The organism is Psychrobacter sp. PAMC 21119 (assembly GCF_000247495.1).
In the GTDB taxonomy this organism is placed as follows: Bacteria; Pseudomonadota; Gammaproteobacteria; order Pseudomonadales; family Moraxellaceae; genus Psychrobacter; species Psychrobacter glaciei.
Genome location: NZ_AHVZ01000025.1, coordinates 1 through 57,671, shown reverse-complemented (window position 1 = coordinate 57,671; position 57,671 = coordinate 1). Strand labels below are relative to the sequence as shown.

Below are 57,671 nucleotides of genomic sequence, written 5' to 3'. Positions count from 1 at the left end.
ATATTGATCACCAGCCTGACATTGATAGCGTTAGCATCGGTGAAGAGGTTAAATTTGGCGGTGGTAAGGTTATCCGCGATGGCATGGGTCAGTCACAGCTAATAGGTGACCAAGTTGCCGATACTATTATTACCAATGCTCTGATTGTGGACTATAGCGGTATCTATAAGGCAGATATCGCTATCAAAGAGGGGCGCATTAGTGGCATCGGTAAAGCCGGTAATCCTGATATTCAGCCTAATGTGACGTTACCTATTGGCGCAGCTACAGAGATTATCGCAGGAGAAGGTAAAATCTTGACTGCTGGCGGTATCGATAGTCATATTCATTTCATTGCACCGCAGCAGTGTGAGACGGCGCTAATGTCTGGTGTAACCACAATGTTAGGCGGTGGCACGGGGCCTGCTGAAGGCACTCTTGCCACTACTTGTACGCCTGGTGCCTATCATATCCACAGCATGCTAAAAGCCACTGATGCTATTCCGATGAATATCGGATTCTTGGGTAAAGGCAATGTTAGTCTACCAGCACCAATTGTTGAGCAAATCGAAGCGGGTGCTATCGGGCTTAAGCTTCATGAAGACTGGGGCTCCACGCCCAAAGCCATTGATAACTGTCTTAGCGTGGCTGAAGAATACGATGTGCAGGTTGCTATTCATACTGATACGTTAAATGAAAGCGGCTATTTAGATAGCACTCTAGGCGCATTTAAAGACCGCTGTATCCACACCTTCCATACCGAAGGCGCTGGCGGTGGTCATGCACCAGATATCTTAAAAGCTATTGGCGAAACCAATGTTTTACCCTCATCAACCAACCCGACGCGCCCTTTCACCATTAATACTATTGACGAGCATCTCGATATGCTTATGGTTTGTCACCACTTAAGCCCAGCCATTGCTGAAGATGTCGCTTTTGCAGAAAGCCGTATTCGTAAAGAAACCATTGCCGCTGAAGATATTTTACAAGATATGGGCGCTATCTCCATGATGAGTAGTGATTCGCAAGCGATGGGACGTGTGGGAGAAGTCATTATTCGCACGTGGCAAACGGCTGATAAAATGAAAGCCCAACGTGGTCACCTTGCTCCTGATCAATCAGCTAAAACGGAGCAGTCCTTAGACAATATCATGCTCAGTCCTACGGATTCTGATAGCGGCAACGACAACTTTCGTATCAAACGCTATCTCGCAAAATACACCATCAATCCCGCTATTACCCATGGCATCAGTGATGAAGTAGGATCACTTGAGTTGGGAAAATGGGCAGATTTAGTGTTGTGGTCGCCTGCATTTTTTGGCGTAAAGCCTGATTTAATTATAAAAGGCGGTTTGATTGCAGCGGCACCTATGGGCGACCCCAATGCTTCTATCTCTACCCCGCAGCCTGTGCACTATCGCAGCATGTTTGGCAGCTTCCCCAAGACAGTGGCGCAGACTTGCATCACCTTTATGTCAAGTGTGGCTATTGATAAGGGTGTTGATAGGCAATTAGGATTAGAAAAGGTCATCAAAGCAGTACATAACATTCGCAAGGTACGCAAACAAGACATGAAATTCAACAGCTACTGTCCTCAGATGGAGGTCAATCCTGAGACCTATGAAGTGTATGCCGATGGCGAGCTGCTGACCTGTGAGCCTGCCGACTATCTACCGATGGCACAGCGCTATTTTTTATTCTAGCTGCTTTTTATTGTCGTGCTGATAATCTCCAGTCAGCTGTGAATCATCTATTTTAACGGACTATAAACATACTTATGAACATTTATACGCAACGCCTCGATCCATCAACCCTTAGCGCTGAACAACAAGCCGTGATTGAAGGCCAAAAACAGGCAGAAAACTTTTTATATTTAGATTTCGATACCCGTCAGCGTAGCCGTTTTAAAGCAGAAACCCAGCACCAAGAATCCATTGGTGTTGATTTGCCACGTACGGAAACCATTAAGAATGGCAGTGTGCTAGCAGACCACCAAGGCAATTTAATACAGATTATGGCCGCCAAGCAAGGCTTAATCAAAGTGACTGCCGATAATAACTTTGACCTTATGAAGGGCGCTTACCATTTAGGCAACCGCCATGTGCCTTTAATGCTGACCCCTACTGCCCTCTACTTTGAGCCTGACCATGTTTTAGAAGCGATGTTACATCAACTTGGCCTACATACCCAAGCCGTACAAGCGCCGTTTGAGCCAGAAACGGGTGCTTATAAAGGCAATCAAGGCGGACATTCTCACTCTCATAGTCATAATCATAATCATAATCACAATCACAATCACAATCATAGTCATCACGATCACGGCCATTCACACACCCATGGCAACTCTCATGACTAATCATGCCACGCACTCCCAGCATCCTGACAGTACCGCACAAGGTATAACTGATTTGAATCATGCAGATGTGACCGGACGTTTGCTCATGCTGGCGTCAAGCAACTTACCTATTGGCAGTTATACCTACTCGCAAGGCATAGAACCTGCTATTGAGTCAGGGCTTATTCATGATGAAAGCAGTAGTATGGATTTTATGAGTGATTATCTGGAGCTGGCATTGTGTCGTTATGAGCTACCGCTACTAGCGCTAATGATAGAGGCACTTATGATTGAGGATGTCGCACTTGCTGATGCTCTAGGTGCAGATTACCACGCTAGCCGCGAAACCAAAGAGTTCGTCTATGAGTCAAGTCAATTGGCACTGTCTTTATCCGCATGGCTTGATAATGTCCTTGAGCTTAATGTGCCTGATAGCTTACTCGCCCATGGGTTTTTGCCGCTGTTTGCCCATATTAGCTCGCACTGGCAATTTAACCCTGTACAAGCCATGACCACTTACGCCTTTGGCCAAATCGAAAACATGGTGCTGGCTGCGGTCAAGACCGTACCGCTTGGGCAAATGGCAGGACAGCGAATCATTTGGCAGCTGCAACAGCTACTAAGCCAACAAGTACAGCCACTGGCTGCTCGCGTCAAGCAAAGCTTTTTGTACGCTCAAAGGCTGCCGTTAATGGCAGATAGCTCTGACATAACGATATCAAAGCTAAATCTACTTTATCAACAGCTACAAATATCAGCCAACTTACCAAATTTAGCGCTCCTGTCTTGCCAGCATGAAAGGCAATATAGCCGCCTATTTCGCTCTTAATCGCTGATAGCCCTACCAACTTATTAAGGATATTTATTTATGGCACTGACACCCAAAGTCGAAAACAAACATTCAGACACGACATTATCACCACTACGCTTAGGTATTGGTGGCCCTGTAGGCTCAGGAAAAACGGCATTAACGCTGAGATTGTGTCAACGCCTGCGCGATGACGTCAATATGGCAGTGGTAACCAATGATATTTATACCAAAGAAGACTCTGAATTTTTAACGCGTCATGAGGCCATGCCAGCCGAGCGTATTCGCGGTGTTGAAACCGGTGGCTGCCCGCATACTGCCATCCGTGAAGATGCCTCGATTAACCTATCTGCCATCGCCGAATTACAGCAGCAATTTGCAGGTCTTGAGCTTATTATCATCGAGTCTGGTGGTGATAATTTGGCAGCCACCTTTAGTCCTGAATTATCCGACTTGACGCTATATGTCATTGATGTCTCGGCAGGCGACAAAATCCCTCGTAAAGGCGGGCCTGGTATCATGAAATCGGACTTACTCATCATCAATAAAACCGACCTTGCCCCTTTCGTAGGCGCGTCACTTGAGGTGATGGCACGTGATGCCAAAAAAATGCGCGGCGATAAGCCTGTGGTCTTTAGCAACATGAAAACGGGTGAAGGCGTTGATGACATCGTTGCTTTTATCCTTGATAAAGGCATGATAAACATAGCGTAAGACCATGCCTGTAATGCCACATGCTATGGCATAAATAGATGTTCTGCAAACTACTGAATGATAAGCAGATTATCAGACAGTGATCATATCGATTAGCTTACACATTAAGGATTTATCATGACCATAAAAACCTCACAATCTATGACACGTAAAAACCTGACTAACAAAACGGCAATGGTCAGTGGCTTAGCACTGCTAACATGGTTGGCAACGCTACCGACACTGGCATTTGCTCACCCAGAACATGGCTTGATAGTAGCAGAGAGCATATTTAGCAACTCAATGTTGTCTGGTATGTTGCACCCTTTGACTGGGTTCGACCATCTGATGCTAGCACTGGGCATGGGCATACTATTTACCCAAATGCACAGCTTTAAAAAAGGCTTTGCCTCATTAGGCATTGGTTTGGTAGCAGGGTTTGCATTGAGTTTAAGTGTGAGCCTTAACAGCACGTTTATTGAATTCGGTATCCTACTGTCTATCGTCTTATTAACCCTAGCACTTATGAGCCGCTACTTTAACCATGCACCGAATCAAAGCAACGAAGCATCAATAAAAACATGGCATAACTTAGCCATCGTTGGCTTTGGTGCACTCGCTATGTTCCATGGTGCGGCACATGCCATTGAAGTTCCTGCCAACAGTAATATTGCTGGCTTCTTTATCGGTATGATTGTTGCCATGCTAAGTCTATATACTGTCGGCAAAGGGTTTGCTACCTATCTAAACACTCACCTGCAAGACAGCTTGATTGTTCAACGTGTTATAGCTGTTGTCGGTTTATGCGGTGTACTGTTGAGTTAGTTCTGGCAGAATATCTTACTGATATAATTAGGGTCTGTTGAACATTCAAATATTAGGACTGCTGATCGCTAAAATTGCCCCAAACTAGGCGTAAACCGATGATAATGTCGAGACCTTAGCTAGGTTTGCAACAACATTTGGGGTGGTTTTAGCATCAGCCTTTCAGGGCAGGTCTATTTTTTGCCAATACATGGCGAAATTGTCTAACCTAGAACGACTAGGCATCAAAAATTTCACTGCGTATTGTCTAAAAAATAGACACTGCCAGTTCCACATTTGAATGTTCAACAGACCCGGCATGTTAAAACTTATAAATATTATTAAAAAAATTATTGGTGCTAAAAATTATTGATGCTAAACATTTAGACAGCACTTTTTTATACGCGCCCAGCGTGCGCTAGGGCATGTTGTAAAATAACGCTGTCTTCAAAATCATAACGGACATTATTGATTTCTTGATAAGTCTCATGACCTTTGCCAGCGATGACCACAATATCATCCGCAGCCGCTTGATTGACGGCATATTCAATCGCTGTTTGCCGTGCTGGTTCGATATGGGTACGCTGATATTGCTCCGCACTCATGCCTGCTTGCATATCTTGCAAGATCACTTGTGGGTCTTCGGTGCGTGGGTTATCTGCCGTTAAAATCACTTGATCCGCACCTGCCAGCCCTGCTTGCGCCATCAATGGGCGCTTGCCTGCATCACGGTCGCCACCGCAGCCAAACACTGCCCATAGCTGACCTTTGCAATGGGTTTTTAGACTGGCTAATACCTGACTTAAGGCGTCAGGCGTATGCGCATAATCAACGATAAAGCAGCCATCATTAGAGGCCACACGTTGCATACGGCCAACCGCACCTTGTAACTGTGCAACAGCAGTCGCAATGCGCTCAATACTTACATTTGACTTAGCACCAATCGCCACCGCTGCTGCCATAGCAGCAAGCAAATTCGCCACGTTAAAACGTCCAAGTAATGGACTAACGATATCTAAATTATTAATTTTCCCATCGCCGAAATCTGTATGCAGGCTAATCTCGACACCTTGTAAGCTGGGCTTGATTTTAGCGGCGACAAAAGTAGCCGTTTTTGAAGCATCCAAACTATAGGTCCAAACCGTCAAGTCGCTGGCATGAGCAGTATCCAACATAACCTGCGCATGCTCATCATCGATATTGATAATAGCGTGGGTCAAATCCGGAAAATGGGCTTTATCAAACAATCTGGCTTTGGCCGATGCGTACTCTGCCATATCAGCATGATAATCCAAATGATCGCGGCTTAGGTTGGTATAAATCGCCACCGACACAGGCATACCTTGCAAACGCTGCTGATCTAAACCATGTGAGCTGGCTTCCAATGCCAATAGCTCGGCGTTCTCTAACCCCATTTGATATAAGAACTGCTGGACGGCTAGCGCATCGCCAGTGGTATGACTGGCTTGCACCAATGCACCCAGTCTACCGTTACCCGCCGTACCCATGACCGCACTGCTCATACCAGTTAACTGGGTTAATTGCGCCACCAATTGACTGATGGTGGTTTTGCCATTGGTACCTGTCACTGCCACTACTGCTGGTAGTGACACTGGCTGCTGATACTGCAAATGAGATTGGATTAAATCGCCTAAAAAATCACGGATGTTGGGCACATATAAAACAGGGCAAGGCAAGGAGTCTAATTGCTGCTTCGCTATAGATGGTGAGTCATCCATGCTTAGAGCAATATTGGCATGTGGTGGCACATTGGCTGTGGCAAGCAAAGCAATCGGATCGATTTCTGATAGGATAAAAGCCGCATTTTTAGCGGCTTGATAAAGGTAATCACGACTTTTTTGGCAGTTTGGTGTATGGCTCTTTAGTAGTACAAACACGTCGTTTGGCGCTACCTGACGGCTGTCCAAACGAAACCGCTGAAACGGTACGTTGGCCACTGTATTTAGTTGAGCAGAAGCTGCCTGATTTGTTGATGTTTGAGTGGCCAGCGCTTGAGCTGATGCTGCTATCATCGCCGATAATGCCTGCGCTAGGCGATGGTCATTACGATTGCTAGCATCCATAAGCTGTTGCAAGTTAACCGTAGCACTGGTTGGCGATGAAGTGAGCATAGTCATTGGCAAATCCTAAACAGTTAAAACAAATCAGATCATTAGTAGCTGGATACTCAAAAATCCATATCCATGCCTATTGGGCTTCAGTTTTTAAGGGCTTATCTAATGGCACATTATAGAGGCGTAGCGCTTCTTTCATGACGTTATGGAATACGGGGGCTGCGGTCAGACCAGCATAATGAAGCCCTCTAGGGTCTTCTACTAAGATGACACCGACCAGTCTTGGGTTTGATGCTGGCGCCATGCCAGCAAAGACGTTGCGATATTGGTCAGTATAGTAACCACCTGCTGGGTTGATACGGCGCGACGTACCCGTCTTACCTGCCACGCGATAACCATCAATGGCCGCCGCTTTTGCAGTACCACCAGGCTCTGTGACGCTCTCTAACATCTGTACAATCGACATGGCTTGTTCGTGCGCCATGATGCGTTTGCTTGGCTGCACTTTGTCACTCTTAACCAAGGTCAAAGGATGCATGACCCCGCCTGCTGCCAATGCCGAATAAGCCTGCGCCACCTGCGCTACAGTCGCCTCCATACCATAACCATAACTGATCGTTGCACGACGTGAGGTCTCTTTTTCTTCCGGTGTAACCACAAGCCCACTGCCTTCCGCTGGGAACTTTAACGGTGTCTTTGAACCAAAGCCAAATTGCTTTTGCATATTGGTAATGGCATCAGCGGGTAAAGATAAGGCAATCTTGGTCGAGGCCACGTTACTTGATTTTTGTAGGAGTGTGGCAAGATTGATGGTGCCCAAATTATTATGGTCACGAATGGTATAACCACGTACACGAATTGAACCCGGATTGGTATCAATTAGAGTAGTCGATGTGTATTTGCCCGAATCTAGCGCGGCAGCAACGGTAAATGGCTTCATGACTGAACCCGGTTCAAATACATCAAGGAGCGCACGGTTACGCTGGTTTTCACCAGTCATCTCATTTAGATTATTTGAGTTAAATGATGGCCATGTCGACAATGCCAACACTTCACCAGTCTGCACATCAACGACCATGCCAGTTGACCAGCGGGCTTGTTGCAAGCGCCCTACTTTCTCTAGCTCTTTGTAAAGCAAATACTGTAAACGTGAATCAATCGTCAACGCCACGTCTTTGCCAGGTATTTCTGGCTCAACCTGTTTGATTTCTTTTAGGCTGTTTTGTTTGGCGTCTTTAAGTACCAACACCTTACCATCATCACCTGCCAGATCTTCTTCAAATTGGCGCTCGATACCGGCGCGTCCCTCATAGCCACCTTCAGGATCGTTGGCATTTTGCCCCATAAAACCCAACAGCTGCGAGTTCGGTTGGGGCTGCGGATAATAACGCTGAAAGAAGTTTTTTTCGTACACACCAGGGAAGTCAAGCGAGCTGACGCCTTGAGCTATCTCAGGCGTCACTTTATTCAGTAGTGGCAAATAATGCGAGCCTGCGCCCGATGGTAGTGCTGCTTTTACCGCCGCTTCATCGGTGACATCAATACTATCGTCGACAGCAGTAACCTTTTTTAATTCACTGACCGGAATATTCGCTGCCGCTGCCAGTCGAGTCAGATCCATATTATCCAGTCGCTTTTGCATGCGTGCTTGTAGCTGTGGACTATTAGGATTGGTGATTTTAATGCGTTTAAGCTCGTAGTATTCGCGTGAATAATCATGCGGACTAAAGGAGACAGTCGCAAGCGGTGCACTAACGGCTAATGGTAGATTATTGCGATCGGTAATCATACCGCGGTAGGACTTTTGCGTCCGTACGCTGGTGATGAGCTCGTTACCTTTATCTTGATAAAATTGCGCGTTGGCCACTTGGATATAATAGGCACGTCCTATTAGTAGCGCCAGTACAACAAGCGCCATGCCCCAAACAGTACGGAATCGGTTTTTATCGTACTCAAAGCCGCCACGAGATGATGCACCAGTAGCCCTATTAAACACCATTTTTTTACGGTTTTTGACACTGGTATACGCGCCTTGATCTTCATTTTTTTTGAGGCGACCAAAGAGTTTGGCTTTGCGAGTGTCTGAGGACTTGCTGTCAGTTTGTCCTGATTTGGCCGCACTAGCAGGACGCAAAGGCTTGGTCACTTTACCGCTGGCAGGTTTTTTACTGGTATTTTTTGCGGTTGTTTTACCGCGATTGGTATTTGGCTTTTTATCACTCATTGTCCTGCCTCCGCAAGGTTGGCGTCGGTCACAGGAGCGTCCGTTTCGATTACGTCTGAATCATTGACTCTAATCATCTCTGCGCTAGACGGCTGGGCTGGTGCCAATGCAACGGCAGCACCCGGCTGAATGATGAGCTTATCTGTGAGGGCTGGTGAAAACATGCCAAGCTCAGCAACAGCACGACTGGCTATTTGCGGGGTCGCACTAAAGGTTTGCTGTTCAATTAAGAGGCGCTGGTGTTCAATTTTCAGCTTACGTTCTTGTTTTTTCATGTCTTGCAAGGTTCTATAATCCTGATGATATTGCTGCACTTCCTCAGCGGTTTTGATACCGCTCCAGACGATAGCCGCTGCCAATAGCAATAACACGGCGACATAAATACTGACCACATTAAAGCGGCGCACGAATAGCTCGCCAACGTCAGTGGTATTGGCTGTAGCGGCGCGACGGTTTGCTGGTTTGTCAGATATTGCCATGACGATCTCAAAAAAGTAAACTTCAAATATAAAAGAGCAGCAACTGTCTGCAGGTAATAACAATCTCATCCCTGCTCAGTACCATCAAGAAAAATACAACCAAACATGCTGTGCAATGATAGCCATAAAAACCTGCCATGATTGACGTTTATTCTAAAACCAACTGTCATCTATGCTAAGAACTAATCGTCATCGCCAAATTAGCTCATATATAAACAAAAAAGTAACTGCTGAGCCTAGCAGATAATATTTACAGCTTTTTAACAGTTGCGTAAATATTAAGACATTTAGTCACATTCACTCACCAGAATACTAGAGCATGCCATCGACAGGTTTTATTGCTTTAGCGTTTGCTGATAATCGGTATCCGTACGTGTCGCTAATCGCAACCATGCACTACGCGAGCGCGGATTATGACTGACCTCAGCTTTACTAGGGCCAACACGTTTGGGCTTGCTAAAATACCGTGGACGATTTGGCGGCATTGGCAGATTTTCGTCTTCTGGATATTGCCCTTTGCTATGACGCTGCAAAAACTGCTTAATGCGGCGATCTTCTAACGAATGAAAGCTGATGACTGCCAACTGACCGCCTGACTTTAATATAGGAATACTTTGTTCTAAAAAGTCATCGACATCGCCCAGCTCATTGTTAATAAAAATACGCATGGCTTGAAAGCTTTGTGTGGCTGGATGCTTGCCGCGCTGCCAGTTAGGATGCGCCACTTTTATCACTTCTGCCAGCTCAAGCGTGGACTTGTAACTTTCCATCTGCTTAATCGCACGCGCAATACGGCGACTGTGACGCTCTTCACCAAACTCATAAAGCACATTGGCCAAGGTTTCATCGTCAACTTTTTCTAACCACTCAGCGACCGACTGGCCACGACTGGTATCCATACGCATGTCCACCGCACCGTCGCGCATAAAGCTAAAGCCACGGCTACCATCATCAATTTGCGGTGAGGAAATACCCAAATCCGCCATCAAGCCATCAACTTGCACGATACCCATAGCAGCCAGACTGTCCGTCAATGTCGCAAAGCTGTCATGAACCACTTTTACGCGACTGTCGGTAGTTGCCAATTCACGAGCAACGGCAATAGCGGTCGGGTCTTTATCAAAGACGATCAACGTGGCATCATCAGCAAGTTGACTCAATAGTAGCCTGCTATGACCACCGCGACCAAAGGTTGCGTCGACGTAGATGCCACTTATTTGCAAGCTATTTTGACGGTCACTGCTTTGTTCGTCACTGCCTGTGTGCTTGGGCAGCCCATTAACACCAAGCACAGCGGCGACGGCTTCTTGCAGTAGCACAGCATCGTGAACGAAACTTAATTCATCTGACACCTTATCGCCTTGATTAGGGTCTTGAACAGAAGTGTCTTCCATAGCAGATGGGCTAAGCACTGACTCAGGGCTATCAGTAGCAGCAGAAGGACTGGCGTTAACATTTGGCGTTAGATTAGATTTAGATTTTGATAATGACACAAACAACTCAGTAGATGACGACCATAATGGCCAGTAATAGTAAAAAATCGGATGAAAATAAACAAGTTATGCCTTGTCTAACATTATTATCGCAAGGATACGCTGGTAGTCAAGCGCTAGAAGGGCTTTTCATTAAAAATATCACATCTCTCTGTTATACTAGCGCTATATTTTACGCTATTTTTCAACATTGACGGCTATTGTTTCATCCGTATTTTTTCAAAATTTTGATTCATATTTGTCCTTACCCTCTTTCACTGCCTTATTTCATTAACAACAACATTCTGAGATTCCTATGACGCAAACATCGACCCAAAAACCAACCCAAGCACCAACGCGCCCTGTGCGCACTCGTATCGCACCCTCACCAACTGGCTTTCCACACGTAGGTACTGCTTATATTGCGCTATTCAATTTGGCTTTTGCTAAAGCCCATGGCGGCGAATTTATTTTACGTATTGAAGACACCGATCAGACACGTTCAACTGAGCAATCAGAGCAAATGATTTTGGACGCCTTACGTTGGGTAGGACTTGATTGGGCAGAAGGCCCAGATATTGGCGGCCCACATGCGCCTTATCGTCAAAGCGAGCGTAGCGACATCTATACCAAACACGCCGAGATGCTAATAGATAAAGATCATGCATTTCGTTGTTTTTGTACCAGCGAAGAGCTAGATACCATGCGTGCCGAGCAAATGGCCAATGGCGAAACCCCACGTTATGATGGTCGCTGTGCCCATTTAGCCGCAGAAAAAACCGCGCAATTGGTAAGCGAGGGCAAACCGCATGTGATTCGTATGCGTGTGCCTACCGAAGGTATCTGTCAAGTACATGACATGCTACGCGGTACGGTTGAGATTCCTTGGACACAAGTCGATATGCAAGTATTGCTAAAAACCGACGGCATGCCAACGTATCATCTAGCCAACGTCGTTGATGACCATTTGATGGACATCAGCCATGTGTTGCGTGGTGAAGAGTGGCTCAACTCTGCGCCTAAACATCAGCTGCTTTATGAGTATTTTGGTTGGGAGATGCCAGTCCTTTGCCACATGCCATTACTGCGTAACCCAGACAAATCAAAACTGTCTAAGCGTAAAAATCCAACCTCTATCACCTACTATCGTGATGCGGGTGTGCTCCCTGAAGCGTTGCTAAACTATCTCGGTCGTATGGGCTACTCGATGCCTGACGAAGCAGAACAATTTACCTTAGAAGAAATGATTGCCAGCTTTGACATTCAACGTGTGTCGCTTGGCGGCCCTATTTTCGATATCGAAAAGCTCAACTGGCTCAATTCTGAATGGCTACGCGCACTCACGCCAGAAGAGCTAAAAAATAAAATCCTTGAATGGGCAAGCAACAGTGACAAGCTAACCGCTATCGCAGCGGCGATTCAGCCACGTATTGAACTACTGTCTGATGCCGTTAATTGGAGTGGTTTCTACTTCCAAAACCTACCTGCTATCAATGCTGAAAGCTTTACGCATAAGTCGCTCACACCTGAGCAAATCATGGAGATGCTACAGCTGTCATTATGGCAGCTAGAAGTCTTGCCTACTTGGTCAGAAGAAAACATCTACGCCACGCTAAAAGGTCTTGCCGCTCACCTCGATATTAAGATGCGTGACTTTATGGCACCGTTCTTTATCGCTATCGCTGGTAGCACGTCATCAACGCCGGTCATGAACTCTATGGCGATTATCGGTGCTGATATGACGCTGACACGCTTGCGTCATGCCGTTGACGTGCTGGGCGGCTTAGGTAAAAAGAAACTCAAAAAACTAGAGAAACAAGCAGCAGAATTGCCAGACTTTTTGGCTGCTGAATAGCTTAGCTACTGAGTAATAAATTAGCTGAAATTTTTGGATTTGAAAGGGTCAGGCCAGTTCTGACCCTTTTTCATTCTTAGTCAGCATTACTATAGTCGCTACTAAATAAATAGATACATGACATTATAATGCGTGACTGGTATAAATTTTTCTTGCTTGCTGTGCCTACGCAGACAGAGGCGACAAAAAATTTATATCAGTCACGCTGTCTCTTTTTTATATTGACCTGACTATACCCTTCTACTGTCAAAACTCTTAATTGGAACTAAACATGGCCGCCAAAACTGTCACGATAGAAAGTAAAGATTATGTCTTTAACACGCTCAAAGAAGCGCAGAAATACTATGATGCCATCGTAAAAGAGCTTTATGATGCAAAACTTACCCTGACAAAGGGTCAGGACTTTGATGACTTAAAGTGGATATACACCACTTACTGTGGTTATACCAATCATAATGTCGATCGATTAAAAAAATCTGACATCGTTGGCTTTAAAGGAATTAGTACAGTACAACAAAAAGGTGGACAATATATCCCCACAGAATGCAGTGCCATTATTTTTTCAGATGGCACCGAAGAAGAATTCTTCACCGATAAAGCCATCAAAGAGATCGCTCTCAAGCAAAATCCACGCTAATTTGGGCTTGTTAAGCAGCTAAAATCGCTTTAACCACGTTTTTTCGCATATTTATGCATTATTTTTGAAATAGTGGTTGACAAGAAGGCTGCTGTTACCTAAAATACGCACACTCTTAGCGAGGGGCTATAGCTCAGTTGGTAGAGCACTTGCATGGCATGCAAGGGGTCAACGGTTCGACTCCGTTTAGCTCCACCATACTATTTAAGACAAAGCTCAGTTTACTGACACTTTAGAATAAATACTCGCTAGTAGGACGATATCAGCACCTAGGCAAGGCTTGCTCTATTATTAATAGATAAGCACTCTGATATTGTGAAGTACCGTTGTAACCACTGGTTATAACACTCTATGCGTCCCCATCGTCTAGAGGCCTAGGACACCGCCCTTTCACGGCGGTAACGGGGGTTCGAATCCCCCTGGGGACGCCACTATACGGCGTCACTTGTTAGCACTTTTGCTTAGCACCTTTAAGCATCAGGTTAGACTAATAAGCGAACAATAAAAAATCCCAGTCATCATACGGTGACTGGGATTTTTTATGTCTATAATTTTTATAATGGCTTATTGCAACTCACTTCAACGCTCAATCACCGCTTGAGACTTTATCAGACAAACTACTGGTCTGTCCGATGAAATCGTTTACGACTTGACCAAGCCTTTTAACGACAAGTTTAATGATAGATAAGTGCCAAACAAAATCACGACTGAGCCAATGATAGCGCCGATATCCAATGCTTCACCAAGCAACACATAACCAAAAAATATCGCAAAAATGGGAATAACCAGCGTAATACTGGTCGCACGCATCGGGCCAATATTTTTGATCAACTGGTTCATAAAGATAAGCGCAATGGCGGTCGAAAACACCCCGATACAAATCACCGATACCCAAGCTTGCAGGCTAATACTTGCGCCATAAGGGAATTTATATACAGCAATTGGCATCATCACCACGCTTGCGATGATTAGTGAGCCTGCCGTAATAGCAATCGGTGAGATGTCATACAGATAGTTTCTAGTGATGTTTGCCCCTATCGCATAGCCAACACAGGCAAATAGCGCATAACCCATCGGTAACAACGCTGAGCCTAAATCCGTCCCCAAGCCCTGCCCTTGCGCACCAAACAAGTTCTCACTCATCAAAATAATCACCCCAACAAGGCCAATCACCAACCCTAGCGTTTGCCGCTTAGTCAGTCTTTCCTTAAAGAACGTACTGGCAATAAAACCGCTCATCATTGGCACAGAAGCATTAAGTACCGCCAATACCCCAGCGTTTACGGTCTGCGCTGAAAAGGAAAATAGCACAAAGGGAATCGCAGCGGAGAACAAACCAACGACGGTCAGCATTTTGTAGCTTTCTTTAATACCTTTGCGATTTTTTGCGCTGATTAACACAAAAACAAGCATGGTTAAGCCAGCAAATACCACACGCAGGCTGGCAAATGCCAACGAGCCAAACTCAGGGACACCCACCCGATAAAATATAAATGAGAGCGACCACATAAAGGAAAGTGCAAAAAAGGTAATAAGGTCGCGTCTGGTCATGGTGTACTCAATTTGGCTGGCTATTTATTTAGCGGTGTTAAATGGGTTGGTTAAGTCATAAAAAATATTGTGATCATAACGTTTTAATGGCTTCAGAAATGCTGTTTTATGTGTTTTTGCGAGATTCATACAAGCAAATAGGTACAATTTATTGGGTTTGAATAAGACGAAAATTTGAATGTAGCGAGGGTTTGTAATGATTGAGATAACTTGGTTTGAGCGAGGTTGATTTTGCGGATATCGGACGTGATAGGATTTGATGAAAGATGGGTGTTCTTGCTAATTCAACTTAAGCTCACTACTATCTATCCTATAAAATATATAAACACTCTATATAGTCGGTTCAGTATAATTTGGATACAAGGAAGGCGAGTGAAAGTACTACAAGTAGTAGACTAAGCAAGCTTGACACCGTATCCAATTTATAGAGGATTGACTATAACATAGGGATGTCTAGAACTATCAAAGGGAGGTGATTACGATGTTCGGTATTGAAAATTATTTGGGATTTATTTTGGCGGCTATTCTGTTAAACCTAACCCCAGGCACGGACAGTATGTACATCATCACCCGTAGTATGGCGCAAGGGCAAACAGCAGGGCTTTATTCTGTGTTGGGCATCACCTCAGGCATTTTGGTACATACGTTATTGGCGGCGCTCGGGTTATCAGTGTTGCTTGCCAACTCTCCTACGGCATTTATGCTCGTCAAATATATTGGGGCCAGTTACTTGTGCTATTTAGGCTTTAAGATGCTAACGAGCAAAAGCTCGAACTCAATAGCGAACAGTTTGTCCAAAGATCAGCACGTTACTATTCAAAAGGATGTCGATGGCTGGAAAATCTATAAGCAAGGCGTATTAACCAATGTGTTTAATCCAAAGGTCGCCTTGTTCTTCTTGGCATTTTTCCCGCAGTTTATTGACTCCAGTTATGCTTATGGCATGCTGTCATTTTTAATGTTAGGACTGACTTTTGCTGTGACTGGTTTTGTTTGGTGCTTGTGTTTGGCGTTATTGGCTGCACGATTTAGCTCACGCCTGCGGGAAAACCCCTCTATTGAAACGATGTTAAATAGAATCAGTGGTGTGGTGTTTATCGGGCTGGGAATTAGGCTGTTGACTGAGAAAGGTTGAAGCAATGGGAATAAACGGTAGAGGATGGGTTAGTTTCGTAAGTAAAGCTTAGAAAAATAGTACAAAGAAAAGTAACCCAACATTTTTAATGTTAAAACTCAACTTTTTTTTAAAAATTTCACGATTTGTATTTAGACAACCTATAGAGTAAAAATATGATTACAGAAAGCTCACCACTGCTAAATCTTCCAGTAAATATGCATCCCAAACAAGCTGTTTTTATTGATGGGATGCGACATGCTATAGAAATCATTGAAATGGCATATAGTAGGATGTGTGACTCATTAACCAAACTATCTTTTGAAAGCTCTAATGGGAAAAATACGACAGGATTTACACACATTTTTCTTGATGTTTGGGCATTCATTGATACAGCAGATCGTTTCAGGTCTTTGTGGGTGTTGCAACCAAATTCTCATACTCTGCCTAAAGAATTTTCTAAAAATGAAATAAACTCCAAACTACAAAACATTAGAGATATTAGAAATGTTTCGGCTCATATCGCACAGAAAGCTGACCAAATTGTAGCTTTGAATTCATCTGTTCTTGGTTCAGTTAGTTGGTTTACTGTAGCAAGCGGATCTCCACTTAAAATAAAAACTCATTTTATACGTCCTGGGATAATGAGAGGAACGATTACAGAAAACCTAGCACAATCTAATGGCATGGTTAACTTTGTTAATGGAAGTGGCGGTATTTCAATAACTGCAGGCAAGCACGCCGCTAACTTATCTGATGCGTATAATTTAATTTACTCAATCGTGCAGTTTTCAGAGAAAGTACTAGCAAGAGAAATCCCGAAGCCTTCTATAGAAAATACGATACCAAGAGATATGTTTGGTTCCGCTGATATCGATGTAGAGAGTCTTTGAATTTTTGCTACCAATGATTGGTAGCAAAAGTCTTGAATGAACTATTAACAGTTATCTTAAAGTGCAGATTAATCCTAATAATAACAGTACCTTGGTAAGGTAAAAAGCATACAGCGACTTGATCAAGAATAGTCGCTTAGACAATAAAACAATATTAGCCAAGACTACCAGAAAATTACAGATTTTCCTTGCGTTAGAAAAACTGTCTCACATACTTACTTATTCCTTCTCACCCAATAAAAAAGCCCAATCCCTATTTTACTGGGATTGGGCTTTTTGTCATGCTAAGTCTAACCAGTCATTAAGCAGCGTCTTTATTCTCAGCCGCCAATTGACGTAGCACATAGTGCAACACGCCGCCATGACGCACGTATTCGCGCTCTTTTGGCGTTTGTAGACCGACGTTTACCTCAAAGGTTTCGGCCGACCCATCAGCACGAGTGGCGGTGACTTTGGCGGTTTTGCTTTCACCATTATCGAGACCACTAATGCTGATCACTTCTGAACCATCGAGCTTGTAAGTCTCAGCGTTTTCACCTTCTTTAAAGGTCAATGGCAACACGCCCATGCCGACTAGGTTTGAGCGGTGAATACGTTCAAACGAGCTGGTTAGTACCGCTTTTACGCCGAGCAAAATAGTACCTTTAGCTGCCCAGTCACGGCTAGAGCCAGAACCATACTCCGCGCCGCCAAGGACGACTAAGGGACGCTTGTCTTCTTTATACTTCATCGCCGCATCATAGACGGCCATTTCTTCACCGTCTTGTAGCGTGGCGCTGTCGCCCTTGAAATAATACGTATAGCCGCCTTCTTTACCACCCATCATCGTGTTCTTGATACGGATATTAGCGAAAGTACCTCGAGTCATGACCGCATCATTACCACGGCGTGAGCCATAGCTATTGAAGTCGGCTTGCATCACACCGCGCTCTTGCAAGTATTTGCCTGCTGGCGAGTCAGGATCGATATTACCCGCTGGTGAGATGTGATCGGTCGTGATTGAATCACCGAACAGACCTAAGATGCGTGCGCCTTCGATATCACGGATACCGTCTGGTTCCATGGTCATACCATCAAAGAACGGTGGGTTTTTAATATATGTCGAGCCTTCATCCCATGGATACAGCTGGCTATCGGCTGAGCTAATGGCGTTCCAAGCAGCACTACCGTCAAACACTTCGCCATAGTTTTTGCGGAACATTTCAGCGTCGATATTGTTGGCAATCAGCTCATTGATCTCTTCTGATGTTGGCCAGATGTCTTTTAGGAACACATCATTGCCATCTTGGTCTTGACCTAGCGGATGGGTAGTCATATCGATATCGACCGTACCAGCGAGTGCATAAGCGACGACCAATGGCGGTGACGCCAAGTAGCTTGCTTTCACATGCGAGTGGATACGACCTTCAAAGTTACGGTTACCAGACAGTACAGCCGCAGCGACCAAGTCATTTTCTTCAATACCTTTCTCGATAGATTCGAGAAGCGGGCCTGAGTTACCGATACAAGTCGTACAACCATAACCGACTAAGTAAAAGCCCGTTTTTTCTAGCTCATCCATCAATTTGGTTTTTTCTAGGTAATCAGTGACGACTTTAGAACCAGGTGCTAGTGAGGTTTTTACCCAAGGCTTAGCTTTGAGACCTTTGGCAGCAGCTTTTTTCGCTACCAACCCAGCACCAATCATCACCGCAGGGTTTGAGGTGTTGGTACAAGAGGTGATCGCTGCGATAACCACGGAACCATCACGCAGCTTATGATCACGATCATCAATTTTTACTGTGGAGAACACCCCATTGGCAGGCTGATATCCATCATTTTGATTATTATTGACCTTTGGCTGCGCTGCTAAGGCCTCAGCTTGCTCTTGCTCACCGCCTTCTTGGTCAAAGCGTACTTTACCTTCGACTTCTGACTTGCGGTCTTTAGTCATTTTTTCTAAGGTTTCACCAAATTTTTCATGCATATCAGATAAGTTGATACGCTGTTGTGGCAAGTTAGGACCAGCAAGCGCAGGCTGTACTGAGGACAAGTCTAAATGCAAGTTGCTTGAATAGGTCGCTGCTGGGGTGTCGGCATCGTGCCACATGCCTTGTGCTTTGGCATATTTTTCAACCAGCTCAATTTGAGCTTCGTCACGACCTGATAAGCGCAGATAATCAATCGCCATTTGGTCAATAGGGAAGATACCGCAAGTCGCACCATATTCTGGTGACATATTAGCAATCGTTGCACGATCGGCGAGCGGCATACTGTGTAGGCCTTCACCGTAGAATTCGACGAACTTGCCAACCACACCATGGGCACGTAGCATCTCAACCACACGCAATACCAAATCTGTAGCGGTCACGCCTTCGGTTAATTTACCAGTCATCTCAAAACCAACGACTTGTGGAATCAGCATCGATGATGGCTGACCAAGCATGGCAGCTTCTGCTTCAATACCGCCCACGCCCCAACCAAGCACACCGATACCATTAATCATCGTAGTATGACTGTCAGTACCAAACACCGTATCAGGATAAGCGGTTAATTCTCCATCTACGTCAGCAGCCATCACCACACGTGCTAAGTACTCAAGGTTGACTTGATGGACAATACCAGTCGCTGGCGGTACGACAACGAAGTTTTCAAAGGCGTTACGACCCCAATGCAAGAACTCATAGCGCTCATTATTACGCTTAAATTCGATCTTTTCGTTCAAATCTAGCGCATCTTCGCGACCATAAGCATCGACTTGCACGGAGTGATCAACGACCAATTCACTAGGGATAAACGGGTTGATTTGCTCGGCTTTACCGCCCAGCTCAACCACCGCATCACGCATGGCGGCCAAATCGACGACCGATGGTACACCAGTGAAATCCTGCAAGACGACGCGAGCAGGCATAAAGGCGATTTCTTTTGAAGCTTCAGCACCTGCGTCCCAATTGGCAACCGCTTCGATGTGGTTTTTACCGACAGATTGACCGTCGTCTTCATTACGCAGTAGGTTTTCTAATACGACTTTCATGCAATATGGCAGTTTACTGATATTGCTATAAGTTTTGGTCAGCTCAGGCAGGCTGTAGTAGGCATGTTCCTTGCCATCGACCGACAGGGTGTCTTTTACGTCAAAGATATCACTCATGGTAGCTTCCTTATCTACTGGGTAGATTGTTATGAATTTATTGTTATAACTGGTGGCTAGATGGATTTGCTATAAAGGTATTCGTTTGAAAAAGGCTTAAATGAATTTTGTATTTTCATAGTTGGAATTTCGAAGAAAAATCATTAGACCTTGCGTCGTTCATAACGACTCTCCTTTACCATAACAAATCTAGAGCGCTTTGTTAACGCCTAGACGTAGTCAAATCGTGGCACAATCGTAAACGCAATAGCAGCTTAGCGGTTTATAAATAAGGTGTTCAATGATTTTTCACTTTTTGCTTTTGCGGCGACCATGACGGAACACATAAGGGTCTTCATAAAAGCTCATATCGGCATTTTCTGCCCAAAAATGCGGCACGCCCAAAATAGGTAAAGGGGCAAGCTGACGCGGTGTGACGTTATCTTGTGACAACAATTTATCCATATATTGAGCAATTTTGCTGTCTAAATAGACCATGCGTGCGGACAACGATAAACTAAAAAAATCCTGCGACACATCAATAACGATACTGTGGGCGCATAAAGGTTTGCGCGGTCGTATTAATTGCTCCAGCAGTGCATGACCAAAAATATAAACCGCAGTCTGAGACTGACGATTCAGTTGCTGTGGATTGTCCCAGCTATTACGTGACTCTACCAAACTTGCTTGCCAATTAAAATCAATCAGCGCCTCGCCAATAAATGGTTCAGACGTCACTAGCACTGCCCCATTTTCATCAAATACGGTGATGGTATCGCGGACGCGTCCTCTACTAGCGCCAATTCCCTGATGGGCAATCTCCGCCATATGATAATAATTGAGCAGTGCTTTAGTCTTCGGAAAGGTCAGCCAAATGCTACCGTTGAATAAATCATGCAAGTTGTCACGCGTCGGGATATTCCCCGTCGTAGCGATAAAGCTCTCGTACGCCTCGCCTTCTGGCAACGCATGCTGTGAGACAAAGTTTAGCGTATGCGCTTGAGTATTTTGCGTGGGCTTGGTGGTCGGTAGCTGGCTTTGCAAATGCTCACTTTTCTGGTTTAACGCTTCGTTTAAAACCTTAGCAATCACGTTAAACCGACTCTTTGGTTCGTCTCCGTTAGAGCCTTCAGCTTTATGAGAGCCTTCAGCATTGTCAAAGCCTTCAGCATTTGCCCCACTGAGCTGAGCGATGGCGTTACTGATATAATCCAATTGGTGTAAATGAGCCAACCACGGCGCTTGCCAATCGATTTCAGCAAAGCTTTTATCAAGGCTGCCGTCGCGTGTAGACAGGCTTTTAATAGGCACATCAGAATGGAGTGTGGTGGATAAATCAATGACGGTCATGGGGCGGATCTCTAGTAGACGTAGGGCTTGTCTATGGTATCATAGAGCGCTTTTTTGCTGCGAGATAGGCAGCTTTAAGCACCCTTTTTAGCGATATTTTATGGCAAATCTTTATGGCAAATTTTAATACCCACTTAAATGTCGCATTCATGGCCAGTGGTACGCTGAGTTTGACGGTTTATAAAGCGGGATTGATTGATGATTCAGGGTTTTTGATGTGCGTGGCGCTCGGTACCATCGGTGGGCTGCTGCCTGATTTGGATTCTGACAATTCGACACCGATTAAGCTGGGTTTTAATATCACCTCGTTTATCTTTGCCTTTGGTCTGGTGATGCATTGGCGTAGTGATCTGAGCTTATTGGCGCTAATAGCTTTATGGCTAGCTGGCTACGGTTTTATGCGTTACGTGGTTTTTCATATCTTTACCACCATGACCGTACATCGCGGCGTCATGCATTCTGTACCCTATATGGCGATACTGGGTCTGGGGCTAACCTACCTAAGCTACAGCGTGCTACAACTTCCACTGACGGCCAGCTGGTTTTACGGTTTGTTTTTATTCAGTGGCGCAATGGTACATTTGGCATTAGATGAGCTATATAGCGTTAATTTATCAAATATGAAAATGAAGCGCTCATCGGGTACGGCGATGAAGTTTTATCAGCATAAAGATAAATGGTGGTATCTGCTGCTGTATGTCATCCTTGCGCTCTTGATCTACTTTGCGCCACCTTTCGATGAATTTTGGCAGCAACTACGTGACCCAGCACCTTGGGCAAAGCTGAAAATCGGTCTATGGCCAGAATTGATAAAAAGCTGGCTAAATTAAAATTTATAAAACTGTTAAAAAATGAATATCAACTCGAGTAAATAATGTCGATGTCTCTACAAACCTGCCCTTGCCAAGTCAATCCAATATCACAATCTTTGAGCTCACCGCTACTTTATAAAGATTGCTGTCAGCCTTATCATGACAGTTTATTGAGCGAAGAAGCTGATAAGACAGATGGCGTAAAAGCGGGCTCTGCTGAGCGTCTCATGCGGTCGCGTTATAGTGCGTTTGTATTGGTCAAGCCAGAATATATCGTTAAGACCTTGCTACCTGTACAGCAAAACTTGCTAGATGTTCAGGCGATTGAGTCTTGGGCAAAAGAGACAGATTGGGCAGGATTAGAAATCGTAGCGCATACACCAAAACTTGGTAAACGCCATGCGCAGGTTGAGTTTAAGGCTTATTTCAAGACAAATGAGGATTTGCAAGCACATCATGAGTTGTCTGCCTTTGTGAAGGTGACAGACAAAATCAATAATGATGAGCGTTGGTATTTTTTAGATCCTACGGTCGAGATGACTGTCAGCCAAAAGCAGCCGTGTATTTGCGGCTCTGGTGAAAAGTTTAAGAGGTGTTGTGGGGGTTATTTAGGGTAATGATTAGCTCTCGCCTTTAAGTATTACCCTTTTAAATTCGTTAGCTGTTTTGAAAGACGAGATTTGGTTATAAACTATGTATGTAGCTACGACAAATAGAGAAAGTTGAACACTACCGATAATCCAATTTACTTTTATTCCCAAAATGCATATATTTATATTGAGATCAACAACTCCTAGAAGGATATAGTTAGCAATTATTAATCCGACAAATAGGAGAACGTTTGATATTAATTCATTTTTTAAATCGATGAAACTATCTACTACATTTGAATAGGCTTCTAAATCTTCTAATTTCTTCTTTTCAGAAATATCTCGTATAACAGTATCTAAGTAATTCGAAAAAGCGATAGATGTAGCACCGAAGACCGTTAATATAGCAAAATAGCCTTCAAACAATCTCGAAAATACTGGCAAAACACTTCCACTAGTAAAAGTGATTAATACTAATACTATAATAAAAGTGATTAAAAAGATTGTTATTAACTTTTGCATTAATCATGTCTACGCTTGATAAAATCTAGTATCCTATCTGTTAGCTTTGTTGCTACCCTACTTTGTACGTTATCGTAATCTTGCACCTCTTGCACATCAAGCTCATATTGGCTATTTAGTAAAACTTCATTTACATTCTTATGCACAGGAAGTTCAATAGTTTCTGTCAACGAAGCACTTGAAATTATTTTTCTAACACCGTTATCATTGACTTTAAGTTTCCATTCACCCTCGCCTTCTTCGATATACTCTACATAATCTTCAGTAGGTAGTTCAGGGATTTTTAAATTTCCAGACTCACTTTTCATCTTAATTTCTGTTTTATCTTGAGAATACAAGCTATGCAATGCTTCTAAAGCACTTCTAGCCTTTTTGTTAGTTTCTAAAATATTAGGAGAAATCAAGATCAAGTTAAGTTCGTAAATTCTATTGTATTTATTAACGGCATGCCAAAATTCGCCTTTAACAGGTATAGGTTCAACAAAAACCCTATAATTATAGTTTAATAGAATTGGATCAAATAATCCTTTCTGTAGCTTCTTAGCAATATACTTTACATCTCCAAATTTAGAGCTTTTTTGAACAAAAATTAATTGTTCAACTGTATCGAATATTACTATAACTGGAATCCAATCGTCTTCTACGCTATTAACAATATCGCCTGGAATCTTCTCACCAACATTTGTTTTCTTTAATCTAGCTAACTTTCCTATAAGAATACTTGATCGCTTATTTGTTTCTTTGCTGTCCCTTCTAATAGAATCACTAAACCCTACAAAACTAAACTTTACGTTTTTATCCATCCACTCTCTATCATCTGTAACTGCTACTTTAATGGCATCCCCTTTAATTGTAGGTAACTTGACGGGAATTAAAGTTTCTTGCTTTTCTTCCACTAAAGAGTATCTAAAAACGTAAAACGTACTTTCACTAGTTCTCATATCTTTCTCTACAAAAAGTTAACCCCTAAACACTCGCTCCAACCGCTCGTGCCACCGCAATACCTTCATCAATAGTCAAAAATTTGCGCTGGCTTGGGCTGTCTTTAAACAGGATCTCGCCGTCTTGGAAGATGAGACATTCATTGACCGCTAGCTGTTGCCATTTTTCATTTTCAGTGAGTGGAACGGTCACTAAAATAGTGACTTTATCTTGATCCGTCGTCACATCACCAAAGTTAATTGCCAAATCATCATCTGACAGTTTGGCTTCCCCAAAAGGTGCTTGGCGCGTGAGATAAAACAATAAGCTACCAGCATAAGCCAATTGCCATCGACCATTCGATATTAGACAATTAAATAGACCGTTGGCGGATAAATAACGACATTGAGTAGTCAAAAAATTAAACAGCGTTTGATCATCGGGACGCGACTTAAAGCTACTTTTTAGACGATTAACTAAATAGCAAAATGCCATCTCAGAATCTGTATTGCCGACGGGCTGGCAATGTGAGGCGTTACCGTTGTCTTGCAAGCGCTGACAGCGTTTGATAAATTCGCTATTCATCTGTCCATTATGCGCAAACACCCACTGCTCACCCCAGACTTCACGGACGAATGGATGAGTATTCGCCAAGCAATTTTGCCCTTGAGTCGCTTTACGGATATGCGCAATGACGTTCATGGCTTTGATTGGATAGTTGTTAACTAGGTCGGCGACTGGTGACAGATGGCTTGGTCGGTTGTCATGGAACAAGCGCAGTCCCGTTGAGGCATTTGCCGACTCATCACGCTTAGAGCTGTCATCATTGGCACACTCGCTACGCTCAAAAAATGCAATGCCAAAGCCATCTTCATGACTGTCCGTCATGCCGCCGCGCTTGCGAAAGCCAGCAAAGCTAAAACCAATATCCGTCGGGGTATTACAGTTCATTCCTAGGAGTTGACACATTTATGCGTTACCGCCTTTATTAAATTGGTTATCTGCTGAGCTTTGATTAACCGGACTACCTGACACAATACCAAGTTCTATATCACTCATACTAGCCAACAAATCTGCTCCAGTATTGTCGTCGCTTTCAACACCATCTAGGATACGCTGCGCTTGTGCCAAATCCGTGTTTTCTACCCACAGGACGACACCAGAATTCATCCCTGGAATGGCACTTAGCGGTTGCAAGGACACGGTAATGCCATTGTTACGCAGCAGATTGGCATGCAGCTCGCCTTGCATATTGGTGTCGTAGCGTGCCAGTTTGTGCCAGTTATCAACTTGATCGGTCATGGGGTCGCCTCTAAGGTTTCGGTACTAAAATTGGTACTAGAATAAATGCGTAAGCAATGTTTACGATAATTGATCTAGCGTATATTCTTTGATTGCAAACTCACTGCTATTGCTCAATTTTTCACGTGCTTGCTCGGCTTGCGTGATGTTGCTAAAGACACCGACTACTTGATTGTCTACTTTATTCCCCAAAAGCACAAATACTGTATTATTTTGCGGTTTTTCTACATGAGCCCAATGATAAGCAGCAAGGCGTTTCATCAAGTCAGGGTTTTTGACCATGATGTTATCGCCCGTACGCCCTTCGGTACGGTTGTAATGGATAACATTCAAACGTAACAGCCAAAAAATAACGGCCGCTTTTGCCAGCATAACCGATAACGCACGTTTTTCATCGTTGCCAAGTGGACGTTTTGACTCATAGCCTTGTAAAAATGCCGCCATTTTATTGCGGTCAAAATTCACCGATTCGCCTTGTTCGGCATCGCCCCACGTGGTGCAAAAATCATTAATTGTAATGGCAATATCCATCACATAATGCTCGACGCTGACCTCGGTAAAGTCTAGCAATCCCGTTAAGCACTCTTCGCCTTTTTGGCTATTATTTAACGACAAGTTCCATAAGGTATTATCAGCAAACATGTCTAAATGACACAAGCCTTTTGGCAAAGTCGCAAGCGGCAAATCTGTATAAGATTGCCAAATATCACTCATGAGCTTAGCTTCGTCACCGGGCATAAACTGCATTTCACGGTCACGAACTTCTGACCATGGATACAAAGGTACGCCATATTCCTCAGCAGGTTGCAACGCCTGCAAGGTCTCGTGCAGCATCGCTAAGGCGGCACCGATTTCATGACACATCGCTTGCGTGGTTTGCTGTGGATGCGCGCCCGCTAAGCAAGGCACTAGAGTAATGGCTTTATTATCATACTGAATGACATAGCATTTTTCTTCGCTATCAACCAATGATAACGGCGCAGCGACCGGTAATTTACCATCTAATTGATTGAGGATAACGGCCATTTTTTCGATGTCTTCTGGTGGACGCTCTTCGAATAAGGTAAATACATAAGAGTGCGCACCATCTACGTCATCAGTTGTCTGAATAAACCAGTTAGAGTTTTTGATACCTTGGGTAATCGGAATGGCGCGTGCAAACGAGACGCCAAAGCGTTGACAAAAGGCGGCAAACTGATCATTGGTTAACTGGGTATAGACGGACATGACATCTCACTTTTGGCAATTAAATAAAAAGTTAAATAGGATAGATTTAAACAGCAATGGCGACAATTGTAACGCGCCTGAGCAAACGATAGCGAAAAGCGTAATAATCTTGCGAAAATCTGCCTGATATGGCGGTGATTTTGCTAGACTAGCGCATTGAGAGAATTGATTATAAGGTGAAAGACCCTATGTTAGCAAAGCGTATCATTCCTTGTTTGGACGTTGATAATGGCCGTGTGGTCAAAGGCGTGCAATTTGTCGATATCAAGGACGCAGGCGATCCTGTTGAAGTCGCCAAACGCTACAACGAACAAGGCGCAGATGAGATTACTTTTTTGGACATTACTGCCACCAACGATGAGCGCGATACCACTTATCATACGGTTGAGCGTATGGCAGAAACGGTATTTGTGCCATTAACCGTCGGTGGCGGTGTGCGTAAAATCGCTGATATCCGTAACTTGCTCAATGCTGGCGCGGATAAAGTCGCGATCAACTCAGCAGCAGTGTTTACCCCAGAATTCGTTGGCGAAGCGGCACAAAAATTCGGCAATCAATGTATCGTTGTCGCTATCGATGCCAAACGTGTTGCAGATATTGAAGTTGATGGCATCATCTTGCCGCGTTGGGAGATTTTCACCCATGGTGGTCGCAAGCCAACGGGTATCGATGCGGTTGCTTGGGCAAGCAAAATGGCTGAACTGGGTGCTGGCGAATTACTGGTCACCTCGATGGACGGTGATGGCACCAAAAAAGGCTATGATTTGGCCTTAATGAAGCAAATCACCAGCCGCGTCAATGTCCCTGTTATTGCCTCAGGCGGCGTCGGCAACCTACAGCATTTAGCAGAAGGCGTGTTAGAGGGCGGCGTCGATGCGGTGCTTGCCGCCAGTATTTTTCACTTCGGTGAGTACACCGTGCAGGAAGCCAAAGAATATATGGCAGCGCAAGGGATACAGATGCGCCTGTAATACGTTTGTAAAATGCAAATAAATTAGAAAAAATGTTATCATAGCGCTAACTGCTTATTATCATTTGGTTTTCGTTCATTTAACGGTCAATTCGTATACGTGATAACCAATCGAATAAGTTATACCATTCACAAAAATTAGAGTAGCAAGGAAAATGAGTGTAAGTACTACGCATTGTAGTACTGAACAAGTTTGACATAGCTAATCGTACTTTTTGGGTTTGGTGTTATTTGAATCTATCATTATATTTAGCTACTCCTACATTTTAATTAAAAGCCCATTAGGCGAAGGATATTTTTATGTCGAATTTACAACAGCAACGCAATGACGTGACTCATATTGATGGTAACTTACATCAGAATGAAGATGCCCGTATTGGTATCGTGGTTGGTCGTTTTAACGGTTTTGTCGTTGAATCATTGGTAGATGGTGCAATCGACGCCCTACTTCGTCATGGTGTTTTGGGTAGCAATATTACCGTTATTCGCGTTCCTGGTGCTTTCGAATTGCCATTGGTTGCTCAGCGCGCTGCTGAATCAGACCGTTTTGATGCCATCATTGCATTAGGCGCGATTATTCGTGGTAGCACGCCGCATTTCGACTTTGTCGCGAGTGAATCAGCTAAAGGCCTAAGCAGCGTTGCGATTGATTATAATATCCCAGTCGCGAATGGCGTATTGACGACCGACAGCATTGAGCAAGCGATTGAACGTTCTGGCACGAAAGCCGGTAACAAAGGCTCTGAAGCCGCTATGGTCGTGCTAGAGATGATTGCAGTGCTATCACAGCTAGACATCGATGACGATAGTGATGACGCTTAATTGAATGCGTTGCTCATTTATCAGCATTTGAATATTTTTGAGTCACGATTCAGCACCATTCTTTATCGATAAGTAGCATTGTTATTGATAAGTATTATTGTTGATTAAATCTGTTAGGGCTATGGTTACTGCGATAGCCCTAAGTATGTCATTTAAATGTTCAACAGCAGTATCTAAAACTGTCTGGTAAATTTGCCAGCCGACTACTATTTAACATTTTATTTTAAAACTTCTTATCTTAAAACTAGGTATAGACCCCCTATGACTGACCAACTCAAGCGCGCTATTAACGCTGCGAAAACCGCCCAAACCAATGATAGTCAAGCTGAAGCCACGCGTATTGCGAGCAGCAGTGCGGGTGATCAAACCTTCGATATGAGTGAGTCTTCTTACAAGACCAGTCACACCGCTATCCGTAAAGCGCGACGCTTTGCGATGCAAGGTCTATACGAATGGCTCGTCACTGATCGTCGCTTTGATGTAGACGGTAAGCTTGGTTGGAAAGCCAATGCGCCGCATGATATCGCTGCCCGTACGCGCGCGACCAATGCCATGCATACCGTACATATCGGCTATTATCATGAAATGATGCGCGATATTCCTGAGCAGATTGAGGCGTTAGATGCGCTTATTAGTCAGTATCTCGATCGTGAAATTGATAAACTCGATACCGTTGAACACGCTATTCTTTTGATTGGTTCTTATGAGCTGCAAAACCGTTTAGAAATCCCTTATAAAGTCGTGCTTGACGAAGCGATGAAGCTGAATAATCACTTTGGTGCCACTGACGCCCATAAACTGATTAATGCCGTCCTTGATAAAATGGCAGTTGAGCTGCGCGCTACCGAAGTAGAAGCAGATAGTAAAGCCAATCTACGCACCTCACAAAAAGCGGCCGCTAAACCGGTAGTAGAATCTGATACAGATAACAGTGCCGATACCCATGCTATGGAAGAAACACTCACTGCTTCAAACAAACCACGTATCAGTGCCAATAATGCTACCGTCAAACGTAGTAGCGTTAGTAAAGCCAGTGCAAATATTAGTGACTTTAAGGCGAGTAAGAAAGATGCTGCTGAAAACACGGTTGAAAACGACAGTGTTGAAACAGTGACTGCGGCAGAACCTATTGTAGAAGAAAGCATTGTCGAAGAAAGCATTGTCGAAGAGCGTATTGTTGAAAAAGATATCGTCGTTGATGAACAGCCTATTGAAGAAAATGTAGCTGCTGATGCTGTCAATGACGACAGCGATGAAGAAAATACCACAGCAGATACTGGTCTAACGGACTCTAATATTCTCAATGTTGACTCAGAAGAGACCACATCAGATGTTACTGCAACAGACGACACTGATACGAAAAGCCAAGACTAACCATGAATGAATTTGAGCTGATCGAGCGCATATTTTCACAAATGCAAGCGGCACATGCACCATTAATCGGTATCGAAAAAGGTATCGGCGATGATGCAGCCGTCATAGCATTGCCTGCAGGCTCGCGCTTGGTCAGCTGTATTGATACGCTGGTTCAAGGTCGTCACTTTCATGCCGACTGGCAACACATTGACGAATTGGCGTTTGCGATTGGTTATAAAGCCGTGGCGGTTAATGTCTCAGATATTGCCGCTATGGGCGCAACACCGCATAGTATACTGCTAGCATTAGCATTGCCTGAACGTTTAGCGAACGAGCAATGGCTGACTGAATTTGCCAAAGGCTTGTTTCATGCCTGCCAATTATTCGGGGTGACTCTCATTGGTGGTGATACCACACGCAGCGAGCGCTTAGTACTCAGCGTCAGCGCGCAAGGATTACTTGCCGCAGACACGCCAGCTATTTATCGCTCAGGGGCGCAAGTTGGTGATAAAGTCTACGTATCAGGGTCGCTCGGCGATGCCAGCTATGCCCTGCAACATCCTAACAGTGCTCAAGGCGTAGAGCTTGCCCATCGTTTGCATATGCCTACCCCGCGTATTGCCTTAGGGGCAGCACTGGCAAAAAATGGTGCAACCGCGATGATAGATATCTCTGATGGTCTTTATCAAGATCTTGGCCATATCTGCCAACAAAGCAGCGTTAGTATGCTGCTTAATCTGGAGCAGCTACCTACTAGCAAACCATTGGCAAGCGTAGATTTTTCTGAGCGCTTATTGTGTCAGCTGGCGGGTGGCGATGATTATGAATTGGCTTTTACTTTACCTGCGCATATTGAACCACCTACTGGCAACACGCTAGTCACCTGTATCGGTGAGGTGACTGCGATGACAAATCATAAAGACACAGACACATCGACCGCTTTACGTCCTGAGTTATTTTATCAAGGACAGCCAGTCACACCGACTCATCCCGCGCCGTTTTCTACATGGCCCACCCTTACCGGCTACCAACACTTCACAGGCTAATCCATGACTGATCACGACCTATCTAAGCCTGACATCAGCAAAGCCAATGACTGCCCTCCATTGCCCGTAAATGCTAGCCTGCTTGATCGTGTGGTTTATTGGCTCGGTATCGGTTTAGGTAGTGGCTTGCCACGCCGTGCTCCCGGCACTTGGGGGTCAGTTGGTGGCTTAATCGTCGCCATACCTCTAATGAGCTTAGGTTTTGTGCCATTTTTGATTATTACCATCTTGTCCTGCCTCATTGGCATTTGGATATGTGGTCGTACCTCAGAGCTAATGCAAGGTCATGATGATCCGCATATTGTTTGGGATGAATGGGCAGGCATTTGGATTACTTTACTGCCGTTTTCTTACATGGGGGTGTCTACTGCCAGTTTTTGGCAAGACATTTCACAAAATTTATCTATCATTGCACTTATCATCGCTTTTGTACTTTTTCGCTTTTTTGATATTATTAAGCCACCACCGATCGGTTGGGCAGACAAAAAAGTCGCCGGTGGTCTCGGTATTATGCTTGATGATATTATTGCTGGCGTAATGGCGGCAGCGGTATGGCTCGTTGTAATGCTCGGTATGCTGTTGTAGTCAATCCTCTATAGATCAGATACGGTGTCAGGCTCGCTTAGTCGACTGTTTCTAGTACTTTCACTTGCCTTTATGGTATCTAAACTATATTGAACCGACTACATAAACAGATACGCGGTTCGGCTTTTTTGTATGACTGACTATATAACCCTTTGTATAACCTTAAGTTACAAAGCTTGCACGGCATTACGTTTTTTTGCATGGGCGTTTGCGCTATAATCATAAATTATATTTTGTTACATTTAACGAGCTACTATGACCTCTCCTCTTTCTGTAATTATCCTAGCTGCTGGTAAAGGCACGCGCATGCAATCGGCCAAGCCAAAAGTGCTACAGACCCTAGCCGGTAAGTCTTTATTAAGTCACGTATTAGATACCTGTCACCAGCTGACTGTTGACGCAACTATCATCGTCCATGGTTTTGGTGGCGAGCAAGTAAAATCAGAAATTGCTAACCAATATACCCAATCCTCAATTACGTGGGTTGCCCAGACTGAACAGTTAGGGACAGGACATGCCGTTAAAGTGACCTTGTCTGATTTGCCAAAATCAGGGCAAAGCCTCATTCTATATGGTGATGTACCATTGGTTAGCTGCCAGACGCTAGCGGCATTAAAGGTGGCTAATACTGACGGTATGTCTATGCTGACACTTACTGTCGACAATCCGTTTGGATTGGGTCGCATCAAGCGTGACCAAGCAGGCAGTATCGAAGCCATCGTCGAGCAAAAAGATGCCAGCACCGATGAGCAAAGCATCCAAGAGATTAATAGCGGTATTTATTGCGTCGACAATACCCTACTACATAAATATCTGCCAAAGCTCTCTAACGATAATGCACAACAAGAGTATTATTTAACTGATATCGTTAAAATGGCCGTCGCTGATGGTGTTACGATTGCCGCGATTGAGCCTGAGCATACGTTTGAGATTGAAGGCGTCAATAACCGTCAACAGCTGGCTAGCTTAGAGCGCACATGGCAGGGTAAACTGGTTGCCGATTTGCAAGAAGCTGGTGTACAGTTTGCTGATCCGAGCCGCGTTGATATTCGTGGCACCTTAACAGCCGGTCAAGATGTATTCGTCGATGTCGGTGTGGTGTTCGAAGGCGACTGTACTTTGGGTGATAATGTTTATATCGAAGCAGGCTGTGTTATCAAAAATGCCCAAATTGGTAACGCCTGTCATATCAAACCGTATTGTGTGATTGATCGCGCCGAGGTTGGTGCAGGTGTTGATGTAGGGCCTTTCGCCCATTTGCGTCCTGAAACCGTATTGTCTGATAACAGTAAGGTCGGTAATTTTGTAGAAATTAAGAAATCGACCATCGGTCAAGGCAGTAAAGTCAATCACTTAAGCTATATCGGTGATGCAACCGTCGGTACAAGCGTCAATATCGGCGCTGGTGTCATCACCTGTAATTATGATGGTGTCAATAAATCACAGACTATCATCGAAGATAATGCCTTTATCGGCTCTAACGCTAGCCTAGTCGCGCCAGTCACCATTGGAGATACCGCAACGATTGCGGCAGGTTCAGTCATTACTAAAAATGTTGATAGTAAAGCATTAGCCTTTGGTCGCGCACGTCAAGTGCAAAAAAATGACTTTCAGCGTCCAATCAAAAAATAAATTTAAGGAATACTTATGTGCGGAATAGTTGGGGCAGTCGCTGAGCGTAATATCGCCAATATCTTGCTTGAAGGTCTTAAACGTTTAGAATATCGCGGCTATGACTCAGCTGGTTTGACAGTCATTCGTGATGGTGAGCTACACCGCGAGCGCCAAGTCGGCAAAGTACAAGCATTGGTCGATGCTGTCGCGGTCAATCCAGACGCTTTTGATGGTCATATTGGTATTGCGCATACACGCTGGGCCACGCATGGCGAACCTGCACAACGTAACGCCCATCCGCACGTATCAGGCAAGATTGCCGTGGTGCATAACGGTATCGTTGAGAACTATGCCGAGCTAAAAGAAACGCTGATGGCTAAGGGCTATGAATTCACCTCGCAAACTGATACCGAAGTCGTTGCGCATCTGATTCATGATATTTATAAAAACACGCCTGATTTATTAGAAGCGGTTCGTGCGGTTATTCCATTACTCCATGGTGCATTTGCGCTTGGTATTGTGCATATCGATTGCCCAGATGAGCTAATTACCGTACGTTTAGGCTCACCTCTCGTCATTGGTGTGGGTATCGGTGAGAACTTCATCGCCTCCGATCAGTTGGCGCTATTACCCGTTACCAACCGCTTTATGTATCTAGAAGAAGGTGACATTGCCAAGCTGACTCGCAATAGCATTAAGGTCTATGCAGATGGTGTTGAAGTGCAACGCCAGATACATGAGATTGATGCCGCCCAACATAATGCGGATAAAGGTGAGTTTAAGCATTATATGCTCAAAGAAATTTATGAGCAGCCGGACGCAGTGGCACGTACTATCGAGATGGCCATAAATAATAGTGAAACCTCTAAATTACGCGATGACTTTTTGCAGCGTCATGAAGTGCTACTAGCAGATATTCGCCATGTGCAAATCCTCGCTTGTGGTACCAGTTATCATGCGGGCATGGTAGCCAAATATTGGTTTGAAAGTCTGATACGGGTGCCCTGCTCAGTCGAAGTAGCCAGTGAGTTCCGTTATCGTAACCCTGTCGTCGTCGATAACACACTGGTCATTTGTATTTCTCAATCTGGTGAGACGGCTGATACCTTATCAGCGCTGCGTGATACCCAAAAACAAACCCCAGCAGGGCTAGTTAGCTTAGCCTTATGTAATGTACCGACCTCATCATTGGTACGTGAAACCGATATTTTCTTACCGACCCTCGCGGGACCTGAGATTGGTGTGGCGTCTACTAAAGCCTTTACCACGCAGCTGGTGGCATTAATGCTATTGGTATTAAAGATTGGGGTGGTTCAGCAACGTATGACTGGCGAGCGATTGAGCACATTACTCGGTGAGTTACAACAGCTACCTGGTCAGCTGCATGCCAGCTTAAACCTAGATGCGCCTATCAAAACCATGAGCGAAAGCTTTGAAGATAAGAAAAGCTGCCTGTTCCTAGGTCGTGGTCTTCAATTCCCAATCGCCTTGGAAGGCGCGTTAAAACTCAAAGAAATCTCTTATATTCATGCGGAAGGTTATGCCGCTGGTGAGCTTAAACATGGCCCATTAGCTTTGGTTGATAAGGATATGCCTATCGTGGTGCTTGCGCCCAAGGACAGCATGTTTGATAAGCTTAAAGCCAATATGCAAGAAGTTCATGCACGTCACGGTGAGCTATTCGTATTCGCTAGTGAAGCCAGTCAAATGGTCGCAGAAGATCGTTTACACGTGGTATATGTACCCGATGTTTGTGAGACGCTTGCCCCTATCGTCTATAGCGTGCCAGTACAGCTGCTGTCGTATCATGTTGCTGTGATGCGCGGTACAGATGTCGATCAGCCGCGTAATCTTGCTAAGTCAGTGACTGTCGAATAATATAAAACATTGATTTTAATATATTTGTAGGCGAGTAATAAAGTATCATCCTATTAACTCATATATTAACCCCTGCTATTGTTTAATAAAACATTAGCAGGGGTTTTTTATGCTCTCAAAAAAACAAGAGAAGTGGCTTAAAGAAGGCCGAGGTCAAGGTGAGCTTGCCGACTACAAACCTTGGATAAAAATCTCTGACATATCTTCAACAGTACGTTCTCACCGAACCTTTGGACATAAGAACCGTTAAATATAAAAAAAGCCTGCAAATATCCTACTTGATACCGGTTGCCACCCACAAATACCCCCCAATATCATCACGCCCGACGCTTTTTGCACATTGAAAAGCTGAGGTATTATCAAAATGGATCGTTCCAAACAACATATCAGTTTTCTGTCTTCTTGATTGTCTACTTTGATCATTGATCAACCGATATATCAAAGCCAGTTGCATCTTAAGACAGCTTAAACGTGTCTGTAGCAAAACAACAAGTCAAACCTAGTCTAATAAAATAACGATGGAAAAATACTTATATGAATTGTTCTATGCTAGGGCGTGTCCTCAATTCAATTGATCATATCTAAACGGGCTAAAAATGGCTAAATTTTGCCAAGCATCGTTAAATAGCTGGTTAATATCCTGATATTATCTGCGCTATTTTCCTCGTTTGACTGCAATTTATCTCATTTTTATCACCATTTTTAAAATGAGGACACGCCCTAGTAATTGTAGGCATAACACTTCTACTTTGAAGCAACTATATATAACAAAGGTTAATTTTATGAATCCTGAATTTTGGAAAGATGCATGGCAAAATAGCCAAACTAATTTTACTCAGAAAAAACCAAATCCCATGCTAATACATCATTTCAAAGCACTCAACACCCCTAAAAATGGTCGCGTTTTTGTGCCTTTATGCGGTAAGAGCGTGGATATGCTATGGTTTACCAGTCAGGGTTTTGACGTTATTGGTGTTGAGCTGTCAGAAATAGCAGTCATACAGTTTTTTGCCGAAAACGATTTGCAAGCGACAGTATCGCTACATCCAACTACCCCTAGCCTCACCTATTATCAAGCTGAACACGAAGGACAAACTCTCAAAATTTGGGTAGGTGATATCTTTGATTTAAAGCCTATCGACATCGGAATAATAGATGCTATTTATGATCGTGGTGCATTAGTTGCTTTTCCAGATATGAAGCCTGATAATCTACGTACACGCTATACACAGAAAATGATGGCGCTTAGTAATAGAGCAAGCCAACTTCTCTTATCTTTTGCTTATGACGGTGAAAAGCAGCGCAGCGATAATCATAAAAACTTACCTCCTTTCTTAGTGACACGATCTCAACTTGAACAATATTATGCTGAGTACTATGAGATAAACTTAATAGCCCAAGAAAAAGTAGACTATGTTTCTACCGCAGGTGATTCAGGATATCGTCTTGTCTATACATTAGTATCTAAAAAATAATATTCTACAAATCAATGCCTAACATCCATTACCAGTCTTGTTTGGGCAAGCTCATCAAGATACTGATCTATGATTTGAGTATTTTCTTTATCCAAATGTGCATCCCATTCATCAAGCATGACAATTGTACTTTGGTCGTCCTCTCTAATTTCTTGAATTTGTTTGATGAGTTGTTGTCCTGTTGAACCCTTATGGGCTTTATCTGTTTTGTAATTGAAATACAAATTGTGCTTGGCGGGTAAGTAGTAAGCCTGCTCTTGGTAGTGCTCTTTTAGTTTGAGCAACATACAAGATTTACCAACGCCATTGTTACCGACCAAGGTTACTCTACCTTGCTTGGGTAATTGTGTTAAATCAAAAATTCCCCCTGTTTGCTTCACACGTATTTGGTTTGCCTGAATGTAGGTATCTAAATCCACAGTAGTAGGTTTTAAGACCTCCAAAATGCCATCTAGCATCGTTTTAATAACGCCAATACTGGTATGGTAGCCAATCAAGGCATAGCACATTTGCAATAGCTGAATTTGTCTGGGCAACGTGGCAATTAGTACCGCTATCGTCGCAGCATCATGCCAGTTTTTATTGAGGATAAAAGCAGTGACCAGAAAGACTGGCAGCATCAGTATGATCATACCTAAGCTTGAATTAATGTGCTGAATCGATGTGGATTTGACGCTATTATTCTTTGCTGTTGAAAAGCTTTTTTGAACAATATTATTATAGAGCATGTAATTATGCTTATTGAAAATAACGACGTTATCCCAACTATCAAAAAGTTTAGCGGTTAAATTCAACCGTGATTGCTGATCTATTTTGGCAGCCGTTTTTAAAGCATGTCGTCTATAATGCACAAACGCAGAAGCAAAAATAATACCTACTGCATAACCAAGCAATAAGGTGCCATCCAAAAACCAAGCAATGACCAACACGTTAAATAAGACATTGAGTACCAACGCTGAAATATCAAAAACACTATCAATGACTGTTTCGAGGGTATAGTTGCTTTCTTGAGCGAGTGTTGTCGTTGCCGTACTCTGTAACTCGTCGCTAGATAACAAATAAGTCTTGCCTAAAAAGACAGCATGAAAATTATCGTTGTACAGCTTATGAGCGTCGTACTTAGCGCGTTCTGTATTGGTAACACAAAAATATGCAGGGACATAGACTGCTACTAAAGAGACGGCAAATAGCACCATATACAAAATTGAAATAGTGTCTTCGGTCAGACTTTGTGCAAGGCGAGCAATAAAGTACGTTGATGAAGCAACAATAATTTGCTGAATGAGCAAAAACAGCAATGCTATACGCAGATGCTTGTTTGAGACAATTTTATAGATTAAGATTTTTGATATCCCTTAAAATTAAAGCACGTGAATCTAGCAAAGAATGGCTTATTGCTGACGTACAATCTTATTATTAACTTTCAGAGTTTTTTGACTATACGTCAAGGGAACGAGTAGTTTAATGTCATATTGAGTAGTCATTGCTTATTTTCCAGTTAGTGACTTATAAGCAGTTACACACTTTTTATGAAAGGCTCTACAAACAAATTATGGAGACTTTACACCTCGAACTTCTATTTTCATAAGCTTAGCAAGTAGGCAGTGAGACGGTCCTTCAGTGATAAATTTACCAATATATTTTTTTTCCAAAGGCCGCGCCGAAATATCTCCGGTTTCTCCTATATTATACGTTTCGTTACCTACTGTTATCTGAGCGTCGCCTTTTGTATATTTCGTATATTTCGCTGGCAGTACAGGCGTATAAAGCTCATTATCTGCCTCAAATAATAAACAGTCGTTTTGCGTGACAAACTTACCTATTAAAAAGTATTCAACGGGTAGGTGATATCGTGCAGGGTCATCATAGTAAGTAAAGATTCCGCTGGGTATAGTGGATTTATCTATATCAGGCTCAGTTTCACTGTTATTTTCTTTCATACTACTTGTTGACGCACAACCAGCTAGCAGACAAGTTGCCACGATTACACTTAGTGTTTTATTCATCAGTGAAACCTTTAAGTTAAAAGTTATTTTCTTTATTCCTGATTTATTGGCTTATAGCTAGAGTAGCACCTATTTCAGAAAGGTAGTCAAGAGAAGATAGATATACGTTTGTAACTCCGTTAGTCACTGTACAGCCACTGAGTATATTTAAAATAACAGATATTAGAGTGGTTTTACCATTCTGATATCTATTATTTTGGTTTCCTCGTATAGCTCTTCATCACATTGCCCGTCAGACTCAAAACCAAATTTTTCATAGAAACTAATCGCAGATAGATTGGTTTTTAACACCCATAAAGATAGACTAGAGCAGCTATTACACTGAGAAGCGTCAACTAGGGCTGAGTCCATTAACTTAGTACCTATTCCTAATTTTTGGTACTGCGGTAAGAGATACAGAGTGGTTATTTCACACTCGTGATCTTTCTTAAAGTAAGAGATAAACCCTACAGCAGTATCCTCAGCATCATATGCTATCCAGGTCTTCACACCAGAGCTAGGTAATACCTTCTCCCACATTTTCATTTTTTGAGACAAGTTATTTTCTTGGTCTCTATATGTTTCGGGTAAAAGGTTCGAATACGTAGCATTCCAACTTTCAAAGTGTATATGAGCAATATCTGATACATCGTTCTGGTTTGCCTTGCGTATAAAAAACATGTGGCACTCCATCGTTAAAGGTTAGGGTAATACCATAGCGTAGCTAAAAATACATCATCTAAGATCCCTAAACAGCTTCGAGATTGTCGGAGACTAAATCTCATTCATCGAATCGCATAAAGGTAGCTTATGGCAACTCGGTTTTGGTAGTGACTTTTTACATTTATGCATAACACTGAAATAAGCTATCTTAGATATAAACTTTATCAATATCATCCTTTTTTAGCTTTTCGAATTCTTGCCATCTGATAGGCATTGACATACTCACCGTTGCGATAAGCATAATCCACCATCTCACCTTCTATCACAAAGCCCAAGCTTTTGTATAAACCAATGCCTCCGGTGTTATCAGTGTAAGTAGTAATCTCAATACGTCTTATATCCAACCAATTATCGGCCAAATCCAGCGCTGCAGTTATAAGTGCTCGCCCCACACCTTTTCCTTGTGATGTGGCTTTTACGCTGACCCCAAAGCTTGCTACATGGCGTCGACGCTTTGATGTCATGGTCTCAAGCCCCAGATTCCCCACCACTTCACCCTCAACTTCAGCTACCAATACATACATATTGTCAGGTATATCTGCTAGTCGTTTGCGCCACAGGGTTTTAGATGGTATAGGCAACTGCAAAGTATTTGCATATAAAGCCTCATCGGTATAAATGGCTTGCAATGCCTCTGCATCTTCTGGCTCAGCATGACGTATTTCAATTTTCATTATACTTATCCTTATATACGAATCATTGTGTAATTTGCATGTTGACTGATGTCGACTTTGGCAATGAGACGAACAATATTTTGCTATCGACAACCCAAATATTGAACCCTTAATTTATCCCAATTGACAGCAACTTGCCATAAAGGTTTAAGTTCCTACTAAGGTGTGTTGAACGCTTAGTATTGAAGTAAGACTCTTCCATTAAAGAGTGTCAATTCCATTGTAGAACTTCTTAATTTAGTCGATAATAATCTATTAAAAAAAGAATTGTGTTTATATTTATAACCAGATTTTTTTACCTCGTTTTATATGAAGTCTAATTTATTAATATCTTTTACAGGAAAAGCTCAATGTCTAACTTCAGATTGGCAGTAGCAGGATTTGCGACACTTATATTTATGAGTATAGGTTGCAGCAATAAAGAGTCTAATAGCGTTAATGAAGTCAAAGAAAACCCATCAGAAACCATAACAAATAAAATTCCAGAAGAAGCAGAAGTGCGTGGAATCTTTAAAAGAAGTTTTGAAATATATGAGCTGGATGCGAATGGCAAAGTCTACTATGTGGCAGATCCCAAACAGCTTTTGGTGGAAGACTCAAATGAAACTGGTCAAGATGACTATTACAAGTTGTTTGAAACTTGCGTGGTCGGAGTGATCGGCTCTGAAGGTGGTTACGGACCTACTGGTAAGTACGAAAACGAAATTACGGTTAGCAAAATCTGTGTATAAAGAAGAGTATCCCCTTACTTCAGCGTTTTGCTAATATGATGAGGCGTTAATTACAATAGGGATTGGTAATGATCTATTTGAAACCATTTATACCTGATGACTATGATTTTTTGAATAGCTGGATTAGTAATGAACATGAATTGATTCAATTTAGCGGTGGTATTTTTCAATACCCTATTGATAAAGAGCAAATAAAAGAATATTTAAACGATAGCCGAAGGTATTCATTTAAAGTTACTTTCACAGAAAGTCATGATAATGGGTTACTAAACACCCAAACTATAGGGATGGCAGAGATTTACCGTGAAGATAATAAGACTTCTAAGCTATGTAGAGTACTGATTGGTCATCCTGATATGCGAGGTAAAGGTTTAGGTAAAAAAATCATACGACTATTACTGAACAAGGCTTTCGATGATATGGCGTGTGAATATGTGCATTTGAATGTATATGATTGGAATGTGGGGGCTATTAAATGCTATGAGCAAGTTGGCTTTGTCAAAAACCCACTGATAAATCAACATGTAATGGTTGATGGTAAGCAATGGACGACTATTAATATGTCTATTGACAAATCTAGGTGGCAGTCTGCTATCTATGAATAAGTGTTATTAACTTTAATTAAACCACCCCGAGATTGTCATATACTTAAAACTCTGAGAGACAGCCGATAGTTCGATGCCTGTATAGCGCACAGAACATGTTCCCATAACAGAAGTTATTGTAAATGGTGGTTAGATTTGGATTAAAAGAAACTAAAAAGTTTCTTTAAAAGGCTTTTTTGAGACAGTGTTTTTGAATAGATGAATCTATATTTGTTGTTTTATAAGCCTCCTAGCTTTATATTTAGCGACCATAAACTGCGCTAATAGTATGCCTGTAAGCATTATTATGGCACCTATCACTTGGATTACAGATAAGTTCTCGCTCAAAAGTAAAGCTGCGAAAACAGTAGCAAAAATAACCTCTAAGGTTGCAATCTGACTTACAACTGCTGGCGCTAGGTACTGCTGCGCAGTTATGCCTGCTAGATAAGCAAAAACAGTAGATACTACAGACAGCCAGATCAGTAATACCCATAATGGTATATATAAGTCACCAATCAAAGCAACATCATGTACAACAGATAGCCAAGGAAAGCTGGTTATAGGACTCAAAATATTGAGAGCAATTGAACCTATAGACGTACCTAAAGCTGTTAGTACCAGAGGCTTATGAGTTTTTAGACCATGTTCCGATAGTAAGAACCTTGCAGCTAAAGCAATTGCTGTACCTAATCCTGCTACGACACCAATTACGTCTAAATGAAACCCTGACCAAGCTTCGCCTACCATGAATAAGCCTATAAGAACAGACGCCACGCCTATCCATATAGCTGGTGGAAAAGATATTTTTCGAACAAATCTTATCCATAAAATGATTAGTACTGGAGCAAGATATTCTAATAATAGGGCAATACCTACGGGTACTCTTGAAACTGCTACCGTATAAAGAAATTGGTTAACACAAAAAGCAAGTAGACCGAAGCTTATTAGCATAAGCCACTCTGAACGCGGTACTAGTAATTGTTTAGGATACTTAAATAGGACTAATAGTAGTAATAATAATGCAGCTACTGTCATTCTAGCTTGTGTAATCTGTAAGGCAGTCATATCAGCAGAAGCTAGAGCTTTTGTGACTGGAGCGCCAATGCCAAAAAATAGTGCTGAGCTTGCTGCTAGTAAGATACCAAAAATTGTAGGGTTGATAATTTTAGGCGATGTAGATTTCTTTATATCAGGTGCTTTAGTTTGCATTTAGACCCTCATAACTTATGATAGTGTTAAGTCTTATACCTAGAAAGGATGAGTGTTTAAAGGCGAGACAAAGCCATTATTTAACTAATCATTAAAGAGCCTCGAAGTCCCTGTGAGTGGTTGATACGATAATTAGCAAGTTCACTGACATCTAGGGTCTAAGGGTATCTTTCTATAATCTCATGCTTACCTTCTTGGCGACTATAAAGTACTTCCTTAATATAGCCGTTATCATCAACCTGTAAACGATGGCAGTATACCGTCTCTATCGGAACTTCTAGTTTTTGCAAAAAACCTTCTAATAACTCATGAAAGCAATCAGATATAATCTGAAGATCAAAACCCCTTACTCTCAACGTTTGTAAAAACGCTGCTGCGCCTTCTATGGGATTAAGCTGACTAATAATATCTTGTATTTTTAGGGCGTGTCCTCATTTTAAAAATGGTGATAAAAATGAGATAAATTGCAGTCAAACAAGGAAAATAGCGCAGATAATATCGGGATATTAACCAGCTATTTAACGATGTTTGGCAAAATTTAGCCATTTTTAGCCCGTTTAGATATGATCAATTGAATTGAGGACACGCCCTAGTAGAGTAATTTGATTTTTATTCAAAACATCGATGCAATATAGCATTAATTTTTTGTAATCTTCTACCTCTCTTGTGGTTATGCTCAGCTCAGATATATTCAGCTGACTAGCCAAAAACTTCCATATCTCCGGAACCAAAACCCCTTCCATATCGATAAAGGCAACTTTATTCATATTTAACCCCTCTAGTTTAAGTTTGCAAAGAGCAAGAACACACCTAATAGCCCTAATATAAAACCAATGACACGATTAATTGCGACTTGCTGCTTTAACATTTTTTCTCTTAGCGTCCGTTGAGAGAACAATAAAGCCACTAAAGCGAACCATATGAAGTGAGCCACAGACATAAACAAGCCGTAACCGATTAAAATAGATTTTGGGGTGCTGGCGCTAACAATCTGCGTATACGTGCTAATGACAAACAAGGTGGTTTTGGGATTTAAAGCATTGGTAAAAAAACCGTATCGCAATGCTTGTCCGGAACTGATGCGCGCAGAAGAGCCTACGTCATGTACAGGCTTTTGTGTGAATGTTTTATAACCAACATAAATCAGATAAAGGGCACCAAGATATTTTATGATCGTCAAAAAATTTGGCGCAATTTTCATGACAATGGCAACGGCTACTAACGTATAAGTCACGTGTACTAAGACACCTAGTGCTATACCAATAGACGTTAGCACACCGACTGAACGCCCATATAGGTAGCTATTCTTAGTGACAATAGCAAAATCAGCACCAGGGCTAATCACAGCAAGAATGGTAATCATGATAACGGTAAAAAATTCTGTCATTTGGTCAACTCTGTAAAGGGTAAACCAACATATAAAGTGTCTTTATTCAAACAAATAATATTTTATATATCGGTTTTTATACCATCAATTTAAGTGCATTCTCCTACATTTACAGATAAACTAAAATTGAGTTTATTACATCACCATCTATGAGTTTTTGGCATGATAGAAAAAATATCGTTGAATTCATTAAGGTTCTTTTACTACGTTGCAGAGCATAATAGTGTGACGCTTGCTTCTCAAAAACTGTTTGTGACACAAGGTGCAGTGAGTAAACAGATTAAGAATTTGGAAGATGCTTTAGGTATCCCATTATTTAATCGAGTCAATAAGAAACTGGTGCTCACAGCCAATGGCACTCTACTTTTTTCTTGTTGCCAGCAAGTTTTTGCGAAATTAGATGACTGTCTTGTGGATCTAACGGGGCAAGATCATCGAAAAAAACAACTGGTACTCTCTTGTGAACCCACTATTTCAATGAAATGGTTGATACCACGTTTGGCTGAATTTAATGCATTAAATTATGGGTTTGAAATTGTATTACTGACGGGTGGTGGGACAGTAGATTTTCAAGGAAAATCTATCGATATTGCTTTACGTAGAAATGATTTTGAATGGGACAAGAATATATTTCATGAGAAAATTATTGAAGAATATATAGTCGCTGTCCGCAACCCTAGAACTGAACAAACGAATACCCTGTTACTGACTTCTTCTCGACCAAATTTTTGGCATCACATAAATAAGTCTAAGTTGGTCAGTAGCGAGATTTTATCGTACGAACCCATGGTGTTAGAACATTTTTACTTATGTATTGAGGGCTGTCTAGCTGGTTTAGGAACCACTATTGTTTCAATTTTTATGGTGGAAAAGGAACTTTCGCATCACTTTTTAGAATTGATTCATCCTCCTGTGGCAGACAGCTCGTCCTATCACTTATTGTCTTATTACCCTTTTTATGAAGATGAGAGAAAGATAGTGTTTAAAGATTGGTTAAAAAAAGAGATGCTGAATAGCAAAATGCAGTTTATGGAAACTCTGAAATGAGTATAGTAGTTATATCGGGATATTTTGACAATATTTGCATCGGAAGTATCCCAGTATGTGAGAGTCTGAGATAGTTATCCGCCTTAAAAAAAGACCATTCACATTTTAAAAAGCGCCCTACTCGAATTACAAATATTTAATATTAGCTCATTTTAGGTATGCAGTTTTTCAAATATATCATTTGCTATTTTAAGAAGACTTTTGTTTCTGATAAATAAACAAACTTACGCAGACCAATAGAACACCAAAAATCGTTAATGCGCTCAAAGTAGTGTCAAAAACCAGACTCTCCAATATCATTGTCATTAAAGGCAATAAAAAGAATAAGGTGCTTACCTTGTCTGCGGCGCTATATTTGAGCATAAGCATTAATAATAAATAAGCTCCTACGGAAACCACTGCGCCCATCCATACCAATGACAGCAAAGAGTAAGCAGTGACCTCAAAAAACAATCCTTGATAAACAATCACAGCGGAGAATATCAAGAATGAAAAAATAGTTTGAATCAATAAAGTTAAAATAGGAGGTGTTTTAACCTTGGCTTGAGCGATAGTACCAAACGTGATGGATAGTAATGCAAGTACGGAGAGTACGATACCTGATACGTTAATTTTATCAACGCTATGATAGCCTAATGTAGATAGCACCAAGCCTGAAAAACAAATCGCTAATAGTATGACGTTTTTAACGCTAATCGTGTTTGCACTTAATAGTGACGTTATAATTGGCTGTATACCAAGAACCAGTATGATGATGCCAAGGGATATCCCCGTATTAATAGCTGAGAAATAAAAGATTAAATAGAAAACCTGTAGCAACAGACCTGAAACTATAATGCCTTTGAGCTGGCCCTTATCCTTCTTAAGCTCAGTGATAGCTATTTTGTTATGGGTAGATTTTAGATATATGGCTAGAAGTAGCGACAAAGCGATCGCTGATCTTAAAAACAAAAAGCTCCAAGCGTCTGTATATTGCAAACCAATCTTTGCAAAGATGGCACCGCCACTCCATATTGCCAAAAATCCTATAGGGGCCGCAAGATTTACAATATCCTGCTTTGACTGGGTGTGAATATTCAATGGCACTTCCTTACCTAGCGTAGATTTATATCATGTGGCTATGGTAATGAAATTGATGCTTAAAGGTTTGTCGGAATAGATTGAAATATGTGCTGATTAGCTGATTCTTGGGTGCTTCATATTTTGATTGTTACAACGAAGTCTATGCGGGGTCTGATGATAGACAGTAGAGAAACGACGTATAAAGGCAGATACGTTATCGTAACCGCATCTCTCAGCCACAATCGTAATAGGTGTATCAGTATTTAGGATGAGACCAAGAGCAGCTTGCATACGAAGGTCGGTAATATAGACGTTAGGCGTACAGCCAAGATGTTCCTTAAATAAGACTTTGAACTGACTTTCGCTCAGACAAGCGATCTCAGCAAGTGATTTCACCGTATGATTAGTGGCGATATTACTTTTTAGAGTATGAACGACCGCAGTTAAACGAGTATCCAATCGCTTACTCATTTTAATGGTTCCAAGAAGCTCTTTTAATAACTCAAACATCATCCATTCTATCTTTTGATTGTGAGCAGAGATCAATTGCTTTTCAACGAAAGAGATATATAGCAACGTCTTTTCGTCCATTGCAAAATGGATCTCACTTAGTGGCAGTTGTAAGAATTCTATATCCTTTATATTTGCTACTAAAAATCGAAAGTCTTCTCTTGCCTGAAATTGATGATAAACACCTTTCCTGATGACTAAAGCCTCTCCATAAGAAACGTTAATAGCCTGATCACCAATTATCATTCTAATGTCACCCATTAATGGCATGAGAATTTGATGGTAATCATGGGCGTGACCTTCTAGCTGGCTACCATATGTTCTGATAAATAAATGGTTTATTAACTCAGTCTCTTTCATGAGGTCTATTCACTGTTTAGAATATTTGTAGGTAATAGGGCTTTATGAGAATGTAGCAAGAAAACCAACTAGGCTATTAGTAAAGACTATTTTTTCACCATGGTTTGGTTTTATAAGCCTGCACTTAAACCACCATGTTCAAAGTAACAGCTATTGCTATGTGCGAGTTTAATCAAACCTGAGCCATCAATTTGTTAGCATATGTTTACTAAATCAGGCTAAACCCTTGTATATAATCAGGATATCATTCAAATTATAAAAGGGTACAACGCCGTGAAAAATCGTAACCAACACATCTATAAAAAGCCCATAATAAAGCTCAGCGTCGGTACGCTTGCTTTAGGCAGTTTACTAGCAATTGCGGGTTGTAATAATAGCTTGGCTGATGCTCAACCGATAAAACAGGTAGCTGAAAAACCTATAGTCAGCAAGACCGAGAACCCTTCGACCCCAAAGACTGACAAGGATTATATCGCTGCTGATGACTCTGCTTCTATGCCTGAAGGTATCAAAAAAGTTGTCGATGCCAACAATCAATTCGCTATTGATTTGTATAAGCAGATGAATAAGCAACCTAAACAATCGGAAAATAACGTGTTCTTCTCGCCCTACAGCTTGTCTACAGCGATGGCCATGCTTTATGCCGCAGCAGAGGGTGAAACAAAGCAGCAAATCCAAAAGACCTTTCATTATCCATCACCAGCTATCCTCAATCCCAATAGTGCAGCACTCTACAATCAATTTAATAAACCCAATCCAAACTATGACTTAAGCACGGTTAATGACTTATGGATGCGTCAAGGCTTAAGTCCCAATCAAACTTATTTGGATACTGTAAAACGCTATTATGGCGGTCAAGTCACCAATCTTGATTTTGAAGGCAGTCCTGATCCTGCGCGTCAGACCATCAATAAAACCATCGCTAATCATACCAAGCAGATGATTCCTGAATTACTGACAGAAGGGAGTATCAAGTCATCTACCGCTGCTGTACTAACCAATGCGGTTTATTTTAAAGGAGATTGGAAGTCAGCGTTCGCAGGAAGTTATAAGAGTGATTTTATTGATTATGATGGTAACGACAGCGCAGTTAAGATGATGACTAAAACAGCAAATTTTGGCTATACAGAAGATGAAAAGGCTAAAGTGCTTAATTTGCCTTATAAGGGTGATGACTTGTCCATGATCGTTGTCTTACCTCAGTCAAAGGGCAAGTCAGCTATGCAGGCGTTGGTCAAGAATTTAAGTGCCGATCAAATTGGTCAGTGGACTCACAATATGAAAATCAAAGCAGTCGACCTGCAGCTGCCTAAGTTTAAAATGGAACAAGATTATAAAATGGATGAGCTACTGGCTGAAATGGGTATGCCGATCGCTTTTGGTAGTCGCGCTGATTTCAGTCTATTCAATAATAAATTACCGTTAGCAGTGGATTCTATCATTCATAAGGCGGTGATTGAGGTCGACGAAAAAGGCACAGTTGCGGCTGCAGCCACCAGCATAGGCCCAGTCGTCGTCTCAGCTAATTATGACGTTGAGTTTAATGCCAATCGTCCGTTTATGTTTGTGATTAAAGACAATAAAACGGATGCAATATTGTTCTTAGGACAAGTGAATAAGCTATAGCTTTGGGATGCAAAAACTTATGATCATAAAAATGACGCTGATATCGTTAGCAATTCTACTGGCTGCTTGCCAGAGTACTTCATTGACACGGTCTGATTTCAGTCAAACCATTAAGGTAGGGTAACCCTCCCAACTATAAGACACTTATTAAATAGAATTTAGCTGCATTAAGCTATGCTGAAAAAACTGTAGAATGACCTATGCTGTAACATCGTGGAATGTTAGCATAGTTTTCGTAAGTTCATTTTAGTCAGTGAAACATATATAGTCATTCCACTATAAAAGTATTACAGCGTTAACCTCGCTTGAAGTATCACATATACATCTACACTCGGTTGCCTTGTACTACTTTTGAATTGAATCGACTATATTAAAGAGATGACGAAGGATTTTTTTGAAATGTAGGTATGGGTGTATCACACCTAAACTAAAACATGAATGAAAATTGTATAATAAAGAGAACAATAGCGATAAATGGGAAGAAAACATTTACAACTTATCAGATGCTATATTTTTGTAGTTTATCGACATATCTATCGCGGATTTTTTACCAATATTCAATACAATTCGTCCACGTCTACCTTGTTCCGATAAACGTTGAAACCCTTGTTGATATGCCTTAAAGTCATACACCCTGTCTACGACAGGTATTAGTTTTCCAGACGCTACCCAATCGACGATTTTGTTTAGTTTTTTATTGTCTCCTTTATCAACATACAGGTATTTAGTTTTTTGAGCGAGATAAAAGCTCTGTATCAAAGCCATGATATGTTTGTTTGGCTCTGCTGGAATAAACGTGCCATTTTTTGTGAGCAGTGACCGTATATTAGCAAAGCTTTTTTCGTTAGACAGATCCAGTATGATGTCGAACTTGTCTGTCAGTGCCTCAATTGGAGTTACGTTATAATCCACAACCTCATCTGCCCCAATCGACTCTAAGAATGCCCTTTGATTATCACCAGCGGTAGCGGTTATCAATGCTCCAAAGATATTGGCCAACTGAACGGCATAAACACCTAAGCCACCTGCCGCACCATTTATCAACACTTTTTTTCCATGCTGTATACCCCCTAATTCTGTCAACGCCACAAGACTGGTGAGTGTGCCCAACGGCAGCGCAGCCGCTTCCTCAAAGCTTATGTTGCTTGGCATAAGCGCAATATAGTTGGGATTGATGCTGATATATTCTTGATGCGTTTTCATGCCTTTTGTCAGATGAACATAGCCAAAAACATATGCCCCTTTCTGAAAATTCTTGTCGCCGTCAACGATGATACCGGAAAACTCTATGCCTGTTTTTGTAGGATAGTTGCCACCTGATAATTTTAGTATCCAATCATATTTGCCTTGAATAAACTCTACATCTATCTGATTGATGGTGGCGCTCATGATTTTGACTAAGACTTCATTTTTTTGTGGCACAGGGATACTGAGGTCATGTCTCAATACCAATTGCTTATTCTCTACGATTAACCCTTTCATCAATCACCTCAAGATGGCCAGTTTAAATTAGGTCGTATGACCTAATTTAAGGATATTAGATCAACAAACCTAACATGTCAATATCCGTTTATAATGACAATAAAAAATTCATTGCGATCAGGGCGTGTCGTCAATTATCCTACCAAAGATACCAAGGTGCTAATTGATGACACACCCTAGATTTATAGGTAGATATATGTCCAAAAAAAATGCCAAAACTGAAAAAATCCTAGATGAATCTATTAACCTGCTAAAAAACGAAGGAGACTTCGGTCTGACCATGCGTAAGGTTTCAAGATTGACAGAGATGTCGTTGAGTAATTTGCAATACCATTACAAAAATAAAGATGAGCTGCTAAAAGCAATGGCTGATAGATACTTTCAGCAGTGTCTATCAGCGCTAGAAGCGCAACCTGTGATAGAGCAAACAGAGCACCTTTATCCGTTCTTGATAAAGCATCTCGTCGACGGGTTTGAGATGTCAGATATGTGTCGTATATTTAGAGAGTATTGGGCGATATCGACACGAAACGGGGTCATCGAGGCGCACGTACAACAATACTATAAGGACATGGTTGTTGTTATTGAAAAGAAGCTAGCACCGCTATCAAAGGATAATAAAAGTCTAGTAGAAGCAACTTCGCTATTAATCTCCTTTGTTGAAGGCTATTCGATAACAGCGAAATCGCTTTCTATGGATCTTGAGTCCATGGCGATGACGATTGAACAAGTCATATTGTCTAGTTTAGGAACGGTATAAGCATAGAATTTTGCGCGTGTCAGTCCCAAAATCAGCTTATAAAATAGCCAAAAAAGTGCTTTTGTCTAAATTGTTTCATTTGATTGCATCATAAATTTAAATCATATATAAAAAAAGTAGCGATACCCTATTAATAAAATAGAGTATAGCTACTATGATTACATCTAGGGCATCTCATCAATTAATACATTGATACATTGATACATTTAGTGGTCTTAAAACGGCTAAATTTTGCCAAACATCGTCAGCAATCTTGTCAATATGTTCATATTTACGGCAATTTCTTCCTCGTTTGGCTGCCATTTTCCTCATTTTAAGCCTCACAATCTAAATGATGACACGCCCCAGTTGTTTCTAGTTACTTTTGATCTCTGTCTAATACCACTCGATAGCGAGCGTTACCGCTTTCTAGTCTCTCAAATGCTTCATTTATCTCAGACATTTTATAGGTTTCAGTCACTGGCTGAATATTATGGCGAGCGGCAAAATCTAGCATTTTTCGCAGGGTCGACGGTGAGCCGACTGGTGAGCCTGATAGGCTGTTTTGAGCCATGATCATTGGCGCAGCCACTATCTCTAACGGCGCTTCTAATAGGCCAACAAAATGCAGTTTACCTTTTGGTCTCAACGTCTTAATAACGACATCCCAATTCATATCAACGTTCACTGTTGATATGATTAAATCGAAAGAGCCCGCTGCTTTTTTGATTTCGTTCTCATCTCTTGAGTTTAAGGAGTGATGAGCACCCAACTCTTTTGCTTCTTCCATCTTTGATTCGCTGGTAAATGCTGTCACTTCACAGCCCCACGCATTAGCAAACTGAAGCGCAAGATGACCCAGACCACCGATACCGATAACCGCTACTCTAGAGGTTGGTTTGATATCGTACTGCATCAGTGGGTTAAACACCGTGACGCCGCCACACAGCAGTGGTCCTACCGCATTAAAATCTAGGCCTTCAGGGACTTTTATGACACTGGTGTCTTTTGCACGTACTTTATCTGCAAAGCCGCCGTGGTTACCAATGATCGTACCTTCCTGTTCAGGACATAGGTTATGGTCTCCGTCGATACATAGATCACAAATGTTGCAGTAGCCTTTATGCCAGCCAAGACCGACTTTATCGCCAAGCTCAAGATGCTTTACGTGCTTACCTTTTGCAAGAACTTTACCTGCAACTTCATGACCACCGACAAACGGATATTCGGTCATGCCCCATTCGTTTTGCCACATTGACAGATCACTATGGCAGATACCGCAGCTATGTACTTCGATTTCTACTTCGTGATCGCCTAAGGTGCCAGGATCATATTGATAAGGCACAAACTCGCCACCTTTCTCTTTTGCTGCATATGCATTGATCATTGTTATTCCTTATTTTTTAGTATTTGTAGAGACTGGTTTATCGCTCTAGTAGTTATCAAGATACCGATATAATCAAAATACCAATATGAGCAGTTTTTTGAACATAAAAAGTCTCTTGGATGAACTCAACTTAACCGACTATACCAAAGACAGGTTCGCTCAGACCACCCTATTTAACAAATTAGGACTAGGCTAATACAAAGTCCCATACTGAAAGGGTAACGTACAAGCAACGCTATCGCTTAGCAGTTTCAATCTGAATGTTCAGCATGACTGTCGAGAGGGAAACTTGATTCATAGTGACATTCCTTTGCGATAATAAATGACGGGATAACCACATCCTTTGTGATTGTGCTCTTATATATTGTGCTCTTATATATTGTGCTCTTATATATTGTGCTCTTATATATTGTGCTCTTATATAATGACAACAAGCCCATACTTAATCAATAAGTATGGGCTTGTCTGTTTTACACATAACATTATCACTGCTAGTGCTATGTCATGTGTACGGTCAAATAAAAACGTTAAATCATATTTTACTGTCCGTTGTTGCCTGCTCTTTGCCACTTGGCACAAGCCATTTAGCAAACCATCCTGACAGATCATCCATCAGCGTATAGACGACTGGGATGACCACCAAACTCAACAGCGTTGAGGTCACTAGACCACCCAATACCGCTGCTGCCATCGGTCGCCTAAAAGTAGGGTCAGCATCACCCCAACCAAATACCAATGGCAACATGCCCGCCCCCATTGCAATGGTGGTCATGATGATAGGACGCGCACGCTTATGACAGGCATCGATAATCGCCTCAAAACGTGTCAGCCCGCGACGTTGTGCAATCAAGGCATAATCAACTAGCAGGATTGAGTTTTTGGTCGCAATACCCATGAGCATAATAAAACCAATCATCGAGGGCATCGACAGGCTACTGTTGGTAATAACCAAGCCGACAAACGCACCGCCTATCGATAGAGGCAATGCCATCAGAATGGTAAATGGCTGTAACAAACGACCAAATAGTAAGATGAGCACGCCTAATATACAAACCACACCCACTGACATCGCAATGATAAAACCACTAAAAAGATCTGCCATATTTTCGGCTTGACCTTGATCGATGATAGTAATCGAAGGCGGCAATTGTTGCATGGTTGGCACTGATTTAACCGCTTGTACCAAATCGCCCAGCTCACCATCTTCCGGCTGCACCGTAATGCTAATAGCGCGCTCTCGATCCAACCTACTTATCTGAGCAGGACCTGTTCCAAAATCTAACGCAGCGACTTCGCCCACACGTACCCCTTGACCTGCTGGCAGTGAGTTTGGTACGTACAAGCCCTCTAACTGACTGATATTTTGCTTGGCAACATCTGGTAGGCGTACCACGATAGGAATCTGACGAGTATCAAGATTGAGCTTAGACAAACGCTGCTCATAGTCGCCAACAGTCGCCACACGCAGAGTGGTAGCAATGTCTTGCGTGGTCACACCTTTGTCAGCCATCGCCAATCTATCTGGTGTCACCGTTAGCTCTTGACGTGGCAAACTGCGATCACTGGTCACAGCACCTACGCTTGGCAAACCTCGAATTTCAGTCATGATCTGCTGAACAGTCTGCTCAAGCAGCTGTGGACTGGTACTGGTTAACGAAAAATTATAGCCACTCTCACCACCACTTGATAGTCCAACGGTAAAGCGAGCCCCCGGTACTTCTGTCATCAACTTACTGATTTTGCGTTCTATTTCTTGCTTAGTGCCCCGCTCTGCACGCGGTGCAAGCACAATATCCAAACTGGCAATATTCTCCGCTTTGCTACCACCAGACTCTGAGCTCATGGATGCTTGTGCTTCTCCCACTGACGTAAAGATGTTAGTCACCTCAGGCATAGCTAAAATGCGCGCACTGGCAAGCGCTGACACGCGCTCCGTATCTGCGAGCGACACATCAGGGGTTAGCTCAATAGCCACACGGGTTTGGTCAATATCGTTGTCTGGAATAAAAGAAGTCGGTAGTAGTTTCACTAATGCCAACGAGGCCACAAACAATACCAACGTTGCACCCATGGTCAACCAACGATGATGAAGTGTCCACGAAACAATTTTGAGATACCACGTCATCAATGCACTTTGCTTTTCAACATGCTTTTTCTCGGGTCGTAAGATATATGCAGCCATCATAGGTGTGATCAGACGCGCCACCATAAGCGATGCAAAAATCGATAACGCAGCCGTCCAACCGAATTGACGGAAAAACTGCCCAACAATACCGCCCATAAAGGCCGTCGGTAAAAACACAGCAATCAAGGTAAAAGTAGTGGCGACAACAGCCAAACCAATCTCATCAGCGGCTTCCATCGCCGCTTCATAAGGCGTCTTGCCCATCCTTAAATGCCTGATGATGTTTTCGACCTCGACGATTGCATCATCGACCAGTACCCCAATGACCAATGACAATGCCAGTAGTGAGATAATATTGAGACTAAAGCCAAATAAGTACATGCCTAAGAAGGTAGGAATCACTGACAGCGGCAACGCCACAGCGGCAACAATAGTCGCCCGAATATTGCGTAAAAACAGAAATACCACCACCACGGCAAGCAAGCCACCTTCGATCAGCATACGTAATGAAGCTTGGTAGTCTTCCGCAATAGGAGTCGCTCGATCATAGACCTTTTCGATACTGATATTGCCCACATCGGCAGTCAACTTGGCAAGCTCGTCATCGACCAGTTCCATCACCTCAACTTCACTGGCACCACGCGAGCGAGTGATATTAAATGCAACCACCGTTTGACCGTCGAGCTTAGCGATAGAGCTGGGATCAGCCGCACCATCAGTGATTTGTGCCATACGTCCAAGTGCTTGAGTGCCACCTGTAGGGACAGCCACTTGTAGATCATTAAGCTCGCCTGCACGCTCGACCGCGCCCAAAACGCGAATGGTTTGGGTGGTTTTACCCACTTCTGCTTCACCACCTGAGCTGTCTTGTTGAATACCTGCTATTTGCTGTGACAGCTGGGTAATCGAAAACTTCAAACCACTCAAAGTGATAGGATCAGCTGCGACCGTAATCTCACGCTGAAGCCCGCCGATACGACCGACTGTACTGACACCTGGTATATCAGAGAGCCGTTTGGTGACCGTGTCATCTACAAACCACGAGAGATCCTCTACACTCATATTGTTAGCAGCGACAGAGTAAGTAACGACTGGAAATCCTGCGGTAGACACCTTGGTAATGATTGGATCGTTGGCGGCGGCTGGCAGATCACCACGTACTTCGCCAACTGCCGAACGTACATCGTCGACCGCTTCTTGAATGTCTTTTTCTAACGTAAACTCGGTGGCAATGGTCGCCGCACCCGTCTGTAGGGTGGTACGAATATGACTCACACCTTCGATACTGGTCAGTTTGTTTTCAATCTTCTTGGCGATGTCGTTTTCGAGCTGCGAGGGCGCAGCACCCGGTAGCGTTACCGTCACTACCACGGCTGGCAAGTCTATATCTGGAAACTGCTGTACCTTCATTTTCATAAAGCCATAAATGCCGCCTAATGTCAGGAGCACAAATAGCAAGATAGCCACCAGCGGGTTTTTGATCGAGTAAGCAGAGACGTTTAAACTCATGATTGTGCCTGCACTGCTGTACTTGTTTGGCTTGCACCGTCAACAATACGCACTAAGTCTCCATCATTTAAGAAACTACCGCCTTGTTTCACGATACGACTATCGCTTGGCAGAGGCTCTAGTACTGCTACGTTTTCACCAAGTCGCGCGCCTAACGTCACTCGCTGTTGCTTGATACGACCCATCGACTTACCGTCTTGAGTGGTCAGATTAGTCACTAACATCACATAATCATAGCCATCATTGCTAACGATAGCGCTATTAGGGATCGTTTGTGTGCTAGCACTGCCTAATAGAAACTCACCTGTCTGATACATGCCAGCACGGATTTTTGAGTTGGCAGCTAGGCTCGCGTAAATAGTAATTTGGCGATTATTATCTGCTGTCGGTGCAATACGGCTCACCTGCCCCATCACTGCATCACCACCAGGCAGACCGACCCGCACAGGTGTACCAATATTGATATCACCGATAAGCTTAGGATCTATCTCTGCCCGCCACTCCAAAATGCCGCCTTTAATAATAGTAAATAAAGGATCCCCACCTGCGACCTGCCCAACATCTACCATTTTTTCGCTGATAATACCGCTGACAGGTGCGACAACTTTTGCATTGTCGAGTGTCAAACGCTGATTATTGAGACGGGCTTTGGAAGCCTGCAAAGCTGCTCTCGCACGCACCTCAGAGGTACGGTAGCGATCGGCTTCTTGTTTACTAATGGCATCAATATCTATCAGTGGCAATACACGGGCAGCATCGGCGCTGGCATTGCCAAGCGTTGCTTCTGCCTCTGCGACATCTGCCTCAGCTTGTAGTATCTGCTGCTCCATGGCATCCGTATCAAACATTGCCAATACTTGCCCCGCTCTGACACGGTCGCCCTCTTCGACCAATATCCGCTCGATGGCCACGCCATTAACTTTTGCGCTAACATTCGCGATATCTTTAGCATTGATGGTTCCATCAGCACTGAGTGTACTACCGATATCATCTTGGCTTGGCATCACGGTTTCGACCGATAGTACAGACTGCTCAGTGCTAGCATTGCCTTCAGTTGCCTGATCACTTGGCACACCATTAGAAGCTACCGACTCGTCTACCACTGCATTGTCATTATTGCCCCAATATTTGCCTAGCAATACCCCAATCACGAGCACCGCTGCCAATACCGGTAATAACCACAGCGGCAGTTTTGAAGAGGGTTTTTTAGACAAGGTATCAGATTGACGATACGGTGGTAGTTCAGATGGTTGAGATGGCTCAATATTGGTTTCTTGCTCGCTAGTCGGTGCTTGCTTATCATCAGGGTGTTTAAAATCACTCATAGTCAGTCTCTATAAATAAGCACGGTACTAACGCCGTAAAAAGTATAAGGGAAACAAAATGATACAGGCCGATCTTATCAAAATGGGCTTTTAACATTGTAGACTATCTTGTCAGTGGGTCAATTATGTTAAGTATCTGTATAGTCGATTCAATTTAAAAGTAGTACAAGGCAACCGAGTGTAGATGTATATGTGATACTTCAAGCGAGGTTAACGCTGTAATACTTTTATAGTGGAATGACTATATAGTCAATTGTTGATAGTAAGGAGCATACAGTAAGATATTGAACTTAATAAAAATATTGGTAGCAAAGATTATAATGTGAACGATAAATAAAGACAGACGATAGTATATGCCCAGTTCAGCCCCAAATCTTCTTTAACTAAAACCTACCCCTCTTAAAACTTATTTACCTAATGAACAAGTGACTAAATATGCTGTCATATTGAACGGGTTAAGGTATGACCTTTATTATTGGAATAATAACTCGCAAAAATTAACGATACATACTACCTACAGTTTAGGCTTGTATTTTCGAGGTAATTTGTCATTATTAAGATGACATTATCAATAAAGGAACCAATCATGGCTAATAAATCAGATGTAAAGAAGCTTAAGCAAGAAATCAAAGACACTAAAGCGAAAATTAAGCAGAAAAAGAAAGATCTTAAAGACCTCAAGAAGTCATTAAAAAAAGCGAAAAA

At 42.6% G+C, this 57,671-nt stretch carries 49 protein-coding genes and 2 tRNA genes (1 of these 51 running past the window's edge); 26 read left to right on the top strand and 25 right to left on the bottom strand.

The features are described 5' to 3' along the window. The 5 genes from ureC to RH96_RS10000 form a co-directional block, all read left to right on the top strand. Positions 1 to 1,682 carry the 3' portion of an urease subunit alpha gene (gene ureC / locus RH96_RS10020; RefSeq protein WP_010200553.1) on the top strand. It extends 451 nt beyond the left edge of the window, so the window shows 1,682 of its 2,133 coding nt (coding positions 452–2,133); the start codon falls outside the window, past its left edge; the stop codon is at positions 1,680 to 1,682. A 74-nt stretch (positions 1,683 to 1,756) separates the two neighbouring features. Continuing rightward, positions 1,757 to 2,335, top strand: coding sequence for an urease accessory protein UreE (ureE, locus tag RH96_RS10015; RefSeq protein ID WP_010200552.1), 579 nt, complete (start codon positions 1,757 to 1,759; stop codon positions 2,333 to 2,335). After that, entirely contained in the window at positions 2,328 to 3,143 is an 816-nt protein-coding gene (locus RH96_RS10010; protein WP_010200551.1) for an urease accessory protein UreF, read from the top strand. The genes ureE and RH96_RS10010 overlap by 8 nt, the downstream gene beginning before the upstream one ends. A 39-nt stretch (positions 3,144 to 3,182) precedes the next feature. Continuing rightward, complete coding sequence (gene ureG / locus RH96_RS10005) at positions 3,183 to 3,836, top strand: urease accessory protein UreG (RefSeq protein ID WP_010200550.1); 654 nt, start codon at positions 3,183 to 3,185, stop codon at positions 3,834 to 3,836. Positions 3,837 to 3,953: 117 nt separating this feature from the next. Next, positions 3,954 to 4,640 carry a HupE/UreJ family protein gene (locus tag RH96_RS10000; RefSeq protein WP_010200549.1) on the top strand — a complete coding sequence of 229 codons (687 nt, stop codon included), beginning with the start codon at positions 3,954 to 3,956 and terminating at the stop codon, positions 4,638 to 4,640. A 377-nt stretch (positions 4,641 to 5,017) separates the two neighbouring features. Here the strand turns inward: RH96_RS10000 and RH96_RS09995 are convergent, their stop codons facing one another. The 4 genes from RH96_RS09995 to rsmH all read right to left on the bottom strand — a co-directional run bounded on the left by RH96_RS09995 (position 5,018) and on the right by rsmH (position 10,791). Continuing rightward, entirely contained in the window at positions 5,018 to 6,757 is a 1,740-nt protein-coding gene (locus RH96_RS09995) for a UDP-N-acetylmuramoyl-L-alanyl-D-glutamate--2,6-diaminopimelate ligase (protein WP_010200548.1), read from the bottom strand. A gap of 70 nt (positions 6,758 to 6,827) precedes the next feature. Then, positions 6,828 to 8,918, bottom strand: coding sequence for a peptidoglycan D,D-transpeptidase FtsI family protein (locus RH96_RS09990; protein WP_010200545.1), 2,091 nt, complete (start codon positions 8,916 to 8,918; stop codon positions 6,828 to 6,830). Continuing rightward, entirely contained in the window at positions 8,915 to 9,397 is a 483-nt protein-coding gene (locus RH96_RS09985; RefSeq protein ID WP_026037271.1) for a cell division protein FtsL, read from the bottom strand. The genes RH96_RS09990 and RH96_RS09985 overlap by 4 nt, the downstream gene beginning before the upstream one ends. 335 nt (positions 9,398 to 9,732) lie before the next feature. Beyond that, positions 9,733 to 10,791 (bottom strand): 16S rRNA (cytosine(1402)-N(4))-methyltransferase RsmH, encoded by a 1,059-nt coding sequence (gene rsmH, locus RH96_RS09980; protein ID WP_081501594.1) that lies wholly within the window; start codon positions 10,789 to 10,791, stop codon positions 9,733 to 9,735. Between the two features lie 394 nt (positions 10,792 to 11,185). Between rsmH and gltX the strand changes: the two genes are divergently transcribed. From gltX to RH96_RS09960, 4 genes are all read left to right on the top strand, one after another. After that, on the top strand, positions 11,186 to 12,724 hold the full coding sequence (gene gltX / locus RH96_RS09975) for a glutamate--tRNA ligase (protein ID WP_010200542.1): 1,539 nt from the start codon (positions 11,186 to 11,188) through the stop codon (positions 12,722 to 12,724). A gap of 271 nt (positions 12,725 to 12,995) precedes the next feature. Next, complete coding sequence (locus RH96_RS09970) at positions 12,996 to 13,361, top strand: hypothetical protein (RefSeq protein WP_010200541.1); 366 nt, start codon at positions 12,996 to 12,998, stop codon at positions 13,359 to 13,361. Between the two features lie 122 nt (positions 13,362 to 13,483). Then, positions 13,484 to 13,559, top strand: a tRNA-Ala gene (locus tag RH96_RS09965). Positions 13,560 to 13,716: 157 nt separating this feature from the next. After that, positions 13,717 to 13,792 (top strand) — tRNA-Glu (locus RH96_RS09960). A gap of 211 nt (positions 13,793 to 14,003) precedes the next feature. Here RH96_RS09960 and RH96_RS09955 read toward each other — a convergent pair. Then, a complete protein-coding gene (locus RH96_RS09955) occupies positions 14,004 to 14,912 on the bottom strand; it encodes a DMT family transporter (RefSeq protein WP_010200540.1) in 909 nt (302 codons plus the stop codon). Between the two features lie 481 nt (positions 14,913 to 15,393). Here RH96_RS09955 and RH96_RS09950 point away from each other — a divergent pair, with 481 nt between their 5' ends. Both RH96_RS09950 and RH96_RS09945 read left to right on the top strand, forming a co-directional pair. Further along, positions 15,394 to 16,047 carry a LysE family translocator gene (locus RH96_RS09950; RefSeq protein WP_010200539.1) on the top strand — a complete coding sequence of 218 codons (654 nt, stop codon included), beginning with the start codon at positions 15,394 to 15,396 and terminating at the stop codon, positions 16,045 to 16,047. Between the two features lie 155 nt (positions 16,048 to 16,202). Then, positions 16,203 to 16,919, top strand: a complete 717-nt coding sequence (locus tag RH96_RS09945; RefSeq protein WP_010200538.1) for a hypothetical protein — start codon at positions 16,203 to 16,205, stop codon at positions 16,917 to 16,919. A gap of 301 nt (positions 16,920 to 17,220) precedes the next feature. Here the strand turns inward: RH96_RS09945 and acnA are convergent, their stop codons facing one another. Continuing rightward, complete coding sequence (gene acnA / locus RH96_RS09940; RefSeq protein WP_010200537.1) at positions 17,221 to 20,049, bottom strand: aconitate hydratase AcnA; 2,829 nt, start codon at positions 20,047 to 20,049, stop codon at positions 17,221 to 17,223. A gap of 288 nt (positions 20,050 to 20,337) precedes the next feature. Next, the gene (locus RH96_RS09935) at positions 20,338 to 21,378 is read right to left on the bottom strand and encodes a DUF3025 domain-containing protein (RefSeq protein ID WP_010200536.1); all 1,041 of its coding nucleotides are present in this window, start codon (positions 21,376 to 21,378) and stop codon (positions 20,338 to 20,340) included. Positions 21,379 to 21,491: 113 nt separating this feature from the next. On the opposite strand from RH96_RS09935, the gene RH96_RS09930 reads away from it, so the two are divergent. Continuing rightward, positions 21,492 to 22,208: a metal-dependent hydrolase gene (locus tag RH96_RS09930; RefSeq protein WP_010200535.1), complete on the top strand. Its 717-nt coding sequence runs from the start codon at positions 21,492 to 21,494 to the stop codon at positions 22,206 to 22,208. 50 nt (positions 22,209 to 22,258) lie between these two features. Further along, positions 22,259 to 22,807 carry a YchJ family protein gene (locus RH96_RS09925; RefSeq protein WP_010200534.1) on the top strand — a complete coding sequence of 183 codons (549 nt, stop codon included), beginning with the start codon at positions 22,259 to 22,261 and terminating at the stop codon, positions 22,805 to 22,807. Between the two features lie 3 nt (positions 22,808 to 22,810). On the opposite strand, the gene RH96_RS09920 is transcribed toward RH96_RS09925, so the two are convergent. Genes RH96_RS09920 through RH96_RS09900 form a run of 5 tightly spaced genes read right to left on the bottom strand, consistent with a single transcriptional unit; the run spans position 22,811 to position 26,752 of the window. After that, entirely contained in the window at positions 22,811 to 23,302 is a 492-nt protein-coding gene (locus tag RH96_RS09920) for a hypothetical protein (protein ID WP_010200533.1), read from the bottom strand. Beyond that, on the bottom strand, positions 23,302 to 24,243 hold the full coding sequence (locus RH96_RS09915) for a hypothetical protein (RefSeq protein WP_010200532.1): 942 nt from the start codon (positions 24,241 to 24,243) through the stop codon (positions 23,302 to 23,304). Before RH96_RS09915 ends, RH96_RS09920 begins: the two co-directional genes overlap by 1 nt. A gap of 25 nt (positions 24,244 to 24,268) precedes the next feature. After that, the gene (locus tag RH96_RS09910) at positions 24,269 to 25,192 is read right to left on the bottom strand and encodes a class II glutamine amidotransferase (protein ID WP_010200531.1); all 924 of its coding nucleotides are present in this window, start codon (positions 25,190 to 25,192) and stop codon (positions 24,269 to 24,271) included. Further along, on the bottom strand, positions 25,193 to 25,525 hold the full coding sequence (locus RH96_RS15260) for a hypothetical protein (protein ID WP_010200530.1): 333 nt from the start codon (positions 25,523 to 25,525) through the stop codon (positions 25,193 to 25,195). Positions 25,526 to 25,585: 60 nt separating this feature from the next. After that, a complete protein-coding gene (locus RH96_RS09900; protein ID WP_010200528.1) occupies positions 25,586 to 26,752 on the bottom strand; it encodes a homoserine kinase in 1,167 nt (388 codons plus the stop codon). A gap of 188 nt (positions 26,753 to 26,940) precedes the next feature. Here RH96_RS09900 and hisF point away from each other — a divergent pair, with 188 nt between their 5' ends. The 8 genes from hisF (at position 26,941) to RH96_RS09855 (ending at position 36,498) form a co-directional block, all read left to right on the top strand. Continuing rightward, entirely contained in the window at positions 26,941 to 27,723 is a 783-nt protein-coding gene (gene hisF / locus RH96_RS09895; RefSeq protein WP_010200526.1) for an imidazole glycerol phosphate synthase subunit HisF, read from the top strand. 299 nt (positions 27,724 to 28,022) lie between these two features. Then, positions 28,023 to 28,544 (top strand): 6,7-dimethyl-8-ribityllumazine synthase, encoded by a 522-nt coding sequence (ribE, locus tag RH96_RS09890; protein ID WP_010200525.1) that lies wholly within the window; start codon positions 28,023 to 28,025, stop codon positions 28,542 to 28,544. 261 nt (positions 28,545 to 28,805) lie between these two features. Further along, positions 28,806 to 29,918 carry a transcription antitermination factor NusB gene (nusB, locus tag RH96_RS14625; protein ID WP_010200524.1) on the top strand — a complete coding sequence of 371 codons (1,113 nt, stop codon included), beginning with the start codon at positions 28,806 to 28,808 and terminating at the stop codon, positions 29,916 to 29,918. A gap of 2 nt (positions 29,919 to 29,920) precedes the next feature. Next, a complete protein-coding gene (gene thiL / locus RH96_RS09880; protein ID WP_010200523.1) occupies positions 29,921 to 30,946 on the top strand; it encodes a thiamine-phosphate kinase in 1,026 nt (341 codons plus the stop codon). A 3-nt stretch (positions 30,947 to 30,949) separates the two neighbouring features. Continuing rightward, complete coding sequence (locus RH96_RS09875; protein ID WP_010200521.1) at positions 30,950 to 31,531, top strand: phosphatidylglycerophosphatase A; 582 nt, start codon at positions 30,950 to 30,952, stop codon at positions 31,529 to 31,531. Between the two features lie 255 nt (positions 31,532 to 31,786). After that, complete coding sequence (glmU, locus tag RH96_RS09870) at positions 31,787 to 33,163, top strand: bifunctional UDP-N-acetylglucosamine diphosphorylase/glucosamine-1-phosphate N-acetyltransferase GlmU (RefSeq protein WP_010200519.1); 1,377 nt, start codon at positions 31,787 to 31,789, stop codon at positions 33,161 to 33,163. A gap of 15 nt (positions 33,164 to 33,178) precedes the next feature. Beyond that, positions 33,179 to 35,023, top strand: a complete 1,845-nt coding sequence (glmS, locus tag RH96_RS09865) for a glutamine--fructose-6-phosphate transaminase (isomerizing) (RefSeq protein WP_010200517.1) — start codon at positions 33,179 to 33,181, stop codon at positions 35,021 to 35,023. Between the two features lie 782 nt (positions 35,024 to 35,805). Beyond that, positions 35,806 to 36,498 (top strand): thiopurine S-methyltransferase, encoded by a 693-nt coding sequence (locus RH96_RS09855; RefSeq protein ID WP_010200515.1) that lies wholly within the window; start codon positions 35,806 to 35,808, stop codon positions 36,496 to 36,498. A gap of 11 nt (positions 36,499 to 36,509) precedes the next feature. Here the strand turns inward: RH96_RS09855 and RH96_RS09850 are convergent, their stop codons facing one another. The 4 genes from RH96_RS09850 to RH96_RS09835 form a co-directional block, all read right to left on the bottom strand. Next, positions 36,510 to 37,787: a hypothetical protein gene (locus RH96_RS09850; protein ID WP_010200514.1), complete on the bottom strand. Its 1,278-nt coding sequence runs from the start codon at positions 37,785 to 37,787 to the stop codon at positions 36,510 to 36,512. A gap of 261 nt (positions 37,788 to 38,048) precedes the next feature. Beyond that, the gene (locus RH96_RS09845) at positions 38,049 to 38,504 is read right to left on the bottom strand and encodes a hypothetical protein (RefSeq protein ID WP_010200513.1); all 456 of its coding nucleotides are present in this window, start codon (positions 38,502 to 38,504) and stop codon (positions 38,049 to 38,051) included. A 162-nt stretch (positions 38,505 to 38,666) separates the two neighbouring features. After that, the gene (locus tag RH96_RS09840; protein ID WP_010200512.1) at positions 38,667 to 39,164 is read right to left on the bottom strand and encodes a GNAT family N-acetyltransferase; all 498 of its coding nucleotides are present in this window, start codon (positions 39,162 to 39,164) and stop codon (positions 38,667 to 38,669) included. 212 nt (positions 39,165 to 39,376) lie between these two features. Next, complete coding sequence (locus RH96_RS09835) at positions 39,377 to 39,880, bottom strand: GNAT family N-acetyltransferase (RefSeq protein WP_010200510.1); 504 nt, start codon at positions 39,878 to 39,880, stop codon at positions 39,377 to 39,379. Between the two features lie 350 nt (positions 39,881 to 40,230). Between RH96_RS09835 and RH96_RS09830 the strand changes: the two genes are divergently transcribed. Both RH96_RS09830 and RH96_RS09825 read left to right on the top strand, forming a co-directional pair. Then, complete coding sequence (locus RH96_RS09830) at positions 40,231 to 40,611, top strand: hypothetical protein (protein ID WP_010200509.1); 381 nt, start codon at positions 40,231 to 40,233, stop codon at positions 40,609 to 40,611. Positions 40,612 to 40,679: 68 nt separating this feature from the next. Next, on the top strand, positions 40,680 to 41,216 hold the full coding sequence (locus tag RH96_RS09825) for a GNAT family N-acetyltransferase (protein WP_010200507.1): 537 nt from the start codon (positions 40,680 to 40,682) through the stop codon (positions 41,214 to 41,216). A 204-nt stretch (positions 41,217 to 41,420) separates the two neighbouring features. Here RH96_RS09825 and RH96_RS09820 read toward each other — a convergent pair whose 3' ends face one another. The 3 genes from RH96_RS09820 to RH96_RS09810 all read right to left on the bottom strand — a co-directional run bounded on the left by RH96_RS09820 (position 41,421) and on the right by RH96_RS09810 (position 43,794). Next, positions 41,421 to 42,407 (bottom strand): EamA family transporter, encoded by a 987-nt coding sequence (locus RH96_RS09820; RefSeq protein WP_010200505.1) that lies wholly within the window; start codon positions 42,405 to 42,407, stop codon positions 41,421 to 41,423. 557 nt (positions 42,408 to 42,964) lie between these two features. Beyond that, entirely contained in the window at positions 42,965 to 43,174 is a 210-nt protein-coding gene (locus tag RH96_RS09815; protein ID WP_010200504.1) for a phosphoserine phosphatase, read from the bottom strand. A gap of 11 nt (positions 43,175 to 43,185) precedes the next feature. After that, positions 43,186 to 43,794 carry a LysE family translocator gene (locus tag RH96_RS09810; RefSeq protein ID WP_010200503.1) on the bottom strand — a complete coding sequence of 203 codons (609 nt, stop codon included), beginning with the start codon at positions 43,792 to 43,794 and terminating at the stop codon, positions 43,186 to 43,188. A gap of 162 nt (positions 43,795 to 43,956) precedes the next feature. Here RH96_RS09810 and RH96_RS09805 point away from each other — a divergent pair, with 162 nt between their 5' ends. Beyond that, positions 43,957 to 44,841, top strand: a complete 885-nt coding sequence (locus RH96_RS09805) for a LysR family transcriptional regulator (RefSeq protein ID WP_010200502.1) — start codon at positions 43,957 to 43,959, stop codon at positions 44,839 to 44,841. A 189-nt stretch (positions 44,842 to 45,030) separates the two neighbouring features. Here RH96_RS09805 and RH96_RS09800 read toward each other — a convergent pair whose 3' ends face one another. Both RH96_RS09800 and RH96_RS09795 read right to left on the bottom strand, forming a co-directional pair. Next, positions 45,031 to 45,921 carry a DMT family transporter gene (locus RH96_RS09800; RefSeq protein ID WP_010200500.1) on the bottom strand — a complete coding sequence of 297 codons (891 nt, stop codon included), beginning with the start codon at positions 45,919 to 45,921 and terminating at the stop codon, positions 45,031 to 45,033. Positions 45,922 to 46,017: 96 nt separating this feature from the next. Continuing rightward, positions 46,018 to 46,773, bottom strand: a complete 756-nt coding sequence (locus tag RH96_RS09795; protein ID WP_010200499.1) for a helix-turn-helix transcriptional regulator — start codon at positions 46,771 to 46,773, stop codon at positions 46,018 to 46,020. A gap of 273 nt (positions 46,774 to 47,046) precedes the next feature. Here RH96_RS09795 and RH96_RS09790 point away from each other — a divergent pair, with 273 nt between their 5' ends. Further along, a complete protein-coding gene (locus tag RH96_RS09790) occupies positions 47,047 to 48,399 on the top strand; it encodes a serpin family protein (RefSeq protein WP_010200494.1) in 1,353 nt (450 codons plus the stop codon). 489 nt (positions 48,400 to 48,888) lie between these two features. On the opposite strand, the gene RH96_RS09785 is transcribed toward RH96_RS09790, so the two are convergent. Beyond that, positions 48,889 to 49,881, bottom strand: coding sequence for an NAD(P)-dependent alcohol dehydrogenase (locus RH96_RS09785; RefSeq protein ID WP_010200492.1), 993 nt, complete (start codon positions 49,879 to 49,881; stop codon positions 48,889 to 48,891). A 196-nt stretch (positions 49,882 to 50,077) separates the two neighbouring features. On the opposite strand from RH96_RS09785, the gene RH96_RS09780 reads away from it, so the two are divergent. After that, positions 50,078 to 50,641: a TetR/AcrR family transcriptional regulator gene (locus RH96_RS09780; protein ID WP_141629740.1), complete on the top strand. Its 564-nt coding sequence runs from the start codon at positions 50,078 to 50,080 to the stop codon at positions 50,639 to 50,641. A gap of 358 nt (positions 50,642 to 50,999) precedes the next feature. Here RH96_RS09780 and ahr read toward each other — a convergent pair whose 3' ends face one another. The 3 genes from ahr to RH96_RS09765 form a co-directional block, all read right to left on the bottom strand. After that, positions 51,000 to 52,007, bottom strand: coding sequence for an NADPH-dependent aldehyde reductase Ahr (ahr, locus tag RH96_RS09775; protein WP_010200487.1), 1,008 nt, complete (start codon positions 52,005 to 52,007; stop codon positions 51,000 to 51,002). Between the two features lie 532 nt (positions 52,008 to 52,539). Further along, a complete protein-coding gene (locus RH96_RS09770) occupies positions 52,540 to 55,641 on the bottom strand; it encodes an efflux RND transporter permease subunit (protein WP_010200484.1) in 3,102 nt (1,033 codons plus the stop codon). Beyond that, complete coding sequence (locus RH96_RS09765) at positions 55,638 to 56,966, bottom strand: efflux RND transporter periplasmic adaptor subunit (protein WP_010200482.1); 1,329 nt, start codon at positions 56,964 to 56,966, stop codon at positions 55,638 to 55,640. Before RH96_RS09765 ends, RH96_RS09770 begins: the two co-directional genes overlap by 4 nt. Positions 56,967 to 57,671: the final 705 nt, after the last annotated feature.

Excerpts from the sequence above, each read along its gene's own strand:
- RH96_RS09990 (WP_010200545.1), bottom strand. The coding sequence starts at position 8,918 with ATGAGTGATAAAAAGCCAAATACCAATCGCGGTAAAACAACCGCAAAA.
- RH96_RS10000 (WP_010200549.1), top strand. The coding sequence starts at position 3,954 with ATGACCATAAAAACCTCACAATCTATGACACGTAAAAACCTGACTAAC.
- ribE (WP_010200525.1), top strand. The coding sequence starts at position 28,023 with ATGTCGAATTTACAACAGCAACGCAATGACGTGACTCATATTGATGGT.
- RH96_RS09770 (WP_010200484.1), bottom strand. The coding sequence starts at position 55,641 with ATGAGTTTAAACGTCTCTGCTTACTCGATCAAAAACCCGCTGGTGGCT.
- RH96_RS09955 (WP_010200540.1), bottom strand. The coding sequence starts at position 14,912 with ATGACCAGACGCGACCTTATTACCTTTTTTGCACTTTCCTTTATGTGG.
- RH96_RS09780 (WP_141629740.1), top strand. The coding sequence starts at position 50,078 with ATGTCCAAAAAAAATGCCAAAACTGAAAAAATCCTAGATGAATCTATT.
- RH96_RS09785 (WP_010200492.1), bottom strand. The coding sequence starts at position 49,881 with ATGAAAGGGTTAATCGTAGAGAATAAGCAATTGGTATTGAGACATGAC.
- RH96_RS09830 (WP_010200509.1), top strand. The coding sequence starts at position 40,231 with ATGTCTAACTTCAGATTGGCAGTAGCAGGATTTGCGACACTTATATTT.
- RH96_RS09925 (WP_010200534.1), top strand. The coding sequence starts at position 22,259 with ATGTCTCTACAAACCTGCCCTTGCCAAGTCAATCCAATATCACAATCT.
- RH96_RS09915 (WP_010200532.1), bottom strand. The coding sequence starts at position 24,243 with ATGAGAACTAGTGAAAGTACGTTTTACGTTTTTAGATACTCTTTAGTG.
- RH96_RS09930 (WP_010200535.1), top strand. The coding sequence starts at position 21,492 with ATGGCAAATTTTAATACCCACTTAAATGTCGCATTCATGGCCAGTGGT.
- acnA (WP_010200537.1), bottom strand. The coding sequence starts at position 20,049 with ATGAGTGATATCTTTGACGTAAAAGACACCCTGTCGGTCGATGGCAAG.
- gltX (WP_010200542.1), top strand. The coding sequence starts at position 11,186 with ATGACGCAAACATCGACCCAAAAACCAACCCAAGCACCAACGCGCCCT.
- RH96_RS09875 (WP_010200521.1), top strand. The coding sequence starts at position 30,950 with ATGACTGATCACGACCTATCTAAGCCTGACATCAGCAAAGCCAATGAC.
- RH96_RS09950 (WP_010200539.1), top strand. The coding sequence starts at position 15,394 with ATGTTCGGTATTGAAAATTATTTGGGATTTATTTTGGCGGCTATTCTG.
- RH96_RS09935 (WP_010200536.1), bottom strand. The coding sequence starts at position 21,378 with ATGACCGTCATTGATTTATCCACCACACTCCATTCTGATGTGCCTATT.
- thiL (WP_010200523.1), top strand. The coding sequence starts at position 29,921 with ATGAATGAATTTGAGCTGATCGAGCGCATATTTTCACAAATGCAAGCG.
- RH96_RS09765 (WP_010200482.1), bottom strand. The coding sequence starts at position 56,966 with ATGAGTGATTTTAAACACCCTGATGATAAGCAAGCACCGACTAGCGAG.
- ureE (WP_010200552.1), top strand. The coding sequence starts at position 1,757 with ATGAACATTTATACGCAACGCCTCGATCCATCAACCCTTAGCGCTGAA.
- glmS (WP_010200517.1), top strand. The coding sequence starts at position 33,179 with ATGTGCGGAATAGTTGGGGCAGTCGCTGAGCGTAATATCGCCAATATC.
- RH96_RS09810 (WP_010200503.1), bottom strand. The coding sequence starts at position 43,794 with ATGACAGAATTTTTTACCGTTATCATGATTACCATTCTTGCTGTGATT.
- RH96_RS09840 (WP_010200512.1), bottom strand. The coding sequence starts at position 39,164 with ATGTTTTTTATACGCAAGGCAAACCAGAACGATGTATCAGATATTGCT.
- ureG (WP_010200550.1), top strand. The coding sequence starts at position 3,183 with ATGGCACTGACACCCAAAGTCGAAAACAAACATTCAGACACGACATTA.
- RH96_RS09995 (WP_010200548.1), bottom strand. The coding sequence starts at position 6,757 with ATGACTATGCTCACTTCATCGCCAACCAGTGCTACGGTTAACTTGCAA.
- RH96_RS09970 (WP_010200541.1), top strand. The coding sequence starts at position 12,996 with ATGGCCGCCAAAACTGTCACGATAGAAAGTAAAGATTATGTCTTTAAC.
- RH96_RS09855 (WP_010200515.1), top strand. The coding sequence starts at position 35,806 with ATGAATCCTGAATTTTGGAAAGATGCATGGCAAAATAGCCAAACTAAT.
- RH96_RS09815 (WP_010200504.1), bottom strand. The coding sequence starts at position 43,174 with ATGAATAAAGTTGCCTTTATCGATATGGAAGGGGTTTTGGTTCCGGAG.
- RH96_RS09795 (WP_010200499.1), bottom strand. The coding sequence starts at position 46,773 with ATGAAAGAGACTGAGTTAATAAACCATTTATTTATCAGAACATATGGT.
- RH96_RS15260 (WP_010200530.1), bottom strand. The coding sequence starts at position 25,525 with ATGACCGATCAAGTTGATAACTGGCACAAACTGGCACGCTACGACACC.
- RH96_RS09825 (WP_010200507.1), top strand. The coding sequence starts at position 40,680 with ATGATCTATTTGAAACCATTTATACCTGATGACTATGATTTTTTGAAT.
- RH96_RS09820 (WP_010200505.1), bottom strand. The coding sequence starts at position 42,407 with ATGCAAACTAAAGCACCTGATATAAAGAAATCTACATCGCCTAAAATT.
- RH96_RS09835 (WP_010200510.1), bottom strand. The coding sequence starts at position 39,880 with ATGAAAATTGAAATACGTCATGCTGAGCCAGAAGATGCAGAGGCATTG.
- RH96_RS09985 (WP_026037271.1), bottom strand. The coding sequence starts at position 9,397 with ATGGCAATATCTGACAAACCAGCAAACCGTCGCGCCGCTACAGCCAAT.
- RH96_RS09910 (WP_010200531.1), bottom strand. The coding sequence starts at position 25,192 with ATGTGTCAACTCCTAGGAATGAACTGTAATACCCCGACGGATATTGGT.
- RH96_RS10010 (WP_010200551.1), top strand. The coding sequence starts at position 2,328 with ATGACTAATCATGCCACGCACTCCCAGCATCCTGACAGTACCGCACAA.
- RH96_RS09805 (WP_010200502.1), top strand. The coding sequence starts at position 43,957 with ATGATAGAAAAAATATCGTTGAATTCATTAAGGTTCTTTTACTACGTT.
- RH96_RS09900 (WP_010200528.1), bottom strand. The coding sequence starts at position 26,752 with ATGTCCGTCTATACCCAGTTAACCAATGATCAGTTTGCCGCCTTTTGT.
- RH96_RS09845 (WP_010200513.1), bottom strand. The coding sequence starts at position 38,504 with ATGAATAAAACACTAAGTGTAATCGTGGCAACTTGTCTGCTAGCTGGT.
- RH96_RS09920 (WP_010200533.1), bottom strand. The coding sequence starts at position 23,302 with ATGCAAAAGTTAATAACAATCTTTTTAATCACTTTTATTATAGTATTA.
- nusB (WP_010200524.1), top strand. The coding sequence starts at position 28,806 with ATGACTGACCAACTCAAGCGCGCTATTAACGCTGCGAAAACCGCCCAA.
- hisF (WP_010200526.1), top strand. The coding sequence starts at position 26,941 with ATGTTAGCAAAGCGTATCATTCCTTGTTTGGACGTTGATAATGGCCGT.
- RH96_RS09945 (WP_010200538.1), top strand. The coding sequence starts at position 16,203 with ATGATTACAGAAAGCTCACCACTGCTAAATCTTCCAGTAAATATGCAT.
- rsmH (WP_081501594.1), bottom strand. The coding sequence starts at position 10,791 with ATGGAAGACACTTCTGTTCAAGACCCTAATCAAGGCGATAAGGTGTCA.
- ahr (WP_010200487.1), bottom strand. The coding sequence starts at position 52,007 with ATGATCAATGCATATGCAGCAAAAGAGAAAGGTGGCGAGTTTGTGCCT.
- glmU (WP_010200519.1), top strand. The coding sequence starts at position 31,787 with ATGACCTCTCCTCTTTCTGTAATTATCCTAGCTGCTGGTAAAGGCACG.